Here is a 57671-nt window from a genome sequence, read left to right as displayed (position 1 = left end):
TTGGATAGCGATCCGAGGTGAGGATGATCTGCTGGTTGCCCTCTAATAAGGCATTAAAGGTGTGGAAGAACTCTTCCTGCGATCGCTCTTTATTAGCAAAGAACTGAATGTCATCGATCAGCAGCGCATCTACCGAACGGTAGTAGCGTTTGAACTCTTCAATCGCATTGTTCTGCAGTGCTTTAACCATGTCCTGCACGAAGCGCTCGGAGTGCATATAAACCACTTTTGCATTGGGTTTACGGGCAATGATGCCGTTGCCCACCGCATGCAACAGGTGCGTTTTACCGAGACCGGTGCCGCCATACAGAAACAGCGGGTTATAAGCGCCGCCTGGATTATCCGCCACCTGACGTGCCGCCGCGCGCGCCAGCTGGTTAGATTTACCCTCGACGAAGTTATCGAAGTTATGACGGTTGTTAACATTTGAGCGATAGGTGACGTCGGCCGGAGCCGGGACATTATCCCAGCTGGGACGCATGATCTGCGTCGGGGCCGGACGAATATGGCTCTGTACGGGCATCACGGGCGCGCTGACGCTGGCCATTACGGGCTGGCTGACCGCTGCCGCCTGCTGCTGAACCGGGCGCGTTCCCACTTCAAAACGCAGGGCGGGCACGTTTGGACCGCAGAATTCATTCAGCAGTGCATTGATACTATTAAGGTATTTGTCCCGAACCCAGTCGAGTACGAAGCGATTTGGAGCATACAAGGCAAGCGTATTGTCGTTTAACTCAGCCTGTAGTGGACGGATCCACATGCTGAATTCGGTGGCAGGAAGCTCATCCTGCAAACGGGCAAGACACTGTTGCCAAAGCGTAAGTGACACGGCGGACTCCACTCGTACAAATTCGAAAAGAATAGTAGGCGTTACTCTAAGAAACGTTCATTTTTGACACAGACGCTAAGAAAGCGCCTGCGACCGCTATCAGCGGTTTTCCGTCCTGCAATCACCGGAGGATCGTCAGCGGAAGGGCGGATCATAGCGCAAAGCGAGGCAGAGATCTTCCCTTTCTACACAGTTTTGATCCTTTTTATCCACAGGCCAGAGGCGCGCAAAGAAGTTTACGCCAGTTGCGGGAAAAACCAGCAGGGATCTGGCGCAATCCATTAAAATTTCGGGCGACATCTCATTTTATCCCCAGGATCCGGCAAGCCGATCGCAATAAGATCCCGTGCGATCCTTGCGCTTTAGTGCGGAGCCCGTATAATTCTCCACCCGACATTGAGCCATCAGGCGCAAAGTCGGGACTCTGCGGGCTGTATGCGGGTTTTCAGGCACTATGACACGCGAAGTAAATTGACTCGGGACTGTACAATTATTACAATCCCGCCTCTTTATTAAAGACACATTGAGGCGTAGGTCGATTTTCTGGCCCGAAACGCGTCACCCAGTGAAAATTTTCAAGTTTAGGTAGAAACCGCCATGAAACGCACTTTTCAACCGTCCGTACTGAAGCGCAACCGTTCACACGGTTTCCGTGCTCGTATGGCAACAAAAAATGGTCGTCAGGTTCTGGCACGTCGTCGTGCTAAAGGCCGTTCTCGTCTGACCGTTTCTAAGTAATAAAGCAAGCCCTGATGGGTAAGCTCGCATTTCCCAGGGAGTTACGTTTGTTAACTCCCACTCATTTCACTTTCGTCTTCCAGCAGCCACAACGGGCTGGCACGCCGCAAATTACTATTCTCGGCCGCCTTAACGCGCTGGGGCATCCCCGCATCGGTCTCACCGTCGCTAAAAAACATGTGAAACGCGCTCATGAACGCAACCGGATCAAGCGATTGACCCGCGAAAGCTTTCGTCTGCGTCAACATGAACTGCCGTCGATGGACTTCGTGGTGGTCGCGAAGAAGGGGGTTGCCGATCTGGATAACCGTATGCTGGCGGAAGCGTTGGAGAAATTATGGCGTCGTCACTGTCGCCTGGCGCGCGGCTCCTGATCGTCCTGATACGCGTCTATCAACGCGGCATCAGTCCATTACTGGGACCACACTGTCGGTTTCACCCGACCTGCTCTCATTACGGAATTGAGGCATTACGCAGGTTCGGCCTGATAAAAGGCAGTTGGTTGACATTAAAACGCGTATTAAAATGCCACCCCTTGAACCCGGGTGGTGACGATCCTGTGCCGCCAAAAACCTTTGATACCAGAGAACATTAACGATGGATTCGCAACGCAATCTCTTTCTCATCGCTTTTCTGTTCGTGACCTTTATGATCTGGCAAGCCTGGCAGACGGACCACGCTCCGCAGCCACAGCAGACGCAGACCACACAAGGCACAAACAGCGTAGCGGGTGATACCGCCAGTCAGGGTGTACCGGCCAGCGGTCAGGGCCAGACGATCACCGTTAAGACTGATGTCCTGTCATTGAATATCAACACCCGAGGCGGTGATGTTGAACAAGCACAGCTGCTGACTTTCCCGGACAAACTGGGTTCTAACCAGCCGTTCCAGCTGCTTGAAACAACGCCAGCGTTCCTTTATCAGGCACAGAGTGGTTTGACCGGTCGTAATGGCCCGGATAACCCGAACAACGGCGCGCGTCCGCTGTTCAACGCTGCGCAGGATCACTTCGAGATGGCTGATGGCCAGTCCGAACTGCGTGTGCCGATGACCTACACCGCTGAAAATGGCGTGGTTTACACCAAAACCTTCATCTTCAAGCGTGGCGAATATGCCGTTAATGTCGATTATCATGTCAACAACACCACCCAGCAGCCGCTGGAAGTGTCGCTGTTTGGCCAGCTGAAGCAGACCATCGATCTGCCTAAGCATCGTGATACCGGCAGCAACAACTTTGCTCTGCACACCTTCCGTGGCGCGGCCTACTCCACCAGCGAGTCGAAATATGAGAAGTATAAATTCGACACCATCGCGGATAACGAGAACCTGAACGCCACCACCAGCAATGGCTGGGTTGCGATGCTGCAGCAGTACTTTGCAACGGCATGGGTTCCGCGTACCGAAGGCACCAACACCCTTTACACCAGCAACCTGGGTAATGGCGTGGCGGCGATTGGCTATAAATCTGCACCGGTCACCATTGCCGCGGGCGCACAGCAGAATCTGGGTGCAACGCTGTGGGTCGGCCCGGAAATTCAGGACAAGATGGCAGCGATTGCGCCGCACCTTGATCTGACCGTAGATTACGGCTGGTTGTGGTTTATCTCTCAGCCGCTGTTCAAACTGCTGAAATTTATTCACAGCTTCATCGGTAACTGGGGCTTCTCCATTATCGTGATCACCTTCATCGTGCGCGGCATCATGTACCCGCTGACCAAAGCGCAGTACACCTCGATGGCGAAGATGCGCATGCTGCAGCCGAAAATTCAGGCGATGCGTGAGCGTCTGGGGGATGACAAGCAGAAGCAGAGCCAGGAAATGATGGCGCTGTATAAAGCAGAGAAAGTGAATCCGCTGGGTGGCTGTCTGCCGCTGGTGATTCAGATGCCAATCTTCCTGGCGCTTTACTACATGCTGTCAGGCTCGGTTGAACTGCGTCATGCGCCATTTATTCTGTGGATCCATGACCTGTCAGCGCAGGACCCGTACTACATCCTGCCGATTCTGATGGGCATCACCATGTTCTTCATTCAGAAGATGTCACCGACCACCGTGACCGATCCGATGCAGCAGAAGATCATGACGTATATGCCGGTGATTTTCACCGTGTTCTTCCTGTGGTTCCCGTCAGGTCTGGTGCTGTACTACATCGTCAGCAACCTGGTCACCATTCTCCAGCAGCAGCTGATTTATCGCGGCCTGGAAAAACGTGGTCTGCATAGCCGCGACAAGAAGAAAGCGTAAGCGATCCAGAGCGGGAGTAATCCCGCCCTAAAATAGTCTATTCTCAGGCGGTCAAAGCGACCGCCTGTGTTTTTTGTAGCGAGAGAAAATTTATGAGCCACAGCGATACCATTGTTGCCCAGGCGACGCCACCCGGACGCGGCGGCGTAGGCATTCTGCGCGTCTCTGGCGCGCAGGCGGCAGAGGTCGCCCGCCAGCTGCTGGGCAAACTGCCTAAGCCGCGTTACGCCGATTATCTGCCGTTCACCGATAGCGATGGCCGCGTGCTGGATCAGGGCATTGCGCTGTGGTTTCCTGGTCCTAACTCCTTTACTGGTGAAGATGTGCTGGAGCTGCAGGGCCACGGCGGCCCGGTGATCCTGGACCTGCTGCTGAAGCGCATCGTGGCGCTGCCTGGCGTGCGTATCGCTCAGCCGGGTGAGTTTTCAGAGCGTGCGTTTCTGAATGACAAGCTCGATCTGGCGCAGGCCGAAGCGATTGCCGACCTGATTGATGCCAGCTCTGAGCAGGCGGCGCGTTCGGCCGTGAACTCCCTGCAGGGCGTCTTCTCCACCCGTATCAATCATCTTGTGGAAGCACTCACTCACCTGCGGATCTATGTCGAAGCCGCTATCGACTTCCCGGATGAGGAGATCGATTTCCTCTCTGACGGCAGAATCGAAGCGCAGCTGAATACGGTGATCGGCGATCTGGATGCCGTCCGTGCCGAAGCGCGTCAGGGCAGCCTGCTGCGTGAAGGGATGAAAGTGGTGATTGCGGGCCGGCCTAATGCGGGCAAATCGAGCCTGCTGAATGCGCTGGCGGGCCGTGACGCCGCCATCGTCACGGATATTGCAGGCACCACCCGTGACGTACTGCGTGAGCATATTCATATTGATGGCATGCCGCTGCATATCATCGACACCGCTGGTCTGCGTGAAGCCAGCGACGAAGTGGAGCGCATCGGGATTGAGCGCGCCTGGCAGGAGATCGAACAGGCTGACCGCGTGCTGTTTATGGTGGACGGCACGACGACCGATGCCACCGAAGCGGCGGCTATCTGGCCCGATTTCGTCTCTCGTCTGCCGCCCGAACTGCCGATTACCGTGGTCCGCAACAAGGCGGATGTCACCGGGGAGTCTCTCGGTCTGACAGAAGTAAATGGTCACTCACTGATTCGCCTGTCGGCACGCACCAGCGCGGGCGTGGACGAGCTGCGCGATCACCTGAAGCAGAGCATGGGCTTCGCCGGCAATATGGAAGGCGGCTTCCTGGCGCGTCGCCGTCATCTGCAGGCGCTGGAGCTGGCGGCAACGCGCTTACAGCAGGGTAAAGCGCAGCTGCTCGGTGCCTGGGCCGGAGAGTTACTGGCGGAAGAGTTGCGTCTTGCCCAGCAGGCGTTAAGCGAGATCACCGGCGAGTTCACTTCTGACGATCTGCTGGGTCGCATCTTCTCCAGCTTCTGTATCGGTAAATAACCGTGCTGGCCTGATAGCGTCCTGCTGTCAGGCCAGATTTCCTGCCACGCTGCTCCCCTGTTATTCCCGCTTCTGTGTTGATTCTTGCTGATATGTTATTTTGCGGCGGCACGGCATTGCCGTATAACGGTTGAAGCGCCGATCTGACGTGCGGCGACGGATTGCGGTGAGTGATCCCCGCCTCATCCCGCCGCGCCGGACCGGACGCAAACCCACTACGTGAACACCGTTGGGCGAACTTTTTCGCCTGAAACAGGAGAGTTGCATGAGTACACCGCTCGACACTGCCGCACTGGACACGCTGTTTAATGACGCCCGCACCCACAGTTACTGGCAGGCTAAGCCCGTCGATAACGCCCTGCTGGAGCAGCTCTATGCTTTAACGGCACTGGGCCCAACCTCGGCGAACTGCTCGCCTGCGCGATTTGTTTTCGTGACCTCGGCGGAAGGCAAAGAGAAGCTGAAACCGGCACTCTCTTCCGGCAATCTGGAAAAAACCATGAGCGCGCCGGTCACGGTGATTGTGGCCTGGGACCGCGAGTTCTATGAGCAGCTGCCCGCCCTGTTCCCGCATGCTGATGCGCGCAGCTGGTTTACCGGCAGTCCGGAAGCGGCAAAAGAGACCGCTTTCCGTAACAGCAGCCTGCAGGCGGGCTACCTGATTCTGGCGGCGCGTTCGCTGGGTCTGGATGCCGGTCCGATGTCCGGGTTTGATCCGGCCAAAATCAATGACGCCTTTTTCCCCGACGGTCAGTATCAGGTTAACCTGCTGATTAACCTTGGCTATGGTGACGCATCAAAACTGCATCCGCGCCTGCCGCGACTGAGCTTTGAGCAGGCGAGCCGTTTCGCCTGATGCTGCCCGCGTCGCGAGTCGAATCGCGACGCTTATCTCTGGTCGATCCCCGCAACTCAGCTCACTCTGCTCATCCTAATCCGAATTTACCTCAATCTGTGCGTTGCCAGGTGCATTAAGGTAAGAAAATTCCTACAATGCTTCTGATGATTATCTGACCATTTTCACGGAGCGACAGATGGCTGGTCATTTTGTACGCTGGACGGGCGATCCCGGCTTCCCGGCTAATGATTTACGCATTCCCCAGGCTATCACCGACACGGCACAGCAGTTTGCTGACAAACGCCGTGGGCGATTTCTTGCCGCCCGTACCCTGCTGGCACAACTGATGCTACGGGTTTATGGCATTGGTGAGCTGCCGCGCCTGCTTATCCAGAGCAACGGACGCCCCGTTTTTGCTGACAGCGATCTGCCCGATTTCAGCATCGCCTATGCGGGCAATACGGTGGGTGTGCTGCTGGCCGAAGAGGGCGGACGTGCCGGTCTGGATATGGAGATTGTGCATGCCAGAAGCCGTCAGACTCAGGAGCAGCTGATTCAGGGATTAACCTCGGGCGAGATCGCCTGGATCAATGCCCAGCAGGATGCCATGGAGGCGGTGACGCAGATCTGGACATTACGCCAGAGCATTCTCAAGCTGACGGGAGAGGGCGATCGCGGACTGGATTCGCTGCGCCTGTTGCCCGGTGCGGGTCGGCTGCGATCTTCACTCTATCCCGATATTCAGGTGGTGTGCGATGCGGAGCCCATGCTGGTCTGGTCGTGCGCGCTGTCGTCTGCGACTCAGCGTCTGCATCTGTGGGAGATGGATAACGCCTTTCAGTGGCACGCATTACGCGAAATAGAGATGGGTAAGCCCAACATCGGGCCTCATGCTTTGCGGCTGACCAGCCTGCCCAGCGAGCGCAGCCTGCATCCTGAAATGTAAAAAGCCGCAACCCGGAGGTTGCGGCCCTGAATGCGCTTAGTGCGCGTCTACAAAGACAATCTTCAGCACAAACAGCAGAGCAACAATCACTACGCAGGGGCTGATTTCACGCCAGCGGCCAGTACCCAGCTTCATGACGCAGTAAGCGATGAATCCCAGCGCAATGCCTTCGGTGATGGAAAAGCTGAAGGGCATCATGGCGGCGGTCACAAACGCCGGAACGGCTTCGGTCAAATCATCCCAGCGAACGCGCGACAGGCTGGCGGTCATTAACACCCCAACGTAAATCAGCGCGCCCGCAGCGGCGTAGGACGGCACCATCGCGGCCAGCGGTGACAGGAAGGTCACCAGCAGGAACAGCAGGCCGGTGACCACGGCCATCAGGCCGGTACGGCCACCAATCGCCACGCCCGAGGTGCTTTCGATATAGGCGGTCACGGATGAAGTGCCCGCCAGCGCGCCACTCACTGAACTGATGCTGTCGACATAGAGCGCCTGCTGCATGCGCGGGAAAGTGCCGGTTTCATCAGTCAGTCCCGCTTTATCGGTGACGCCGATCAGCGTGCCGGAGGAGTCGAACAGATTGACCAGCATAAAGGAGAAGATCACGCCCGCCATGCCGATGTTGAACGCGCCTTTAATATCCACCTGGCCGACCACAGAAGTAATGGAAGGCGGCGCAGAAAAAAGGCCGACAAACTTCACGTCACCCAGCATCCAGCCGATAGCGGTAGTAACCACCATCGAGATCAGCACTGCCGCGTGGATATTGCGTGATGCCAGAATAGCGATGATAAAGAAGCCCAGCGCGCCCAGCAGTACGCTGTGCGAGGTCAGATTCCCCACGGCCACCAGGGTATCGGGATTTGGCACGATAATACCGGCATTCTTCAGCCCCATCATGGCGATAAACAGGCCGATACCGGCGGTAATGCCGACACGCAGGCTCAGCGGGATATTGGCAATCATCCAGTAGCGAACCCGCAGTAGCGTCAGGATCAGCAGGCCGACCGCACCCCAGAAGATCGCGCCCATACCCACCTGCCACGAATAGCCCATCGCGCCAACCACCACAAAGGCGAAAAAGGCGTTCAGCCCCATTGCGGGCGCCAGCGCCACCGGCAGATTGGCAAACAGTCCCATCAGAATGCTGCCAAAGGCGGCAATCAGACAGGTGGTCACAAACACCGCCTGGGTATCCATGCCGGCAACGCCGAGGATCTGCGGATTGACGAAGACGATGTAGACCATCGTCAGAAAGGTGGTGATACCCGCGATCACTTCGGTGCGCACCGTGGTGCCATGTTCCTGCAGCCTGAAGATGCGCTGCAAAACGCCTTGCTTGCTCATGCCATCCATCCAGAAGAAAAAATCATCGGCGCGTATCCTGGCGATTTTACCGGGGCAATACAATGATTTTTCGCAACCGATTGCCAGTCTCGCAATCTGCGCTGAGTGCGGTAGAGTGTGGAGCACACCCCTGAATCGAAGGATAGAGTCTGATGTCAGTAGAATGCGTCTTTTTTGATTGCGATGGCACGCTGGTGGACAGTGAGTTGCTCTGTACCCAGGCCTACGTCAACACCTTTGCCCGTTACGGCCTGGAACTGTCGCTGCAGCAGATGTTTGAAAAATATAAGGGCGTCAAACTCTACGACATTATTCGTGACGTCGGCGACGCGCATCAGGTGACGCTGCCGATGGAAGAGGTGGAGACTGCTTATCGCGCAGAGGTCGCGCGGCTGTTTGATCAGCAACTGCAGCCCATCCCGGGCGCGAAAGCGCTGGTTGAGCAGATCAAGGTGCCGATGTGCGTGGTTTCAAACGGGACGGTAAAAAAGATGCAGCACTCGCTGGGCTTAACCGGCATGCTGCCGCTGTTTGCGGAGCACCTCTACAGCGGCTATGACATTCTGCACTGGAAGCCCGATCCGGAACTGATGTACCACGCTGCGGAACAGATGCAGGTGCCGATTGAGCGCTGCATTCTGGTGGATGACTCCGAAGCGGGCGCCCGCGCCGGTATCGCCGCTGGCATTCCGGTCTACTACTACTGCGCTGACCCACACAACCCTGAACTGGATCACCCGCTGGTGACGCGCTTCGACGATATGGCGCAACTGCCTGCGCTGTGGCGCGCCCGTGGCTGGGATCTGGTGTAGCGCGGGCCAGCATGACACACACCGTCTGGTTTTTAACCCTGCCCGGCGTGATGGCGCTGGATCTCACCGGACCGGCCGAGACGCTGAAGCTGGCGGGCGATCACTTTACGCTGCGCTACATCGGCCCGCAGCCGGAGGTGGTCTGCTCCACCGGCATGACCATTGGCGGCATCGAACCGTTACCTGATCAGTTGCCCGCCGGGAGTCTGCTGGTGGTGCCTGGCGTCTATGACTCGCAGCTCTGTTACGCCACGCCGCAGGCCGGAGAGGCTCGCGACTGGCTGATGCGCCAGCACGCCGCGCTGCGCGCGCAGACCTTTATGCTGGTCTGCGTCTGCTCGGGAGCGCTGCTGGCGGCGCAGGCAGGCATGCTGGATGACGTGGTCTGCACCACTCATCATGATGTGATTGCCCGTCTGAAAGCCGCGGCCCCGCGCGCACGGGTGCAGGAGAATCGGGTGTTTGTCGGGCATGAGAATATCTGGACCAGCGCAGGCATCACGGCGGGAATCGATCTGGCGCTGCATCTGATTAATCAGCTCTGTGATACGCAAACCGCGCTGGCGGTAGCGCGGGAGATGGTGGTCTGGTTCCGCCGTGCCGGTGACGATCCGCAACTTTCGCCGTGGCTGCGTTACCGCAACCACATGCATCCGGCCATTCACCGGGCGCAGGATCTGATGATTGCCCATCCTGAGCACGGCTGGACCCTGACCGAGCTGGCTGGACGCACGCATGTCAGCAGCCGCCATCTGGCGCGGCTGTTTCGCCAGCATCTGGGGATTAGCGTGCGTGAATACCATGAGCAGCTGCGGGTTGGCGTGGCACGCCAGCGTCAGCAGCAGGGTGAATCTGCCGAAAAAGCGGCGCTGGCGGCGGGGTTTTCATCGGCGCGCCAGCTACGGCGCGCCCGCCAGCGCGAAGCCGATCAGCTGACAAAGTGACGGGTATCGACGCGTTTCAGTGCCATACCCAGCAGCAGGCTGCCGCCCAGCGTCAGCCCGAACACCCAGGGCAGGTCGAGCCACGGACGTGACATATAATCGTAATGATGCGTTCGCAGGTAGTGAATGAACAGCGCATGAAAGCCGTAGATCGGCAGTGAATAGCGTGCAATCACCGTTAAACCCGGCAGCGTGCGCTGGTTCAGGCTGTTTTTAAACACGATCAGCAGGCTGATCGCGGCGATAAACACCAGCGGTCCGCAGTAGAGATACCAGGTGTCATTAAACGCCCCGTTGACGATTAACGCCTGTTTCGTCCCTAACGTAATGCCAATCACACAGGCGATAAACAGCCCGGCAGCCAGCGGCGTCAGGCCGCGGCGGGTCGTTTCCATCGTGCCGATAGCCCGTCCCAGCAGCGCATAGAGCAGGTAGTAGATACTGTCACCGCTGACATAGAGATTAACCGGCAGAAAGTGAAATGACCCCAGCGACTGGCTGACCGTATTGGGGTTGGCGAGCACCGCCAGCACCAGCACCAGCAGCGCCACGTAGCGCGCCTGCACGGTTTTTACCTGGATCAGGGGCGACAGCAGATAGATGCCGATCAGCGCAAAGAAGAACCACAGGTGATAAAACACCGGCTTCTGCAGCATCTTCAGGATTGATCGCCCTTCGCTGATGGGGGTCAGCCAGGTGATATAGGCCAGCGATACCGCGCTGTAGAACAACAGACAGAGCACCAGCCGGAGCATATGGCGCGGCTGGGCGCTGCGTTCGCCGAAAAACAGATAGCCGGAGATCATAAAGAACAGCGGAACACAGACGCGTGATGCTGAGTTCAGCAGATTAGCCGCATCCCAGGTGATGCCAGTCACCGCCAACGGCCCGGTGATATACCAGGTGGTGGTATGAATCACGATCACCATCAGACAGGCAACCGCGCGTAAATTATCGATCCAGTAAATCTTCTGCGGCATGGCATCCTCTTGCGCATCGCGTCCGTGCGCAAAAGGGTAGCCAAATGCGACCAGAGCAACAACTGCTGCCAGCAGGATTCGGAGCCATCTGTATGCCAGCGCCCTGAATCACCGCGAAAACGCGCCGGTAGCGCCTGGGATTTACGGCTGCACATCGCGCGGTCAAAGGGTATACTGTCGGCCTCTTTTTTTAATCTAACCGAAGCGCGTGCACACTCAACATGCAAAAGTTTGATACCAAAACCTTTCAGGGGCTGATCCTGACCTTGCAGGATTACTGGGCGCGTCAGGGCTGCACCATTGTCCAACCGCTGGACATGGAAGTGGGCGCTGGCACTTCACACCCGATGACCTGCCTGCGCGCACTCGGCCCGGAGCCGATCGCCGCCGCTTACGTGCAGCCATCACGCCGTCCTACCGATGGCCGCTACGGTGAAAACCCGAACCGCCTGCAACACTACTACCAGTTCCAGGTGATCATCAAACCCTCACCGGACAACATTCAGGAGCTCTATCTTGGCTCGCTGAAAGAGCTGGGTATGGACCCGACGGTGCATGACATTCGCTTCGTGGAAGATAACTGGGAAAACCCGACGCTGGGTGCCTGGGGACTCGGCTGGGAAGTGTGGCTCAACGGCATGGAAGTGACGCAGTTCACCTACTTCCAGCAGGTTGGCGGCATGGAGTGTAAGCCGGTGACCGGCGAGATCACCTACGGTCTGGAGCGTCTGGCGATGTACATCCAGGGCGTCGACAGCGTTTACGATCTGGTGTGGAGCGACGGTCCGCTGGGCAAAACCACCTACGGCGACGTGTTCCATCAGAACGAAGTGGAGCAATCCACCTATAACTTCGAATACGCCGACGTTGATTTCCTCTTTACCTGCTTCGAGCAGTATGAGAAAGAGGCGCAGCATCTGCTGGCGCTGGAAAAACCGCTGCCACTGCCCGCCTACGAACGCATTCTTAAAGCGGCACACAGCTTCAACCTGCTGGATGCCCGCAAAGCGATCTCGGTAACAGAGCGTCAGCGCTATATTCTGCGCATTCGTACCCTGACCAAAGCCGTGGCTGAAGCTTACTACGCCTCTCGCGAGGCAATGGGCTTCCCGATGTGCAATAACAAAAAGTAAGAGGCAGCCATGACTGAACAAACCTTCCTGGTGGAGATCGGCACCGAAGAGCTGCCACCAAAAGCCCTGCGCAGCCTGGCAGAAGCCTTTGCCGCGCAGGTAACGGCTGAACTGGATGCCGCTAACCTGAGCCACGGCGAGGTCAGCTGGTTTGCTGCGCCGCGTCGTCTGGCGCTGAAAGTCGCCAACCTGAGCGCCTCACAACCCGATCGGGAAGTAGAGAAGCGCGGACCGGCGATCTCTGCTGCGTTTGACGCTGACGGCAACGCGACCAAAGCCGCTGAAGGCTGGGCGCGTGGCAACGGCATTACCGTCGATCAGGCTGAACGTCTCGCCACCGATAAAGGCGAATGGCTGGTTTATCGCGCTCAGGTCAAAGGCGAAGCGGCTCAGGCGCTGCTGCCCGCAATGATCGCTACCGCGCTCAGCAAGCTGCCGGTGCCAAAACTGATGCGCTGGGGCAACAGCGATGTGCAGTTCGTTCGTCCGGTTCACACCGTGACGATGCTGCTGGGCGATGAGCTGATCCCAGGCACCATTCTGGGCATTAAGTCAGATCGGGTTATTCGTGGTCACCGCTTTATGGGTGAAAGCGAAATCACGCTCGACAACGCCGATCAGTACCCTGATGTGCTGGAAAAACGCGGCCAGGTCATTGCCGACTATCAGGTCCGCAAAGCGATGATTAAAGCCGATGCTGAAGCAGCAGCACGCCGTTTAGGCGGCAACGCTGATATCAGCGACAGCCTGCTGGAAGAGGTGACATCGCTGGTGGAGTGGCCGGTGGTCCTGACCGCGACCTTTGAAGAGAAATTCCTCAAGGTGCCTGCGGAAGCGCTGGTCTACACCATGAAAGGCGATCAGAAGTATTTCCCGGTGTATGACAATGACGGCAACCTGATGCCGAACTTCATTTTCGTCACCAACATCGAATCCAGCGATCCGCGTCAGATTATCTCCGGCAACGAGAAGGTGGTACGTCCACGCCTGGCCGATGCGGAGTTCTTCTTTAATACCGACCGCAAAAAGCGTCTGGAAGATCACCTGCCGCGTCTGGAGACGGTGCTGTTCCAGAAAGAGCTGGGCACGCTGCGCGATAAAACCGATCGCATTCAGGCCCTGGCGGGCTGGATTGCCGGTGAAATTGGCGCAGATGTGAATCACGCCACCCGCGCGGGCCTGCTGTCGAAGTGTGACCTGATGACCAACATGGTCTTCGAGTTCACCGACACCCAGGGCGTGATGGGCATGCACTACGCGCGTCACGACGGCGAAGCCGAAGATGTGGCGGTGGCGCTGAATGAGCAGTATCAGCCGCGCTTTGCCGGTGACGATCTGCCGTCCAGCCCTGTCGCCTGTGCACTGGCGATTGCCGATAAAATGGATACGCTGGCCGGTATTTTCGGCATTGGTCAGCATCCAAAAGGTGACAAAGATCCGTTCGCACTGCGTCGTGCGGCGCTGGGCGTGCTGCGTATCATCGTTGAGAAGAACCTGCCGCTCGACCTGCAGACTCTGACCGAAGAAGCGGTGCGCTTGTATGGCAGCAAGCTGAGCAACGCCCGCGTGGTGGATGATGTGATCGACTTTATGCTGGGTCGCTTCCGCGCATGGTATCAGGAAGAGGGTCACAGCATCGACACGCTGCAGGCGGTTCTGGCGCGTCGTCCGACCCGTCCGGCTGACTTTGATGCACGCATGAAAGCGGTGTCGCACTTCCGTACGCTGGAAGCAGCCGCAGCACTGGCGGCGGCGAACAAGCGCGTCTCTAACATTCTGGCAAAATCGACTGAAACGCTGAATGAGAGCGTGCAGGCGTCGCTGCTGAAAGAGAATGAAGAGATCCAGCTGGCGACCTTTGTCACTGCGCTGAGCAGCAAGCTGCAGCCTTACTTCGCTGAAGGTCGTTATCAGGATGCGCTGGTCGAACTGGCACAGCTGCGTACTGCGGTAGACAACTTCTTCGATAAAGTGATGGTTAACGCCGACGATCAGGCGGTGCGGGTTAATCGCCTGACGCTGCTGTCAAAACTGCGTGAGCTGTTCCTGCAGGTCGCGGATATCTCGCTGCTACAGTAATGCTATTTGTTGTGCGAAAAAGGGACGAGCAATCGTCCCTTTTTTTATGGGATTTTTTTGGCCTGATGTCTTCGACTCATACCTGAGTGTGACCGCTATAGCGGCCATTTTTTAGGGTGCAAATGAATACGCTAAAGTGCTCAAACTGCCATTGCCGGTCATCAGGAATCGGCTGTTGTGATGCGCCAGATTATAAATGTTTCATATATATCAAATGGTTACTTGTTAATTTTTCTCCTGTCATACTCTAAAGTTTTTCATCAATCCGGTGGTTAAGAAACCGCCCTAAAAATAGCCAGCCCTCTTGTTTTTCCCCTTTCCTGATGGATAATTCGCCAGAATTTACACCCGGTTACATTTAGTGAAATGGAATTTTCATGAAAAGGATTTGTTTATCGCTCTGTCATCCGCCAGTGCGTCTGCTCGCCATGGTGGCAGGCGCGCTGCTCTGCTCTGCTTTCCCGGTGATGGCAGCCCCGCCAGCCGATAATCCCCGCGAAGAAGGCCAGGCAATTGAAACCGGGCAACAGTTGCGTCAGCAGATGCGTGAAAATAATTCTAAAAGGTGTTTAGATGAATGTCTCAAATATGGATATGCAGCAAAAACTTGAAGTTTCCATCACTAAGGCTGCAAAAATTCTGCCTGGTGATGTCGGTCAACAATTGTTGGCAATGCTGACCCCTCAAGCATTGGCCACAATGGCTGCAATAACTGGTTTATGGGCTGGTGCACACTTTTTGGGTATTGGTGAGTTAGCTGACCTCATTCTGATTGTGGCGGGTTGGGTTGCCGTAGGTGGTGTGGCTGCTGAGGCTTCAAAAAAGCTCTACGAATTCGGTAAGACAACATACAAAGCCAGAACTGAAAGTGATCTTGATGATGCGGCTGTCTGTTTAGCTGCAGCCATTACCATGATTGGCGTAGATACTGTGATGGCGATTTTACTGAAAAAGAACCCTCGCGACGCCTTCAGGCATTCATACAGAAATATACGTATGCCTAAATACAGCGCATCAGTGGGCCGCGCAATGAATGGCCCCCGAAACACTTCTTCATCCTGGCGGTATCGCCCAAAAATCCGCTTTACTGATAAGCAAAATGCCGGGTTAGGTTCAACTAATTTATGGGGTGACATTACTATTGGCAGAGCCTACGACCGCACAGTAAAAACAGCGGAACAAGCGGCTGAGGATGTTCTGGTGGCTATATATCATGAGCGGGTACATTCCTACATTGCGCCAAAGTTTTATCTGCTTCGGGAGCTTAGAGCCTTTATGCATATTAGCTCCTACAACAGGTCATATACTTTACGGTATCTGGAAGAAGCATTTACCGAGATGGTTGGGCTAATGAGAGCGAAAGGGATGTCACCACGTTATGTTATTGATGGTTTCAAATTTCCGTTAACCAATAACTATGAGATTACCTTTACCGCACTTCGACATGAAGCAGCTGGCGTGCTTCTTGGGCCGGTTGTTGTAGGCGGTGCTATGTACAATGTCTATTATGGAATTCAGCAATGATAAACCTAGAAGACGCTAAGAACGCCGCTCGTGACTATGCATCCCGACATAAAGTGGGATGGAGTGAGAAATTTACTTTCATTAAAACGGCTTTTTATGATGGTGTTGAATGCTATATCGTTGAGACTTCTAGCGAAGATGTAGAAAACAAGTCATGGATGGAGATTGAGACCTCTACTCCCGTGAATATTTACGTCGATATGAAAACTGGAAAATGTTTTGGGCATCAGTTTGGTAATAGGGGTTTTAACAAGGGTATTTAATATCCTCAATCATTGACCAGATAATACCGTGTGGCCTGGCCTGGCCTTTGCCGTAGACGGGGTCGCCCGCCATGACGGCGACACAGAACTTACGACGGGTGATAACACATCGGGTCGCCCACTGTTACCGGCTGAACTGGCCCTGACGGCGCTACAACAGCTGGAGAAAGTCGCCACAACCATCCCCAATAATGGTCTGTTCAGCCAGCATACCGCGGCGGGCAGCCCGTATCTGATCGTGACTGACGAGCGTTTTACCAGCAAGAGCAAATTTATCAGCAGCGACTATCTGCTTGAACGGGTGGGTTACGATCCGTCACAGGTGCATAAACGCCTGGGCGACGGTTTTTATGAGCAGCGTCTGGTTCGCGAGCAGGTCCTGAAACTGACCGGCAGGCCTTCCGTTAACGGCTGGGATGCGATGGCGCAGTATCAGGAGCTAATGAACAACGGCTCTAAAGTGGCGCAGGATTTCCATCTGGTGCCGGGCGTGGCGTTGACGCCGCAACAGATTGCGGCGCTGCAACAGGATATCGTCTGGCTGGTCAGCGAAACGGTTGATACGGCAGACGGCCCTCAGACGGTGTGGGTGCCGAAAGTTTATCTGGCACAGACCACGCTGCGCCTGACTGGCGCGGGCGCGGTGATTGGCGGCGGTAATCTGCAGCTCTCGGCAGAGAGCGTGACCAATGCCGGTAACCTCTTTGCGGATCAGGCGCTCTCCATCGACAGCGGGCAGTTTCAGCACCTGGGTGGCGATATCAAGGCGGGCAGCATTGATGTGAAGGCGGAGACGCTGACGATCAGCACCGATCTGCAGAATGCCCTGCGTCAGGCGACGATGAGTGCTGGGGATATCAGCCTCAGTGGCACCGATATCCGGCTGCATGGCGCGAAACTCAATGCCACCAATAACCTCAGTCTGAGCGCGCGCAACAACCTTGAGATCGGTGCCGCGAAAAGCAGTCACAGCGGCAGCCTGAACGTTATCTCCGGGGCGATGGGCAACCGCACCAGCAGCGGCATAGAAGAAGCGGGCAGGCGCATGGCGCAGGTCAGCGGCGAGTGGCAGCAGGCAAAGGGCAGCGAGCTTAACGCCGGTGGCAATCTTCTGCTCTCGGCCGGTCGTGACCTGACGCTGACCGGTAGCCAGGCCAGCGCCTCCGGCTCCGCCCGGGTTCAGGCTGGCGGCGACATCCGCATCGGCGCTGAAACCACCACCAATACCACCCATCTTGAGGCCGACAGCCGGACCTCGTCGGTCAGCAACAGTCGCACGGAAGATCGTCTTTTGCTCAGCACCCTGAGCGGCGCTCAGGGTGTGACGCTGGTGGCGGGTAATAACCTGCTGGCCGAAGGCGCGCAGGTTGACAGTACCCAGGGCCGCATCGGCGTCAGCGCGCAGAACGTCACCATTAAAGATGCGCGGGCCAGCCTGCTCGATCAGGACAGCGAAAACAAGCGTGAGGGTAATACCCGCACCCATCGTGAAGAAGAAAGCGTGCGCGAGAGCAGCACCGGTAGCACCTTCAGCGGGCAGCAGGGCGTAACAGTGATTGGGCGCGAGGGCGACGTCACCGTGACCGGCAGTACGCTTCACAGCGAACAGGGCGCGGTCGGGCTTCAGGCGAAACAGGACGTGGTGCTCAACACCGCCACCGAACGTGAGTCACTCTATAGTGAAGAACGCTCAGAGAATAAAGGCCTGCTGAACAAAAGTAGCAGTCACAGCGTGACGCGGGACGTTACCACCCGTGAGAACGGCAGCCTGCTGAGCGGCGAAAGTGTCACGGTCATTGCCGGGCGCGACCTGACGGTGACCGGCTCGGCGGTGGCCGCAGACCAGGACGTCAGTCTGCGGGCCGGACGCGACGTGGAGATCGGCGCGGCAACCGAGACCGACAGCCACTACCAGCTGAAAGAAAAGAAAAAAAGCGGGCTGATGAGCAGCGGCGGCATCGGCTTCACCGTCGGCAAGCAGTCCACGCGGCACGAAATTGATGAGAAAGGCACTACCCAGAGCCAGAGCGTCAGCACCATCGGCAGCAGCCAGGGCAGCGTGGATATCACGGCGGGCAACCGGCTGCACGTCGGCGGCGCAGACCTGGTGGCAGGTCAGGACATGAACCTGACGGGCGACAGCGTAACTATCGACCCGGGCTTTGATTCACGCAGCCGTAAGGAAACCTTCGAGCAGAAACAGAGCGGTCTGAGCATCGCCCTGTCAGGCACGGCAGGCAGCGCGCTCAACACGGCAGTGAGCAGCGCGCAGCAGGCGAGGAAGTCGGGTGGCGGGCGTGTCAGCGCACTGCAGAACACCCAGGCGGCGCTGAACGGGGTGCAGGCGGCGCAGGCAGCTCAGATGGACGGGCTTAACACCGCCGCCGCAGACGCACACAATGCCGCCGGCGACCTGAAGCCGGGGCAGGACGGCTATCAGGCGGGCTCGACCAACACCATCGGCGTCAGCGCCTCGTACGGCAGTCAGTCGTCGAAAAGCGAAACGCGTACCGAGAGCAGTCAGTCGAAGGGCAGTACGCTGACGGTGGGCCGGAATCTGACCGTCACGGCAACCGGCAAAAACGGTACGGCGCAGAGCGGCGACATCAGCATCGCCGGCAGCCAGCTGAAGGCGGGCGGCGACCTGGGCCTGGATGCGTTGCGGGACATCCTGCTGCAGTCGGCGCAGAACACGCAGAGCACCGATGGGAAAAACAGCAGCAAGGGCGGCAGCGTCGGCGTAGGCATCGGCGTGGGTTCAGGCGGCTACGGCATCAGCGTGTCGGCGAGCGTCAACGCGGCGAAGGGCAGCGAAAAAGGCAACGGGCTGACGCACAGCGAGACCACGCTGGACGCGGGCAACCGGCTCAGCCTGACCAGCGGGCGCGACATCACGCTCACGGGCGCGCAGGCAAACGGTGAGAGCGTGAAGGTGGACGCGGGCCGCAACCTGACGCTGACCTCAGAGCAGGACAGCGACCGCTACGACAGCAAGCAGCAGAGCGCCAGCGCGGGCGGCAGCTTTACCTTCGGCTCAATGACCGGGTCGGCGAACGTGAACGTGAGCCGGGATAAGATGCACAGCACCTGGCAGAGCGTGGCGGAGCAGACCGGGATATTTGCCGGGAAGGGCGGCTTTGACGTGACGGTCGGGGAGCATACGCAGCTGAACGGCGCGGTCATCAGCTCAACGGCCTCCGCCGATAAGAACCGGCTCGACACCGGCACGCTGGGCTTCGGCGACATAGAGAACCACGCTGACTATAAGGTGGAGCACCAGAGCGCGGGCATGAGCACGGGCGGCAGCGTGGGCGGTCAGTTCGTCGGGAACATGGCGAACGGGATGCTGGCGGGGCTGAACGACAGCGGCAGCGCGGACTCCACCACGAAGTCGGCGGTGAGCGAAGGCACGATAATCATCCGCGACCCGTCGAAGCAGAAGCAGGACGTGGCAGGGCTGAGCCGCGACGTAGCGAACGCGAACCCGGGGCTGGACGTCATCTTTGACAAGGAGAAGGAGCAGAACCGGCTGAAGGCGGCGCAGCTTATCGGGGAAATCGGGGCTCAGGCGGGAGATATCGCACGGACGCAGGGCCAGATAGCGGGCCTGAAGGCGCAGCAGGACCCGGCGGCTCTTCAGGCGGCGCGTGAGCAGCTGGCGGCAAGCGGTAAGCCTTATACGGAAGCCGATATATCGCAGCGGGCGTATGACAACGCGATGAAGCCGTTCGGCACGGGTTCGTCGCTGCAGCAGGGCATCAGCGCGGTGACGGCGGCGGTGCAGGGCCTGTCGGGCGGGAACGTGGCGCAGGCGTTAAGCGGCGCGTCGGCACCGTACCTGGCGGAAAAGATACATGAGCTGACCACGGACGCGAACGGTAAGGTAAATGTCCAGGCGAACCTGATGGCGCACGCGGTGCTGGGTGCGGTAACCTCGTACGCGGCGGGCAATGCTGCGCTGGCCGGAGCCTCGGGCGCGATGATGGGCGAATACATCGCGCAGCAGCTGTATCCGGGGGTTAAGCGCAGTGACCTGTCTGAGGAGCAGCGGCAGACGATAAGCGCGCTGGGTACGCTGGCGGCGGGTCTTGCGGGCGGCGTTGTGGGTGACAGCACGGCGGATGTTGTTGCGGGGGCTCAGGCGGGTAAGAACGCGGTTGAGAATAATGCGCTGCACGCCGAAGGCGAGAAGCAGCGTCAGGATGCGAAGTGGTCGCTGCCGTATCTGGAAGCCGAAAAGAAACAGCATGCTGAGAAGTTAATCAGTGACCTGAATGCGAAAGATAAGGCATTCGATGCAGCGTTAGACTCAGCCTGTAAAGGGCTTTCTTCAGCAGCCTGCCAGGGAATGCGGCAGGAACTGGCAGCGATGTCGAAGAGTTATGACCAGCAGCTCGACGGCCAGTATATCGGCACGATGGGCAGCGTTTATAAAGAAGGAAAAGGTCAGGTTGACGCGCTGATGTGGCAGTATGCCTCGGCGGATGCGAAAGCGGAGCGCGAAGCCAACGTTAACCGTATCGCTGAAAACTGGGGTGTGAGTAAGGAGACAGCAGACGGCCTCTATACCGCGATGGCTGGCGTTCATACCACAGCGGCGATTGGTGGCGCGGTTTATGGGATGAAGGGAAGTAGTTCGGCGCAGACAGGTAAGAATCCCGCTTATATAGAAGAGCCACCTTTCAATCCCTCAGGCACAGGCGGAGCTGCGCAACCGTGGTCGACTAAAGGTCGTATCAACTATGTTCAGCTACCGAATGAAGGTAAAATTCGTTATATACCGCCAGAGGGGTACTCTGCATCTCAACCTCTGCCAAGAGGCCCAAATAAAGGTTACATTGACAAGTTTGGGAATGAATGGGTTAAAGGCCCATCTCGTACAGCGGGCCAGGCATTTGAGTGGGATGTCCAGTTATCACGAACAGGTAAAGCTCAGTTAGGTTGGGCAACGCGAGATGGCTCTCACCTTAATATCTCCCTTGATGGAAAAGTTACGCATAAGTGAAAACTATGAAAATAGATTTTTATCAAGAAGTAGAAATTAAAGCGGATGCTAAAAATAGTAAGTACGCAAAATGCAAGGGAGTCGTTCTTGGAATCAGCGAGGAGGAGAATACTGTCTTTGGTTACTCTGTAGTAATTCATGGGAAAGAAAACACAGTGTACTTCGATAAAGATGATGTTTCCCCCACTGGTATTACCTTCAGTCGAGAAGACTTTTATTGATAAAAAGCCCGGCTATAATGTGCTGACTCCATAAAGTTGGACATCCAACAAGTAGGGGTTCACTTCATTAATAGCCGGTTTGTTTTATCAGCCCCTACGCAAAATGCCCGTCATCACGCTTAAACTTCGGCGCGTCACTGGTGCTGTGCATCGCACCAGGAAACTCCGTCAGCCACTGCGCCACCTTCTTCCGGTTGATGGGCACCACGCTTAAGCCCTCGACGCAGCCCCACAGTTCGCGGGTGGCGGGCCTGAAGGTGCAGAAAGATCCGGAAGCACTGGCGGCTGCGAGGGAAGAGCTGGCCAAAAAAGGGAAGCTGAACCCGACGGCAGATGAAATAGCGAAGCAGGCTTATGATACGGCGATGAAGCCGTTCGGCACGGGTTCGTCGCTGCAGCAGGGCATCAGCGCGGTGACGGCGGCGGTGCAGGGCCTGTCGGGCGGGAACGTGGCGCAGGCGATAAGCGGCGCGTCGGCACCGTACCTGGCGGAAAAGATACATGAGCTGACCACGGACGCGAACGGTAAGGTTAATGTCCAGGCGAACCTGATGGCGCACGCGGTGCTGGGTGCGGTAACCTCGTACGCGGCGGGCAATGCTGCGCTGGCCGGAGCCTCGGGCGCGGTGATGGGCGAGTACATCGCGCAGCAGCTGTATCCGGGCGTTAAACGTGAAGACCTGTCTGAGGAGCAGCGGCAGACGATAAGTGCGCTGGGTACGCTGGCGGCGGGTCTTGCGGGCGGCGTAGCGGGTGACAGCACGGCGGATGCGGTGGCGGGGGCGCAGGCGGGTAAGAACGCGGTTGAAAACAATAATCTTGCACTGGTTGCGCGTGGTTGTGCCGCACTTTCACCGTGCCGGAATAAGGTTGCAGAGCAGTTGCTGGAGATTGGTGCGAAAGCCGGAATCACAGGACTTGCCGGAGTGGCCATTAAAGATGTAGCTGATAAAATAACCTCCGACGAACTGGAGCATCTTGTTACCCTGCAAATGATGGGTAACGACGAGATCACAAGAAAGTATCTCAGTTCGCTTCATGATAAATATGCGCCTGTTCATACCGGTGGTGACCAGATAGCTGGGTCAGGTCCAGCCAACACAGGTGGAAATCAGCAGTTAGATCCAAATGATACGCCGACCAACACTGGTAATAATCAGGCTTCAGGACAGGGAGCTACTAATACCGGTAATACGGAAGGAAAACCTGATACTGTTGGGAATATCTTAGTCAATCCGGGAGCCGATCCTCTCACGAAGAAAGACATAGTTTATCTTTCAGAGAATTCAAACAGCAAGATAGATACTGTCATTAATGAGACCTTATCTGGTAAGAAAAACTTCACCAGCTCAACAACTTTGAGTTCAGATGAAGCGTTAGCTGCTGGTTTAAAATTCTTAGTAACGGGATATAAAGAGATTGGAAAACCAGGATCTGGTGTTTACCATAGTGCTGATGGGACAAAAGAATTTAGGTTTGACTCAGGTTCAATTGGTGGTGCCCATGCGCCGGGAGTTCCACACGTACATTTTGGTGTGAAAAATCCTACAACAGGCAAGTATATTTCGAACAACCATGTTCCTTATAAAGACTAAGGAAGCAAAATGCTCTTAAAGAAAGGCATCGTTAATGATGGCGAATATGCTGGATGGGAAATTCAAATTGTCGATGATACAGAGGGTGAAACAGGAGGGTTCTACCTAATTTTAAGTAGCGGAGAGGCTGAGGTTTTTGATTATTGGTTTGAGAAAAGACAGTTCCTAGATAATCAGTTAGCTGATTTTAATGTGGAATGGAATTAGTACAAAAATCCCGGCCAGTTGGCCGGGATTTTTGCTTTTACGCCCTAAAAACCCCATCCTCCCGCCGCCATGACCGACGTGCGCCGGGTGCAGCGGTGACCTCCTGTTGTTCAGCGTCGGTAATATCGGACTCGATGATCCAGTCGCCATCCATCATCTATTCACCATACCGATATCGACCAACTGGTATCTTCAATCGTAGGTAAAGTGAGGGACAGGAAATGTTTTGTCATTACCGCCATGCCGTGGCGGTAATGACAAAATAACCTGGTCTGGGCTTCGCCCCGAGACCCCAAAGTGGATCAGGTTGAACGGCCCACATAAAAAACAGGCTTTCCCGTCAATAATCAACTCACCATTACCTCTGAAAGCGTTTACCCTGGCGCTATGTCCGTAATAAGTATTCGGGAAGTAATGTTAAAAATAGCTGATTCTATTCAATGATTACCTTTGAGTGGGTTATTTATCAGAGCTTGCCATTAGTGAAATTTCAGTGAGTAACTTATATTTAGCAACCTGAGTTGTCATATCACGGCGCATGATGCAGTAAGGTTAATGGGAACGATAATGGCTGGGTGTTTTTAGCAAAAATCCAATCAGTGATGTTAATTGAATGATGATCCTGCAGAACGATTAAATATTATTGTATAGCGTAAGCGTTTCAGGATGTTGTAGAATCACATGATTATTAAAAGGTTAATATAAATAAAAGACGATTGATTTAAGTGATTTTTGTATCAAATAAAAGATCTTATCAGGAAGCAGGAAGGGTGAAATGAATAAGGATGTGAGGATCACCGTATCAAAGGGACCATTCAAAAAAATACGCGAATGGAATCGAAGAAAAAACTACTATCTTAAAGAGGTGAAACTCGAGGCAAGAATCTCTATTGCAAAGCTTCTGTGGGATAAACGGAAAAAAGTCTCCTTTGAACCTGACTCCGTGAAAACTGTACTGCTTGTTCGCAATGAAGGAAAAGTGGGTGATATCATCGTTTCGATGCCACTCATCAGGTCACTTCATCAGGCTGGCTATGCAGTAGATTTGCTGGTAACTGAAGCCTGTTACGACATAATAAAATACAGCCCTTTTATCAGGCATATTTATAAGGCAGGAAATTGCAGTTATAACCATTACCTGAAGTCTTTTTATCATACCGTTTCACAAGCAACGATGAAAATGCTAAATAGAAATAAGTATGATCTGATTATCGATCCTTGCTTATCCGAAACGCCGGTGCATCGAATGAAGTTATTTCGGGATATCAATGCCAGATTCGTTATTGGCCTAAATAAGCAATCTGACATCAGCCATTACACAGTTTCGGTTCCCTATAAAAATGAAAAGCAGCATGTTACAGAGTTACTTTCTTTGATAAGTAAAAGCATTGGCGTTAAAGCGACAGGCAATTTCACTTACAGTCTTCATTTTCCTGATGTTGTGCTTGATGAGGTGAGGCACTTTCTTAGTCCCTGGAAAAGTAAGAAAAAAATTGTTATTAATGCTTTTGCTGGCACGCCGGAAAGGAACTTCTCACAACAGCAATTGCTGGAAATTATTAATATGATTAATAATAACAGCAGAGAGGTGAAAATCATCACCCTGGATCATCGTAATGAAATAGCGGTGCCGCTTCCTGGAAATGTTGTGAAAAATCCCTTTTATACTTTGCATCATGTGATGGCATTAATTAAAGAATCGGATATGGTGATAACGCCAGATACATCAATTGTACATATCTCTGCTGCGTGGAAAAAACCTCTTATCGCCGTTTACAAAAATGCGCCTAATAATAATATGTGGGCGCCAGGCTATGAAAACGCAAGCCACATCATTGTTCATGATGATAAAACATCCGATGCTGAGAATATCCCTGAGCGTATTTTTAAAGAGGTAATCCGCAGGAATTTATTGGGCAAGCGTGAGATGAAATTTCAGGAATCCGTATCGGTGATCGAGTTGAAAGAACCTGTTCGTACGCACGGTTATCATGCTCCCGACTGCTGTATCGCCTCCTCTGATCAGCTCTGCTGCTGACCAGCAGATAAATCGTCCTGCCGTGCCATACACCATTGTCCTTCTTAAGTGGCTGGCTTAGAAAGCTCTCAAGCCGCAGCGGCACCATATCTTTCAGAGCAGATACATACGCTGACTATCACGAAAGGGGCTGACGGCAAAGATGTGGTGAATACTGAAGCGAACCTGATTGTGCATGCGATGGGGTATGCAGCTGGGTAAAAATTTGCCTGAAAACAATAACCTTTAATCCCCAAAAAGCCAGGTAATAGATTGAGAGGCGCCTCTGAAAAACGGATTGTTTTTTCGGCGGGTTTTGTGTGATTTTTTTATTCCTGAATCCCTCTTCAGCTCTTTTAAACAGCCAGCTATTCAATCTTTAAGTCCAGGTTATGCACATTATAATCTGTATGGTTTTTACCCTGTCCGATAATGACAGTGCCTGAACCGCTGATAAGATGTGCTATCGCGCTGTTGAAAACCGGACACCCTCGACGACATCTGTAAGTCCCCAATTCTCAGGAGAGAGCGACACAACAGAGTGTGAAACTGACAGCTGCCAGAAAGGTGAGTATGATTAAATCCTATCAGGCAGAAGAAAGAGGTTACCCATGAGAACAACACAGCAGATGAGTATCACGCTGCCCAATGAAATGGCAGCACAGGTTAAGGCACGTGTTGCCAGCGGCGAATATGCATCGGAAAGCGAAGTGATCCGTGAAGGATTGCGTGCGCTGATGGCACGGGATCATGCCGTGGAACAATGGCTGCATGAAAAGGTAGTGCCCGCCTGGGAAGCGCTTCAAAGTGGCGAAACACAAAGCCTGAGCGCTAACGACCTCAGGAACAGACTAAAATCGGAACACAGGAAGGCAACCGGGGAGGAGTAATGGTTTACAGGGTGGTGTTCGCACCAGAGGCGCAGGAACAACTGGCAGAACTTTACCGTTATATCGCGCAAGCAGCGACACCCTATACCGCTTTAAACTTTACGGAAAACGTCATCGATTATTGTGAGTCTCTTGCACAGTTCCCACATAGAGGGAACTGTCGTGATGATCTTCTGCCAGGACTGAGAATCACCAATTACCGCAGACGGACAATAATTGCTTTCATGCTGTCTGAGAAAACAGTGAGTGTTTTAGGCATATGGCATGGCGGGCAGGATTATGAAAATGACCTGTCTGGAGACGAAATTGACTGGGTTGTCAGACCAGCAGGCCGATTATATTTTTCCTGTGCAGCGTAACAAAATGTCGCTTCCATGCCTGCCCGGGGCGCTTTGATAGTTATTTCGCCTGACCCATCACGCCGCAGGCGGCGTCGTCCTTGCAAAGCTCTCACGCTGAAACAGCGTTTCCGCCAGTTTCACCAGCGCCGGTCGTTCGACACACCAGTTCGGCACTACGCGACGGAAATTGAGGTAGCCGATCATGCAACCGGTGGCGATATCCGCCAGATTGAGCTGGCCGTTGTTAAGCCATTTCCCCTCTGCCGCCTTCGCTTCCAGCATGTCGAGGCTGCGCTGAATCTTTTCACGATTGCGCAACAGCACCTCTTCCGACTGCAAATCCCCCGGACGCATCTGCTCGCGCACGATCACCAGCGCGGCATCGCTGACGCCATCCGCCAGCTTCTCCAGCTGACGGATGTTAAGCGATTCAAGCGGATCGGCAGGCAGCAGAGCAGGCTCCACGCCACGCAGTTCCAGAAACTCCGCAATGATGCTGGAATCGAACCAGATTTGCTTATCGTCAGCGACCAGCGCCGGAACTTTGCCCAGCGGATTGTAGTGCGGCACGTGGCTGTCATCGCTGTAAGGCGATGCGTTAACGAATTCAAAAGTAATGCCTTTTTCCAGCATGATAATCGAAATCTTACGCACAAACGGGCTGGTATAGCTGCCAATCAGTTTCATCGGGTTCTCCAGAGTCAGTGACTATTCGCCAGGAAACATAAAGGGATTGAGACTGCTGCGTGCGAAGCCTTCCTGCTCCATTTTGGCATCCAGTATCAGCGATGCCAGGTCATCTGCCACCGGTTCAATGGCCGGATCTTTCTCCTGATAGAGCATCTTCAGGTAAGTGCCGCAGTCGCCACAGCTCTCTGCTTTCACCGCCGCCCGTTCGCTGTCGATCGACCAGTAATGCAGATCACGGGACTGTTCGCACTGGGTACATTTGCTGCGCACCACATGCCATTCACTTTCGCACAGATTACAGTGCAGATAGCGCGCGCCTTCATGACTGCCCATATGCACCACGCTGGCGACTGGCATACTGGCGCAGACCGGACAGAACTGGCGCTGATCGCCCATCTCAGCGCGTGCTTTGCCTGGGATCAGGGCCGCCATCTGCGCCCAGTAGAGCGAAAGCGCCGCCCAGATAAAGGGTGCTTTGTCGCTGCTGACCAGCGCATACTCGCCGGTAAACAGCGCGCTGGCCAGCGTTTCCAGCTCAGTGGCGGACGCCTTCTCCAGATTCTCCAGCACCGCCAGTGCCTGACCGCTCATCTCTGGCTTCAGCTCGGCAATCAGTGAATGCAGCAGTCGCTGCCAGTGGGGATCGCGCGGCAGGGTATGAATATTCAGCGGCGGCTTGCCCTCGCTGGCGCTCTGCGTCAGGCGGGCATGCAGGTCGATGTGCAGCGGATGGTCATACAGCACAATCTCCTGCGCTTCAGCGATCACCGCCGCAAAGCGCAGGTAGTCGCCGAGTGGGTTTTTCGCCGCCAGGTCACGCAGTCGCGCAGCACGACGGCTGTATAAATTTTTCAGCCGTGGAAAAAGTAACGGCGGAATCATCTCCGCCGTTGTCTTTTCGCCTTTCTCCAGCTGATCTTGCGGGATTATGCGAATACTCATCAGGGGCGTTTTTCCTGTTTTATTGGCGGATTACGCTGCTCGCGATACCAGCGAGGATGGTGCTGCCTGGCCCATTCGGCGCTGACCCAGCCTTCCACCATCGCGGTCAGTGTGCCTTTGACCCACAACGCAGCATAAATGTGCACCATAATGACGATGATCAGCGCCACCGCTGACACCGAATGTACCACCAACGCCAGACGAATCAGCGGAATGGCGAAGGCATCGGCAAAGTAAGGTCGCCAGATCACGATGCCACTGGCAAGCAGCAACACTAAGCTGATAATAGCAGCCCAGAACACACACTTCTGACCAAAGTTATATTTACCGGTATCACCCACCTCTTCATTCAGCGCAATCCGGTGAATGTTTCTGGCCCAGTAAAGGTCATCGCGATTAATCAGGTTGTGTTTCCAGTAACGCAAAAACATCAGCATAAAAGCAACGAACATCACCACGCCGACAAAAGGATGCAGAATACGCGCCAGCTGTGGTGTGCCAAATATCTGCATCAGCCAGTTGAACGACGGAAAGAAAAACCCTAATCCGCTTAACGCGGCCATGACAAAGCAAATCGCGACAATCCAGTGATTGATGCGTTCGGGTGCGCGGTAACGCACCAGATGATCGGGCTTTTTCATTATTTGCGCTCCTCAGGGTGATCGTCGTTGTCGTCGTGCTCTTCAGTGACGCGATTCGGGCCAACGCCAACATAGTGAAAAATAGAGGCGGCGAACGTAGCGGCAAAACCCACCGCCGCCAGCGGTTTCCAGATCCCCTTCCAGAAGGTCACCGTCGGGCTGATGCCCGGGTTAGCAGGCAGTCCGTGATAGAGCTGAGGCTTGTCGGCATGATGCAGCACATACATCACGTGGGTGCCGCCCACGCCTTCCGGGTTGTAGAGGCCAGCCTGCGCAAACCCGCGCGACTTCAGCTCCGCCACGCGTTCCTCCGCCAGCGTCAGCATGTCGCTTTTGCTGCCGAAATGAATGGCGCCGGTCGGACAGGTCTTCACACAGGCAGGCTCCTGGCCGACGCTGACGCGATCCACGCACAGGGTGCATTTGTAGGCGCGGTTATCCTCTTTGTTGAGCCGCGGCACGTTGAACGGGCAACCCGCAATGCAGTAGCCGCAGCCGATACACTGCTCAGACTGGAAATCGACGATGCCGTTGGCGTACTGAATAATGGCACCTGCCGACGGACAGGCTTTCAGGCAGCCGGGATCGGCGCAGTGCATGCAGCCATCTTTGCGAATCAGCCAGGCCAGCTTGCCATTCTCTTCAACTTCCGAGAAGCGCATCACCGTCCAGGATTTGGCGGTCAAATCGGTAGGGTTGTCATAGACCCCGATGTTATGACCGACTTCATCGCGGATGTCGTTCCATTCGGAGCAGGCGACCTGACAGCCTTTGCAGCCAATACAGGTGGTGACGTCAATTAGCTTCGCAACTTCACGCTGGTGATCGCGCGCCTGTGGCGGTGGGGTAAAGCCGTTGGTCGCTGAGCGACGGATAATATCTTGTGATTGATAAGCCATTGTCATCTACCGTTACGCTTTTTCCACTTTCACTAAAAATCCCTTGTACTCCGGGGTCTGCGAGTTGGCATCGCCAACCGACGGCGTCAGCGTATTGGCGAGGAAGCCTTTACGCGTGGTGCCTTCAAAGCCCCAGTGACAGGGAATACCCACGGTATCAACCGGCTTGCCGTCAATCATCAGACGCTGCAGACGACGTGTTACCACCGCTTTGGCTTTGATATAGCCACGGCGCGACGAGACTTTGACGCTGTCTCCGGCCTTGATGCCTTTCTCCTCTGCCAGTTCGGTGCCGATTTCAACAAACTGCTCCGGCTGCGCAATCGCGTTCAGCAGGGCATGTTTGGTCCAGTGCCGGAACAGTTCGGTGATGGAGTAGGTGGTGGCGACGCAGGGATAGTCAGCGGCCTCGCCCAGTTGCGCGGCGTCGCTGCTGAACAGTCGAACGACCGGACTATGACGCTGCTGCGGATTCATAGGATTGTCGGCGAGCGGGCTTTCCATCGGTTCGTAATGTTCCGGGAAGGGGCCGTCGGCCATCTTATCGAGCGCAAACAGGTGGCCAAGACCATCGGGCTGCATGATAAACGGACCGGCCTGCTGCTGCGGCGACAGCGTTACCGGATAATCCGGCACGTCAATGCCGTGCCAGCGAGTGCCATCCCACTCAATCAGGCGGCGATTCGGATCCCAGGCTTTACCCTGCGCATCCGCGGAGGCGCGGTTGTAGAGAATGCGGCGGTTAGCCGGCCACGCCCAGGCCCAGCCGGAGACCGCGCCCAGCCCCGATGGGTCGGCGTTGTCGCGTCGTGCCATCTGGTTGCCTTCCGGCGTCCAGCTGCCGCTGTAGATCCAGCAGGCGCTGGCGGTGGTGCCGTCGTTACGCAGCTCTGAGAAGCTGTTGAGCTGCTGGCCTTTTTTCAGCAACAACTTGCCGCTGGCGTCGTAAATGTCGGCCAGCGCCTGACCGTTGTTCTCCTGCGCCACCTCTTCCGGCTCAGGATTAGACGGATCGCGGTAGTCCCAGCGCATTGCCATCAGCGGTTCAGGGTTTGCACCGCCTTCCAGGCGATAGAGCGCGCGCAGACGCATGAACAGATTGCCGAGGATTTTACCGTCGTGCAGTGCTTCAGCGGGCGGCTCTGCGGCCGCCCAGTGCCACTGCAGCCAGCGCGACGAGTTCGCCACCGATCCCGACTCTTCAGCGAAGCAGGAAGAGGGCAGACGGAACACTTCGGTCTGGATTGTCGACGGATCCACATCGTTGAACTCGTCGTGATGCTGCCAGAAGCTGGCGGTTTCGGTGCGAAGCGGATCGATCACCACCATATATTTGAGGCGGGACAGTGCCCGGACCGCTTTATTTTTGTCCGGGAAGGCGGCCAGCAGGTTGAAGCCCTGAATCAGACAGCCGTTCAGCGCGCCCTGTTCCATCATCTCCGCCTGCGCCATGCAGTCGTAGCTCTTATCCCACTTCGGCAGCCAGTCGTAGCCCCACTGGTTTTCCGCTGTGGCCTTATCGCCGTAGAAACTCTTCATCAGGCTGACGAAAAATTTGTCGGTGTTCTGCCAGTAGTTGACCTGATCCGGCAGTGCCGCAACCGGCGTGACCTGCTGCAGGTAGGTTGCCAAAGTGGTCATCTTCTCGGAGGGCAGTGGCAGATAGCCCGGCAGACTCTGCGCCAGCAGGCCGAGATCGGTGTAGCCCTGCACGTTGGAGTGGCCGCGCAGCGCGTTAATACCGCCGCCTGGCATCCCGATATTACCCAGCAGCAGCTGAATCATCGCCGCCGTGCGGATAATCTGCGAACCGTTGGTGTGGTGAGTCCAGCCCAGCGCATAGAGAATAGTCGCGGTGCGATTCGGCACACAGGTTGAGGCCAGCTGCCTGCACACCGCAATAAAGGATTCCTGCGAGGTCCCGCACAGGCGCGTCACCATTTCCGGGGTGTAACGGCTGGCATGGGTTTTCAGCAGGTTCAGCACGCAGCGTGGGTGAGTGAAGCTCTCATCGCGTTTCGCATGGCCGTTTTCATCCAGCTCATAGTGCCAGCTCTGACGATCATACTGACGGGTTTCAGCATCGTAACCGCTGAACAATCCGTCGCTGAAGCTGAAGCCTTCGCTGACAATCAGGGCGGCATTGGTGAAGGCGCGAACATACTCCTGCTGAATCTGATTGTGTTGCAGCAGATAGTTGATCACCCCCATCAGGAAAACCACATCGCTGCCGGCACGCAGTGGCGCGTAGAGATCGGCGACCGCCGCAGAGCGGTTAAAGCGTGGATCGACCACGATGACCTGCGCATTGTTATGGGTTTTGGCTTCAATCACCCATTTAAAGCCAACCGGATGAGCCTCGGCGGGGTTGCCGCCCATGATCATCACCACATTGGCGTTTTTGATGTCGTTCCAGTTATTGGTCATTGCACCACGACCAAAGCTGGGGGCCAGCGCGGCCACGGTCGGGCCGTGACACAGGCGCGCCTGGTTTTCCAGCGCCAGAATACCCAGCGAGCGGGCAAATTTCTGATCGAGCAGGCCGGTTTCATTACTGGCGGCGGAAGAGCAGAGCATGGCGGTAGTCGGCCAGCGGTTTACCGTGACGCCAGCGGCATTGGTGGCCTGGAAATTGGCATCGCGATCCTGCTTCATCAGGCGGGCTATGCGGTCAAATGCCTCATCCCAGCTGATGCGCTGCCATTTATCCGAGCCTGGCGCGCGGTATTCCGGGTATTTCAGTCGCTGTTCACTGTGAATAAAGTCGAGCACGCCCGCGCCTTTGGGGCAGAGCGATCCACGACTGACCGGATGGTCAGGATCGCCTTCAATATGGTAAATCGAGGCGCGGGCATTTTTAGCGCCATCACCCAGGCTGTAAATCAGCATGCCGCAGCCGACTGAGCAGTAGGTGCAGTTATTACGTGTCTCTCTGGCGCGAATGAGTTTGAACTCTCTGACGCTGGCTAAGGCTGTGGTGGGGGCAAAACCGAGTAACGCCGCGCTGGTGCCCGCCAACCCGCCAGCACAGATTTTGAAAAAACTCCGTCTGTTAATTTGCATTTTATCGTTCTACTTTATTGGCTCCATTGCGAAGCCTTGCAAAATAGCAGCCCTATCTGCCTGTAAGTTGACCAGGGTCAACAGGTTAGTCATTAGTAATTCTTTTTCTAAATTTTGTTAAAAATCCTCGGCAACGGATCCCCGGCGCAAGCAGATTTGCTTTAGCGGCAGATAATTACTGTTGTTTTATGCTTACCGATGTTAAAGCCTGAAAGATACCCATTCTCATTCTGCCCGCCAGCAGGCGTGGCTGCGCTTTTCCCGGTGAGAAAACCGCATGAATTGCCCCGCTGTTTATTTGCGCCGCACCGGGCCAGAAGGCAAAATTAGTCTGCGTCTGATCGCCGCTGTGCAGCCGTACTGACTGTCGCATTTCATTATTTATTAACAACAGGTCGTAATTTTTGAAAGCTATTCAGCCTGACTCAGGCGAAGATTTAACAATTCAGGCCGGCGTCAGCAGAACGCAGGTATGGCAGCGTGCCGATTTGACCGCAGCAGAGTCTGACTGGCTGGCGGACGAGGTGCCGGTGGCGCTGGTTTACAACGGCATCTCTCACGTGGTGATGATGACCACGCCCAAAGATCTGGAGGCGTTTGCGCTGGGTTTTTCGCTGTCAGAGGGCATTATCGACGCGCCAGGCGACATTTTCGGCATGGACATCGTGCCGGGCTGTCACGGCATTGAGGTTCAGATTGAGCTTTCCAGCCGCCGTTTTATGGCGCTGAAAGAGCAGCGTCGTGCGCTGGCAGGCCGTACCGGCTGCGGCGTGTGTGGCGTTGAACAGCTGGACCAGATTGGCAAGCCGCTCTCTCCGCTGCCGTTTACCCAGACCTTTGCGCTGGATCAGCTGGATCGGGCGCTGGGCCAGCTGAAAGCGTATCAGCCGGTCGGACAGAAAACCGGCTGCACCCATGCTGCCGCGTGGATCCAGCCTGATGGTCAGCTGGCCGGTGGCTGTGAAGATGTGGGTCGCCATGTGGCACTGGATAAGCTGCTGGGCTATCGCAGCCAGGCTGCGTGGGGGCCAGGCGCGGTGCTGGTCTCCAGCCGCGCCAGCTATGAAATGGTGCAGAAGTCCGCCATGTGCGGGGTTGAGATCCTGTTCGCAGTCTCGGCAGCGACCCGCCTGGCGGTTGAGGTGGCTGAGCGCTGCAATCTGACGCTGGTCGGATTCAGTAAACCTGGACGCGCTACGGTTTACAGCCATCCTCAGCGGCTGCGTTAAACCACCATCACCTCTGGCAGCGTCTGCTGCAACGCCTCAAGGGCGGCACTGTTGTCGCCGCCACTATCCGTAATCAGCAGGTTGATCGCCGGTGACGGCGCGTAAACCGTGCGGCTGACTACCCCCAGTTTGGTGTGATCGGCCAGCAGATAGCAGGAAGTGGATTGCTGCACCATCGCCCTGGCGATGGCCGCTTCGTGCGGATGAAAACTGCTGGCACCACAACCCGCCTCAATGCCAACCGGCGACAGCAGCGCCACATCGGCGCGATAGCGGATAATCTCACCCACGGTAATTTCGCCGCGCGTCTGTTGTGCGCCCGCCGACATCGTCCCGCCCAGCAAAATAATCTGATTATTCAGCGGCTGATCTTCTTCTCCGGCGCTCAGCGCCAGCGCGGCCTGCAGGCTGTTGGTCACAATCGTCAGGCCGGAAAGGGCGTGCAACTCCTCTGCCAGCAGCGTGGTGGTGCTGCCCGCATCCAGAAACAGCGTCTGTCCGGGCTGCAGCAACTGCGCAGCGGCGCGGGCGATGGCGCGCTTCTCCCGGGCCTGATTACTGCGGCGTTCCGTCAGCGGCGGTTCAGCCCGCGTTTCAATCGCCACCAGCCCGCCGTGAACGCGGCGTGCCAGACCCAGGGCTTCCAGCTCAATGATATCGCGGCGCGCGGTTTCGCGTGAGACCCCCAGCTCCCTGATAATGCGCTCGGTACTCACCTGGTTAAGCCGGGTCAGTAAGGCACGGATGCGATGAAGGCGCGTTTCCTGCAGCATAAAGGTTTCCTTATAAAGCGCGAAGAGCACGGATGATACGCCAGTGAAGCGAAAGATTCCGTCTGAATCAGGGAGCAAGCTTAGCGTGGCGATCTGCCTGCGTCATGTGTATTTTATTGCATTTGTGTATTTTGTTGCATTTTAGATTCAGGCAGGCATGATAAAGGCGTCAGCTCTTCCTCCTTCATCCTTGTAACGGGAGTCATTATGGCCACGCGTTCCACTATTATGGATACCAACAGTTTCCGCGCCGAACATGCCGATGCGCTCGACAGCGAGACGCGCAAACTGACCGATAAACGCAGCAAAGTGCTTGGCGAATCTTATCGCCTGTTCTATCGCAAACCGGTGCATCTGGTGCGGGGTGAAGGGCAATATCTGTGGGATGCGGCGGGCGATAAATATCTCGACGTCTACAACAATGTGGCGAGCATCGGGCACTGTCATCCGGCCGTGACTGAGGCGGTGACGCAGCAGATGAAAATGCTGAATACCCACACCCGTTACCTGCATGAAAATATTCTGGACTACAGCGAAGCGCTGCTGGCGACTACGCCCACGGCGATCGATCGCGCGATGTATATGTGCACCGGATCGGAAGCTAACGACCTGGCGATTCGCGTGGCGCGCGCCTTTAGCGGCGGCAGCGGGATTATTGTCAGTAAAGAGGCCTATCACGGCACCAGTGAGCTGACATCCGGCGCTTCTCCGGCGCTGGGCAGTGGACAGCCGCTGGCACCCACCACGCGGCTGGTGATGCCACCGGATGCGTATCGTGTGGACGCGCCTGACCTGGGCGACTGGTTCGCTGACCAGATTCAGCAGCAGATTGATGATATGGCGGCGCACGGCATTAAATTTGCCGGATTCCTGGCGGACTCAATCTTCTCCTCGGACGGCGTGTTGCCCGATCCGCGCGGCTTCCTGAAAAAAGCGGTCGAGGTGGTGCATGCCAACGGCGGCATCTTTATTGCCGATGAAGTGCAGCCTGGTTTTGGCCGTACCGGCGACGCGTTCTGGGGCTTTGGCCGCCACGATGTGGTGCCTGACATCATTACCACCGGCAAGCCAATGGGCAACGGCATTCCGGTTTCCGGCCTGCTGGCAAAAAGTGAAGTGCTGGCCGCCTTCAGCGACTCAATTCCCTACTTCAATACCTTTGGTGGTAACCCGGTCGCGATGGCGGCGGCGCAGGCGGTACTGAAAGTGATCACCGAAGAGGGGTTACAGGAACACAGCCGCGTGGTCGGCGCGAAGCTGCTGGCGGAGCTACGAACCCTGATGGATCGCTATGAGTGCGTGGGGGATGTGCGCGGTGCCGGACTGTTTATCGGTTTTGAGCTGGTCACCGATCGTCACAGCAAAACGCCGGACAAAACGCTGGCGCTGGATTTAATCGAGAAGCTGCGTGAACATCGCGTGCTGACCTCGGTCGCCGGCCCGTATGGGAATGTGCTGAAACTGCGTCCGCCACTGGCGTTCCAGGAAGGGGATATTGACTGGCTGGTCGGCGCGCTCGACAGCGGGCTGCGCGAACTGGGCAGGTAACGCGCAGGGCAGGGCAGATGCGGCGTTCGGGCGGGATGAGTGCCTGCTGGTGGTGCTGGCAGAGTGCTTCGCTCTCCCTGTCTGATAAAGCTGAAAAGGCGGAGTCAGCAGCAGCATGCTGTAAAAACAACGGGTTGCTTTTGCCAGATTTCTCAAATCCTTATGGTTAATAGGGCATTGATTACCCTTTTACGCTACATGAATTTAACTATAATGATTCGACTGCTTACGCGGCACGTCCCGAATTCGTCGTGCTGCTCAAACTAAATGGAGAGGAAGAACATGAGTTATTCACTGCCATCCCTGCCTTACGCATACGACGCACTGGAACCGCATTTCGACAAGCAGACGATGGAAATCCATCACACCAAACATCACCAGACCTACGTGAACAACGCTAACGCGGCGCTGGAAGGCACTGAATTTGCCAATCTGCCGGTAGAAGAGCTGATCACCAAACTGGATCAGCTGCCAGCAGACAAAAAAGGCCCACTGCGTAATAACGCAGGCGGCCACGCTAACCACAGCCTGTTCTGGAAAGGCCTGAAAACCGGCACCACGCTGCAGGGCGACCTGAAAGCGGCTATCGAGAAAGATTTCGGTAGCGTGGAAAAATTCCAGGAAGAGTTCGAGAAAGCGGCTGCGACCCGTTTCGGCTCAGGCTGGGCGTGGCTGGTTAAAAAAGGCGACAAACTGGCTGTGGTATCTACCGCAAACCAGGACAACCCGCTGATGGGTGAAGCGGTTGCTGGCGTTTCTGGCTACCCAATCATCGGTCTGGACGTGTGGGAACACGCCTACTACCTGAAGTATCAGAACAAACGTCCTGACTACATCAAAGCATTCTGGAACGTGGTCAACTGGGACGAAGCAGCAGCCCGCTTCGCAGCTGCCCAGTAAGTTAACTCAGTGTTAACGTGATAACGATAAACCGGTGGAATTTATTTCGCCGGTTTTTTTTATCTTTAAATTCTGTCGTCCCAGATTAAACCAAAAATAAACGGATCTCGCTTTTTAACCGCCGCGCTTTTAACCTTCTGCCACATTAACACGCCGTTGATACTCGTTGTCTTATGCTCAGTGACATTCCTGCTCACTGTGTGTCGATGACTATGTCAATTATAACTACTCACGAAACTACGACCGATTCTTCTGCATCGCTTTTTTTTCAGTTAATTAGCGGAAAATACGTTCCGAATAAACTCTGGATAAGTAAACGTTTCCGGCTGAAATTTGTGTTAAGAACCTTAATATCGCCGCTGACTACGCTGCGTTATCTGGATGAGCTGTCGCATTTACCGCAACTCCCTCTGTTGATGAGTACTCAGGGATTGCTGCCAGCCAAGCTGCACCGGCCCTATCTGCGCTCAGGGTTGAGCATTGCTGCGCGCGCGCAGGCGATACTTGATCATTACAGTCTGATGAATAATCTGGAAAACCCTGCGCTGCGTCAGCTGCTGCAAAGCGCCACGGATAATCCGCTGGCTACGCTGACCGGTAAAAATGGCGAATCCTTTTTACTTTCCTGCAGTTCCGGTTATTTCGATCGGGAAGGGGAAGTGACGCTGGTATTACGTTATAACGACGAAATTATTGCTTCACTTTCATTTTCAATTCTCAATGAAAATAACCAGCGCACATTATTAATTGGCGGATTACAGGGTCCGCGGAAACATATCAATAATGAGGTTATCCGCGAGGCGACCAAAGCAGCGCAGGGTCTCTTTCCGAAACGCCTGTTAATGGAAGCGGTATTTATTGTGGCAAAGCAGTGCGGCGTGGAGAATATTCTGGCGGTAGGCGATGAGACTCATGTCTTCCGCAGCCTGCGCTATCGCCACAGCAAAGGGGATAAGTTCTTTGCCAGCTACAGTGAATTCTGGCTGTCGCTGAGTGGCGAGGCGCGCAGGGATGGGATGTTTATCCTGCCGCTGAGCCTGCCGCGCAAAACGCTGGAGGAGATTGCCAGTAAGAAGCGGGCTGAATATCGTCGCCGCTATGAACTGCTGGATGCGCTGGCGGAGCAGGTCTATGCCGCCGCCGGCGAACGCAAAGCCGATGTCGATCAGGCTGCTGCCTGATCGACCCGTCAGAATGCGGTTTTGGCGAAGCCGGTCATTGCTGTCAGCCCCATCTCACGTCCCAGCGCGGTCATTGGATGCACCACGACCAGGCCGCGCACGCTTTTCTTCAGCGCGCCCAGATTTGCCTGCTCTTTCTTGGTAATTTCGCGGCTGAAGCCCATTTTTTGCAGCTTCTGCGCCTCGGCACTGAGTTTTTCTACCCGCTGACCGCGCAGACGCTCAATCTCAATGACCAGCGCTTCTTTCTCTTTCAGCAACGCGCCCAGTTTCTCGACATCACCCGATTCCAGTAACTGCGGCTCTTTGCGGTTCAATGCGTCCAGCTTATCGCTGAGAAGTTTGATTTCGTTCTTTTCTTGCTCTTTCATGACAACAACTCGTTGAGGAAAACAGGCCAAGGATACACCAAATCTGGCGCATATTCCCGCTCAGGTTAAGACGAAAAAGGCGCCGTGATGGCGCCTGACAGGATTAGCTGCCGGACTTTTTAAACGCCTGCTTCATACTGATGCGGGCGATCAGCTCGGTTAGCGACAGGACCATGGTGGATCGCACCATCTGCAGATAGCGCTGCTGCTGCATGCTGCGCAGCTCTGCATCTTCGGTGTGAAACACCGGCGCGGGCGGCCAGGCGGTGACGCAGTGCAGTTCACCAAACGGGCCAAGGATCTCATCGTCGGTAAAACGATAATCACCGCTATCGTGATTCAGCTCTTCGCGCAGCGCCAGCAGCAGTTCACCATCTTCATATTCGTGGCGGCTGATAACGCCAAGACCGTAAATCAGCTTCAGACGAACCGAGAGTTCACCCAAAGGACCATCGCCCAGCAGCAGCGGTTCTACGGCATATTTCACCGCGTAGTCATCTTTACGGAAGACCTGCAGCACCAGCAGATTGACGGCTTCAGCCAATAGCTCAACGGCGGCGATCAGAAAGCTTCTCACCGAACGACCGGCGTTCAGGCGCTCAAGCACCCGGTTTTCAAAAGCCTGCTTCTCTTCCATTATTGCCTGCATGGGTTCAATACCGCCGTTGGGCGCAGGCGAACTGCGCCCGGCTTGCGTCACTAACACGCGCGCATTATGCCATAGCGTGCCAGGCGCTCACCACCGAAGCCACCACTTCGCTGTCAGCATCCAGACCTGAAACCTCAGCCAGCGTCGCCTGTGGGCCTTTTTCTGCCAGCAGCGTGGCCAGCTCCTGCGCCTGTGGGTCCTGGTCGCTGCGATAGTGCATCGCGGCGGCAATGCCCTGCACCAGGCTGGCGTGCGGTAAACCATACTCCAGCGTGCCCAGCGTCGGCTTGATCAGGCGATCGCCCGCGCTGAGTTTACGCAGCGGCTGACGACCCACACGCTCAACATCATCTTTCAGATAAGGGTTCTCAAAACGGCCAAGAATTTTCTGGATGTAGGCCGCATGTTTATCCGCCTCAAAACCGTAACGCTTAATCAGCACCGCGCCGCTCTCTTCCATCGCCCCTTTCACCACGGCCCGGATTTTTTCATCGAGGATGGCGTCACGAATGGTCTGGTGACCGGCCAGCTGGCCGAGATAGGCGGTAATCGCGTGACCGGTGTTCAGTGTGAAGAGTTTACGCTCAACAAATGCCATCAGGTTATCGGTCAGTTCCATACCCGGAATCGCAGGCAGGTCGCCTTTAAACTGAGTTTTATCGACGATCCATTCGCTGAAGGTTTCAACGGTCACTTCCAGCGGATCGGTGCTGCCCGCTTCAGACGGTGGCACGATGCGATCGACAGCGGAATCCACAAAGCCGACATGCTGCTCAAGCCAGGCGTGATACTGCTCCGGCAGCGCCTTCAGCACATGCTGTTTCAGCTGGCTGGTGCCGCGCACCATATTCTCACAGGCGATAATATTTAGCGGGCGGGTATTGCCGTTGTCGCTGCGTTTTGCCAGCCCTTTAGCCACACTGCCGGCAATACGCTCCAGAATCTGCGGGCCCACGGCGGTGGTAACGAGATCGACTTCAGAAACCAGGGTGATGATCTCATCGCTGGTGCTGTTTACCGCGCTGACGCCTTTAACGGTTTCTGTTTTGGCCTGCTCGCCAACTACATGAACGGGATACTCATGACGCGCGTTCAGTGCATCCAGCACCGTCTGATTCACATCAGCAAAAACCAGTTCGATACCTGCATCAGCCAGTAACTTGCCGATAAAGCCGCGACCAATGTTTCCTGCTCCGAAATGTAACGCTTTCATAATTTTTGACCCATATCAAATGACGATGGGGCGGGCAAACCCGCCCCAGGAAATCGGGACGGGCATGACCGCCCCAGGGAAAATAATTGCTATAAATTACGCGATTGCAGGCTTACCTGACAGCAGATCCAGCACTTCCTGCACGCTGGTGGTGTTCGCCAGCTTCTCAATCACGCTGTCATCATCCAGCGCATTGGTCAGGCTGGTGATCACCTGGATGTGCTCGTTGTTACGGGCAGCAATACCAATCACCAGGCGCGCCACATCCTCCGGCTCTTCACCGAACAGGACGCCTGCCGGATACTGACAGAACACCACGCCGGTTTTCAGCACGCGATCTTTTGCTTCGACCGTACCGTGCGGCACGGCAATCGACTCACCGAGATAGGTCGGCGTCAGTTTTTCACGCGCCAGCATCGCCTCAACGTATTCAGGCTCAACGTAACCGCCTTTCACCAGCTGTTCACCCGCAAAGCGGATCGCCTGCTCTTTGTTACTGGCGGTCAGGCCGAGGAAGACGTTATCCGCTCCCAGTTTAAACAGGTGTGCGTTACCTTCATCGTAGCTGTCAGAGAGCGCGGTATTCACCGTTTGACGATGCACGTCGCTGCGGTTAGCCGCCACCAGACGCTCGGTCAGGGTGCTGTAGAGCGCGCTGTCGAGGAAGTTGTTAAGCGAGATATGCTGCGCATGCGGAGCCTGGCGGATGGCGCGTTCAGTCAGGTCACGGTGGGTAATCACCAGATCGACATCACCCGGCAGAGCGTTGATCGCGGTATTGGTCACCGATACATTGCTCAGCCCGGCGTCCTGCACTTTCTTGCGCAGTACGCCTGCACCCATCGCGCTGGAACCCATACCGGCATCACAGGCGACGATGATTTTACGCACGTGATGCAGTTCAACGCTCATGGCATCACTGGCGACTGGCGCACCCGCGCCGCTCTGGCCTTTAGACTGCGCTTTCATCTCATGCATGCGCTGGGTCGCGGCTTCGATATCGTCATCTTCTTTGACTTTGCTGGTTTTCAGCAGGATAGCGGACACCACGAAGGAGACGGCGAAGGCGGCAGCGATAGCGGCGATGTTCGCGAAGTAAGCACCTTTTGGCGTCATTGCCAGCACCGCCAGGATTGAACCCGGTGAGGCAGGAGAGACCAGGCCACCGTTCAGCACCGTCAGCGTGAAGACGCCGGTCATACCGCCAAGGATAACCGCCAGCAGCAGGCGAGGAGCCATCAGCACATACGGGAAGTAGATCTCATGGATGCCGCCAAGGAAGTGGATGATTGCCGCACCGCCCGCAGACTGTTTAGCACTGCCACGACCAAAGAACATATAGGCCATCAGCACGCCCATACCCGGACCCGGGTTGGCTTCGATCAGGAAGAAAATGGATTTGCCGGCTTCACTAGCCTGCTGGATACCAAGCGGCGAGAAGATACCGTGGTTAATGGCGTTGTTCAGGAACAGGATTTTCGCGGGTTCGACGAAGATCGAGGTCAGTGGCAGCAGGTTGTTCTGCACCATCAGATTCACGCCCGCGGCGAGAATGTGTGACAGACCTTCTACCAGCGGACCGATCGCCAGGAACGCCAGCAGTGCCAGTATCATCCCGATAATACCGGCCGAGAAGTTGTTGACCAGCATCTCGAAGCCGCTTTTGATTTTGCCGTCAATCGCCCGGTCAAACGACTTGATTGCCCAGCCGCCCAGCGGACCGGCAATCATCGCACCGAGGAACATCGGCATATCAGCACCGACAATCACACCCATGGTGGTAATGGCACCGACCACGCCGCCGCGATCGCCGCCCACCAGGCGCCCACCGGTGAAACCGATCAGCAGTGGCAGCAGGTAGGTGATCATCGGGCCAACCAGTTTGGCCAGCGTTTCGTTAGGGATCCAGCCAGTTGGAATAAACAGTGCGGTGATGATACCCCAGGCGATAAACGCCCCGATGTTTGGCATCACCATATTACTCAGAAAGCGACCAAAGCTTTGTACTTTGACCTTCACTGATGAGGACATAAACCCACCCCTTATTGAGACGCGCTGCAATAGGAGAGCGCGCTTGTTTTTGTTTAGCCACCCCGACCCAAAGCCGGTGGTATTACTGTATGCACGCGGACTCTATCACGCGAATTTGACGCTGCGTAGCGTGCGGGGTAAGTGTGATCTACATCACTGATTAAGGGTGGTGGCAGGGGTGATTAGCGTGATTTTGATCACACTTTAAGGCGTAGCTCAGGCTCAGTTGGCTGATTTTTAGACGGGGTGGCCGGTTATCTGTGAGGTGAATCACACTTGTTTGACGTTGATTTGTTATATATCTGTGACTTAGATCACAAACTATTTTTGGTCGAAAATGCGCCAGATCACACTTCATTCAGCGGGTGATTGGGTGGGAGGAGAAAAGAGAGTGGGACGGGCAGACGATTAGCGCCTGCCCGTAAAGCGGGTTTACTGCAGACCACCCTGGACGGCAGCCTGTGCCTGAGGAAGCGCCTGCGAATTGGCGGATAAAGTGCTCATCAGCGCGTTATATTGCGAAGCCTGATCCTGAGTCGGGAACTGCACGCCGCCATCATTGAAGCTGACACGGGTTCCCTGCGTTTGCAGGAAATCGCCGGTCTGCACTGCACCCTGACTCAGCGCCTGGAGTTTTGGCAGCAGAGGAATCAGCTGATTGGCGGGCACCGTCACCACTTTGTTATAGGCGGTGTCGTAGACTTTTTTCAGGTCATCCGGCTGTTTCAGGGTCGCCTTGCTGCTGTCCGCCTGCATTTTGGCGCTTTCAATCTGCTGGGTGACGATCACCAGTGCGCTGGTCGCCTGACGCAGGGAATCACGACGGCTGAGATAATCCTGCGGAACGCGAATAGCAGAAAGCTCATCCACCACCGGACGCATACCCTGTTCAACCGCTTTGTTCGCCTGCTGCGAGAACCCATACATGATGGCGTAATCGCTGGCGAAGTTGCCAAAGCTCTGCTTCTGGTTTTCGCTGAGGCTGGGCAGATGCTCGCCGCTGCGCATCACAGTGTTCTGGAGAAAATCGATAAATGCTTTGCGCTGCTCGCCTTCTTTATCACCGCATGCGGTGAGTTGCAGCACGATCAGCGCGCCAGCGAGCATAATGCCGCCACGTGCCATAAGGCGTGTAAGTCCTGAAGCCATAGGGTCAACTCCTGTCGGTGATACTGTCAGATGTCCAGGTAGGAATGGCCTAAAGAATAGAACAAACCCAAGCCACGGCACAACGTGAAACCACCTGTGAAACAGATGCTTTCTGAAACGCCGGTTACAGAATGGGACCGCCTGCGCCTCAGGGCGTGCTGCATTCCCTGCCATCGCAGGCTTCAGCGCGCAGAGATGAAGGAGGGGCTGAGCAGTCTGACGCTCACTGCCGCGACCTTAAAACACCACCGCCTGACCATCTTTGCGACTCTCACTGGCCGCAATGTAGAAGCCCTGTGGATCGCGCACTATCGCCTGCGCGCCACCAAAATTGTAATTACTCAGGGGATCTTCCAGTACCACGTTGTGACCCATGCGGCGCAGTGTGCTCAGGGTATTGCGATCGAGGGTTGATTCAAATACCACCTCGCGTCCCTGCACCACGCGCCAGCGCGGCGCATCAATCGCGGCCTGCGGATTCTGCTGGTGCAGCATAATACGCAGCGCCAGCTGGAGGTGTCCCTGCGCCTGCATCGGGCCGCCCATCACGCCAAACGCCATCAGCGGCTGGCCCTGCTGATCCCGCGCAAAGGCTGGAATGATGGTATGAAACGGCCGCTTACCGCCCGCCACGACGTTGGGATGGTCTGGATCGAGTGAAAAGCCCGCGCCCCGGTTCTGCAGGCTGATGCCGGTATCGGGTACCACCACGCCGGAGCCAAATCCCATGTAGTTAGACTGAATGAATGAGACCATCATGCCGCTGGCATCACCGGCGGCGACATACACTGTGCCGCTCTGCTGCGGTGATCCAAAGCGGAAATCTCCCGCCTTGTCAGGATCAATTAACGCTGCCCGCTGGCGGATATAATCATTGCTGAGCAGGTGTTCCGCCGGAAATTCGAGATGATCTTCATCGGTGACATAACGGTCCAGATCAACCAGCGCCAGTTTCATCGCCTCGATGGAGAGATGCAGCCACTGCGGCGAATCCGGTGCATAGCGGTTGATTTCCCACTCTTCCAGAATGCCAAGTGCAATTAAGGTCGCAATGCCCTGACCATTCGGCGGCAGCTCCTGCACCGATCCTCCGGCAAACGGACGCGACAGCAGGGTAACCCAGTCGGCACGATGGTTTTTCAAATCCTCCAGCGTCAGGGCTGCGCCATGCTCACGGGCGAAGGCTGTCATCTTTTGCGCCAGTGCGCCGCGGTAAAAGCTTTCGCCCTGAGTCTCAGCGATTTCCTGCAAGGTGCGGGCCTGAGCCGGATTGCGGAACAGCTCGCCAGCACGCGGCGGACGACCCTGCGGCGCAAAGCAGTCGCTAAAGCCAGGTTGATCCCGCAGCTTGTCATAGCCGCGCTGCCACAGCTGACCAATCAGCGGTGAAACCGGAAAACCATGGCGCGCATAGTCAATTGCCGGTTGTGCCAGGGTGGTCAGCGGTAAGGTGCCAAAGCGCTGTGCCAGTGTGACCCATGCCGAGACGGCCCCTGGCACAGTGACGGATTCCCAGCCGGTTTCAGGCATCGCACTAAAATCGGCAAAGCGTTCGGGATGCCACGCGGCTGGCGATCGGCCTGAGGCGTTTAACCCATGCAGCTCGCTGCCATCCCAGACAATGGCAAACGCATCGCTGCCGATGCCGTTTCCGGTTGGCTCCAGCACGGTTAAGGCGATGGCGGTGGCGATAGCCGCATCCACGGCGTTTCCACCCTGTTGCAGCATCCGTAAACCCGCCTGCGCCGCCAGCGGTTGAGAGGTTGCGACGGCATTACGACCCATCATCGGTACACGATGAGAAGGGTATCCGACGTTAAAATCTGTTTCACGCATCGCTTTTCCTTACAGAGGTCAGGTATAGGTTTGGCCTGTCGTCAGTGCGTTATCACGGGGCTGCACTTTTACCGCGCATCAGGTCGATAGTTGCCGGGTAACTGCACCGGCATGAGGCGCCAGCCGTTTCGTTAAGATGACTGTTGATTAATCTGGCGACAGAGCGCCGTTAAGAATAAAAGATTTACCCGCTCTGCACTGTGAGCCGCCGCGCGCCAGGCCTCAGGCCCCAACCAGGACTATTCTTAATTTAATAAGAACAGTGAATATATGTGTTCAGGAAGTAAACCATTGGCGTATATTTTGCACTCACTACCTGAAGAGGTGTATTGCCTCACAGAAATGAGAATATGCCAGCAAAAAGCTTGATGGCATCCACATAAATAGCAAACACCATTTGATTTTTCTGCCCACACCGAAGGCACAAAACTCAACTGCCTCAGCAGGTTAGAGGTGCTGGAACTTTTCCGGCAAACCATAGTTAAAAAAATAATTATAAATTGCGCGGCAAATAGTCAGGTCTCTATCCATACTTAGTCTCCCGGCATTTGTTGCATTGACCTGACATCTTTAAAGCAGTGCACCGCAGGCTGTGTCCCGTAATGGTTTCTCTCATAACAAAAATAAACCCTTGCGGGATCCAGCCTGAAACAGGCCCGGTTTCAGAGTCCTGACTTCAGGCTCGTACCTCTCTACTTTCACGTGCTTCATAGCGAGTTTTTAAGGAGTTCTCTATGGAATTAAAAGACCCGATGTTTGAATTGCTCAGCAGCCTTGAGCAGATTGTTTTGACACGTGATGATCGCGCCGCCGAGTTACTTATTCAGCGTCAGCAACCCGCCCAGCCAGAGCCGCAGCGTCTGCGTGAAATGACCGGCATGCAGGTTGATGAGTTTGCAAAAGTAATGGGCGTGAGCGTTTCTTCCGTGAAAAGCTGGGAAGCCCGGCGTACCCGTCCTTCCGCGACAGCGCAGAAATTGATGAAGTTATTACATGCCAATCCCTATCTGGGACGGCAGTTGCTTGAATAAACTGATATCACGAAAAGAACCCGCCGCTGGCGGGTTTTTTATTAGCGTAATTCGCTGTATTTAGCCGCCTGTCTGGCAAACCAGCTCTCCGGCACGCTATAGGGCGGCTCCCGCAACTGTGCGAGTCCGCTTTCAATAATCATTGAAGCCTGCTGCCATAACTGCGCATCTCCCTGCTTCAGCAACTCAATCTGTATCTGCTTTTCAACCAGGTAGACCCGCGCAAAGTCGGGATCAAAACGCACAATCGCGCGGGTGTTATCGATGATGTCAGCCAGTTTGATGGTTTGTGCCTCAGGACTGGCGCTGGCTGTATGGCGGAAGTGCGCCAGTTTACGGGCCGTCCGATTTTTTGCCCCAGCGGGTGCGCTGTTGGTCAGCATCTCTACCAGGCTTGCCACGCGCGTACCAAAGTGCGTTTCGATATCGCTCTGTGTGGTTGCGGTATCTTCCACGGTATCGTGCAGCCAGGCCGCCGCTAACAACGCGTCGTCATGGCTGACGCTGCGCACCAGTTCCACCACCGCTGCCGGATGAACAATATAAGGCTCATCGGTATATTTGCGGCGCTGACCGGCACTGGCATGTGCCTCGGTGGCGAAGCGACGCGCCTGTTCTTCCAGTGAATCCTGCATGCCTTTCCCCCTGACAAAAAGTTTGCTTGCAATTATCTAGCGCGCTATCTATATTATTAACCATGAACTGTGATCAAGATGACAAAAAAGTGAAAACGATGCCACTGTTGGTCGATCAGCACCTCTGCTTTGCGCTTTATTCTGCCAACCTGGCGATGAATAAAGTCTATCGTCAGTTGCTGAGCCAGCTCGACATCACCTATCCTCAATATCTGGTCATGCTGGTGTTGTGGCAGAAAGATGATGTCACGGTGTCAGAGATTGGCGAGCAGCTTTTTTTAGACTCGGCAACATTAACGCCACTTCTGAAGCGACTGGAAAGTGCAGGCCTGATTAACCGGCAGCGAACCCGTCAGGATGAACGCCAGGTTGCGGTGACGCTGACCGAAGCCGGGCAGGCGTTACGGGCCAGGGCTGAAGCCATTCCTGAAGCGGTCAAGTGTGCCACAGCCTGTGATGATGACGCTTTGCTGGCGCTGAAATTACAGCTGGATGGGTTGCGAGATAACCTGAATAAGTCACGATAAATATTGCTGACGGGTGCGCGGCACCCGTTAAACCTCACCGCCTGATTACGGCTGTATAAGTAGTGGGCGATTAAATAGCGTAACGGAGAAATGTCATGTCTTTAGAACAAGTGGTTTACCGCGCCAAAGCCAAAGCAACCGGTGGTCGTGATGGTCGTGCAACCTCTTCTGACGGTGTACTGGACGTGAAACTGGGCGTGCCAAAAGAGATGGGCGGTGCAGGCGGCGAAGTGACTAACCCTGAGCAGCTGTTTGCTGCGGGCTATTCTGCCTGCTTCCTGGGCGCGATGAAGTTTGTGGCGGGCCGTGACAAGATCACCATGCCAAAAGACGCCTGGATCGAAGGTGAAGTGGGTATCGGCCCTATCCCTGATGGTTTTGGTATTGAAGCGACCCTGAACATTCACCTGCCAGAGATGGATGAAGCAGAAGCGCAGAAGCTGGTTGATGCGGCACACATCGTTTGTCCTTACTCAAACGCCACCCGCAACAACATCGATGTCACGCTGAACATTATTCGCTAAGCGTGCTGCGGGCCTGAAACTATCAGGCCCGCACTTTTTTCCCTCTCTCATTTTCGCTCTCCTGCTGCTGTCTGCGACAGCCCACCTGGCCGTTCCTGTCCGCTGTGTACAAAAAATGTGCTAATCAGGTCGACAACGATTATTTTCTGGTCTATCAAACGCGACCATGTTTTACTGAGCCACCTCGCGTTATAGCCTATAAATCCGTTCAGAATTTTCCTTCATCTTGTCCGGTCCGCTTATTCAGCGAACTCTGCCGCGTTTCGGCAGTCACATAAAAGATTTGGTCAAGCGCTTCACACCGGAGAAACACCTTTTTTCATGAATTACATTAAAACCCTGACTCAGCAGAAGTTATCGCTCTTGCTGGCGCTCTATCTCGGTATCTTATTGAATTTGCCGATTTTCTATCGTCGTTTTGACGGTTTTCTCAGGCACTCTACGGTTACGAACTGGCTGACTGCCGTCACCGAGGTAGTGGCCATTGTGGTGCTGACTTTCTTCCTGATGCGTCTGCTGTCGCTGGGAGGAAAGTGGTTTTATCGCGTGCTGGCCACGCTGATTGTTCTGATTTCGGTTGCCGCCGCCTATTACATGGCGTTTTTTAACGTGGTGATTGGCTACGGCATTGTGGCTTCGGTGATGACGACCGATACCGATCTCTCCAGAGAGGTGATTGGTTACCATTTCATCCTGTGGATGGTGCTGGTCAGCGCGCTGCCACTGCTGATGATCTGGCGCAATAAGCTGAGCATGACGCTGAATGAACAGCTGCGTACGCCGGGACAGCGCCTGAAACCTACCCTAATCATGCTGCTCTGCGTGGCACTGGTCTGGCTGCCGATTCGTTTTTTCGACAAGCTGCAGAAGCATAACGAAGAGATCACCAACATCGATCTGCCGAGTTACGGCGGTGTGGTGGCGCACTCTTATCTTCCTTCGAACTGGCTGGCGGCTGTGGGCCTGTTTGCCTGGACCCGTGTGGATGAGTCGCTGAACAGCCAGGAACTGCTGGATCCGGCGAAGAAGTTTACCTACGTCGCGCCTGCCGGGCTTGATGATACCTATGTGGTGTTTGTGATTGGCGAAACCACGCGCTGGGATCACATGGGGATGCTGGGCTATGAGCGTGACACTACGCCGAAGCTGTCGAAAGAGAAGAACCTGGTGGCATTCCGGGGCGAGTCCTGTGATACCGCGACTAAGTTGTCACTGCGCTGCATGTTCGTGCGCGAAGGCGGCACCATGGATAATCCGGGCCGTACGCTGAAAGAGCAGAATGTGTTTGCGGTGATGAAAGAGCTGGGCTTCACCTCTGAGCTGTTTGCGATGCAGAGCGAAGTCTGGTTCTACGACAACATCAATGCCAACAATTTTGCCTTCCGTGAGCAGATCGGTTCAGAGAAGCGTAATCAGGGCAAAGCGGTGGATGACATGCTGCTGGTGCCGGAGATGAAAGCGTCATTGGATCGTTTCCCGAAAGGTAAGCATCTGATTGTGTTGCACACCAAAGGTTCGCACTACCTCTATTCACAGCGTTATCCGCGCAGCTTCGCGAAATATCAGCCGGAGTGTATGGGCGTGGATGAGACCTGCAGCAAAGCGCAGTTGATCAACGCTTATGACAACTCGGTGCTGTATGTCGATAGCATGCTGGATAGCGTGCTGGATCAGCTGCGTGATAAGAAGGCGATCGTCTTCTATGCCGCCGACCATGGTGAGTCGATTAGCGAGAATATGCACCTGCACGGCACGCCGCGTGAGATGGCTCCGCCTGAGCAGTTCCGTGTGCCGATGATGGTCTGGGCGTCAGATAAGTATCTGGAAGACAGTCAGAACCGCAGCAACTTTGAGCGCCTGCAGGCGCAGCAGCGCGTGGGCCGGACCCATCGCCACGTTGAGTTGTTCGATACCATCCTGGGCTGTCTGGGTTACACCTCGCCAGATGGCGGCATTAACCCGGCCAACAACTGGTGTCAGGCACCGGGTAATGGTCAGGCTAAACCGCTGTAATAGTGGTCGAAAAGGGTAAAGCAGGCGGCTGATTCCCGGTAACCGCGTGCTTTCCAGGCGATTGGCGGCAAAAGCATAAAAAGCGGTTGACGCTGATCGGGGGTAGCAGTAACATGCGCCCCCATCGGCGAGTAGCGCAGCTTGGTAGCGCAACTGGTTTGGGACCAGTGGGTCGGAGGTTCGAATCCTCTCTCGCCGACCATATTTAAGAAACCTGTCTGAAAAGACAGGTTTTTTTTCGTCTGAAGAAAAGAGGATGAAAGGTACGGATTTACCGTTGAGCGGGCTTCAGGGAGCATACGTCTGGCAGACGCATCAGGTACTTACAGAAGCATCTCAGACAACTGACAGATCCAAACCCGAGTGACGCTGACAGCAATGAACAATCTCAAGGCGAAGGGAACACGGGCAGAGGAGGAAAGCGTCCCACGCCATGGACGGCGTGGGACGAGCGTCCAGGGATGGTTTAAGCGCCTTTCCGATCTGACCGTGTTCCCGAAGCAGTCTCGATCTGGCCGCTAAGCATTCACATTATTACCACTGAGCGTCCATGGATGGTTTAAGCGCCTTTCCGATCTGACCGTGTTCCCGAAGCAGTCTCGATCTGACCGCTAAGCATTCACATTAATACCGCTGAGCGTCCAGGGATGGTTTAAGCGCCTTTCCGATCTGCCCGTGTTCCCAAAGCAATCTCGATCTTAACGCCACTCCCGCTTGCCATCTTCGCTATCTTCCAGAAAGTTCCAGTAAACCCCATCCACCGCGCATTCCGTTTACCAGCCGTTGTTATCATCACTTACCCGCTGGCAGGCCTTGCCATATAAGAGATGCGATCATAATTCGCGACACATTCTTCTTATGACCGAAAGCGGCAACATGCTGATTTCTTATGCTTCTTTACCAGCATATTCCGCTGGATGAACGTCATAACGCACGGTGAATCGTTCAGTTATTCAACATTTGCCGGTAAAAGTTTTAAGTTTTTTAGCGGTGAGAATCACTAGCGATAGAACAACCATCCAGCACAATGCACGGAAATCAGACCAGCAGCGCTGTGCATTGTATGGCTTTTAGGCCGAAAGGGTTTTTATTACCGTTGCATGCTATCCCTCACACTCTGTGTAAATAAGTAACCGTTGTATTGACGTTCTTTGCAACTGTTGACAAATTGATGCGTCAATAAACGCACAGTTACGGAATTTTCTGAATGCACCATCTGCATAAGAAAAAACAAAAAAAACGTAGCGTGCTTTAACCACCTGTTCGGTGGTACGCCTGAACCGCATAAAAAAATCAGAGGTCGGGCAATACACACAACATCACATCACAATGGAGCAAAAGCATGATCAACTCCCTGGCTAAATCTGGGATGCTGAAGGTCGGTCTGAGCCTGATTGCTATGACTGTCGCCGCCGGTGTTCAGGCAAAAACCCTGGTTTACTGTTCTGAAGGTTCTCCGGAAGGCTTTAACCCGCAGTTGTTCACTTCGGGCACCACCTACGATGCCAGCTCACGTCAGATCTACAACCGACTGGTTGAGTTCACTATCGGCACCACCGAACTGCACGCTGCGCTGGCAGAGAAGTGGGATGTCAGTGAAGACGGTAAAACTTACACCTTCCACCTGCGCAAAGGCGTGAAGTGGCAGACCACCAAAGATTTCAAACCGACGCGCGACTTCAATGCGGATGATGTGGTGTTCACCTTTGAGCGCCAGCTGGATAAAAACAACGCCTATCACGGCGTCTCCGGCGGCAGCTACGAATATTTCGAAGGCATGGACATGCCGAAGCTGATCAGCAAAATTGAAAAAGTGGACGAGAACACCGTGCGCTTTGTGCTGACGCGTCCTGAATCGCCGTTCCTTGCAGACCTCGGCATGGACTTCGCCTCGATTCTGTCGAAAGAGTACGCTGACAACATGCTGAAAGCGGGCACCCCGCAAAACGTCGACCTGAATCCGGTCGGTACCGGTCCGTTCCAGCTGCTGCAGTACCAGAAAGATTCGCGCATCCTTTACAAAGCTAACCCGGATTACTGGGGCACCAAGCCGAAAATCGATCGCTTAGTCTTCTCCATTACTCCGGATGCTTCAGTGCGTTACGCCAAGCTGCAGAAGGGCGAATGTCAGGTCATGCCCTATCCAAACCCGGCTGACATCGCGCGTATGAAGCAGGACAAAAACATCAACCTGTATGAGCAGGCTGGCCTGAACGTCGGCTATCTGTCGTACAACGTTGAGAAAAAACCGCTGGATAACCTGAAAGTGCGTCAGGCACTGACCATGGCGGTCAACAAAAAGGCGATTATCGAAGCCGTTTATCAGGGTGCAGGTCAGCCTGCTAAAAACCTGATCCCACCAACGATGTGGGGCTATAACGACGACGTGAAAGACTACGCCTACGATCCTGAGAAAGCCAAAGCGCTGCTGAAAGAAGCGGGCATGGCAGATGGTTTCTCAATCGACCTGTGGGCGATGCCGGTTCAGCGTCCTTACAACCCGAATGCGCGCCGCATGGCTGAGATGATCCAGAGCGACTGGGCGAAGATTGGCGTCAAAGCCAAAATCGTCACCTACGAGTGGGGCGAATATCTGAAGCGCGCCAAAGCAGGCGAGCACCAGACCGTCATGATGGGCTGGACCGGCGACAATGGGGATCCGGATAACTTCCTGGCCACCCTGTTCAGCTGTTCAGCGGCAAAAGATGGCTCTAACTACTCGCGCTGGTGTGATAAATCCTTTGAGGATCAGATTCAGCCAGCTCGTGCCACCGCCGATCAGGCGAAGCGCATCGAGTACTACAAGCAGGCACAGGTTGTGATGCATGACCAGGTACCGGCGCTGATGATCGCGCACTCAACGGTATACGAACCGGTCAGCAAGAAAGTCTCCGGGTACAAAGTCGATCCGCTGGGCGGACACTACTTTGCTCAGGTAGATATTAAAGAATAATTGTCGCCTTTTCCGGGGCGGCTGCGCGTCGCCCCGGCTTTATCTCCCTGTTTTACTGGAAACGGTAGAGGCGCAGCCTGTCTGCGTCGCGGTCGGGCCTACCCGATCGTCAGATGTAAGCAATAACTACCCTCGCGGCGACGGTCGCGCGGACAAGAGAGAACCCGGATTATGCTGCAGTTCATACTCCGACGTCTGGGCCTTGTCATCCCAACGTTTATCGGTATTACATTACTCACCTTCGCATTTGTTCACATGATCCCCGGCGATCCGGTACTGATCATGGCGGGCGAACGCGGTATTTCTCCTGAACGCCATGCACAGTTAATGGCGCTGTTAGGTCTGGATCAGCCTCTGTGGAAACAGTACCTGAACTACATTAACGGCGTATTACATGGTGACCTGGGCATTTCACTTAAGAGCCGCATCCCGGTCTGGGATGAGTTTGTTCCGCGCTTCAAAGCGACGCTGGAACTCGGCATCTGCGCCATGATATTTGCCGTGGCCATTGGTATCCCGGTTGGGGTCATGGCCGCCGTGAAGCGGGGGTCGATTTTCGATCACACCGCCGTGGGGATCTCACTGACCGGCTACTCCATGCCGATCTTCTGGTGGGGCATCATGCTGATCATGCTGGTCTCGGTACAGCTCAACCTGACGCCGGTTTCCGGGCGGGTCGGCGACACCGTCTTCCTGGATGACACCATGCCGCTGACCGGCTTTATGCTGATCGATACCTTCTTCTGGGGTGAGCCGGGCGACTTCCACGATGCGGTGATGCACATGATTCTGCCTGCCATCGTGCTCGGCACCATTCCGCTGGCGGTGATTGTGCGAATGACGCGATCGGCGATGCTCGAAGTGCTGGGTGAAGATTACATCCGTACGGCGCGCGCCAAAGGCCTGACGCGGATGCGCGTGATCGTAGTGCATGCGCTGCGAAACGCCATGCTGCCGGTGGTTACGGTGATCGGCCTGCAGGTCGGCACTTTGCTGGCCGGGGCGATTCTGACCGAAACCATCTTCTCGTGGCCGGGCCTGGGTCGCTGGCTGATTGAAGCGTTGCAGCGCCGTGACTATCCGGTAGTGCAGGGCGGGGTGCTGCTCACAGCAGTACTGATTATTGTGGTCAACCTGCTGGTTGATCTGCTGTATGGCGTGGTTAACCCGCGCATACGTCATAAGAAATAAGGGGGCATCATGTCTGTTGTTGATCCCGGCAGCGTTACCGTTGCACCCAAGCCGATGACCCCGTTTCAGGAATTCTGGCACTACTTTAAACGTAACAAGGGCGCCGTTGTGGGCCTGGTCTACATCATCATTGTGTTGCTGTGCGCCATTTTTGCCGATGTGCTGGCCCCGCATGCCCCTGCTGAGCAGTTCCGCGATGCGCTGCTGCATCCGCCGGTCTGGCAGGAAGGCGGCAGCTGGAGCTACATTCTGGGCACCGACGATGTAGGCCGCGATGTGCTGTCGCGTCTGATGTACGGTGCGCGCCTGTCGCTGCTGGTGGGCTGTCTGGTGGTGGTGCTGTCACTGATTTTTGGCGTGATATTTGGCCTGCTGGCCGGTTATCTCGGCGGCGTGGTCGATGCCATCATCATGCGTGTCGTCGATATCATGCTGGCGCTGCCCAGTCTGCTGCTGGCGCTGGTGCTGGTCGCCATCTTTGGCCCTTCGATCGTTAACGCCTCTATCGCGCTGACCTTTGTGGCGCTGCCGCACTATATCCGTCTGACCCGCGCGGCGGTGCTGGTGGAAGTGAACCGCGACTATGTGACCGCCTCCGGCGTGGCCGGCGCCGGTATGCTGCGCCAGATGTTTGTGAATATTCTGCCTAACTGCCTTGCACCGCTGATCGTGCAGGCTTCATTAGGTTTCTCCAACGCCATTCTCGATATGGCGGCGTTGGGCTTTCTCGGTATGGGTGCGCAACCTCCAACGCCGGAGTGGGGCTCGATGCTCTCCGACGTCCTGCAGTATGCGCAAAGTGCCTGGTGGGTAGTGACCTTCCCTGGATTGGTCATTCTGCTTACCGTGCTGGCATTTAACCTGATGGGCGATGGTTTGCGTGATGCACTCGACCCGAAACTCAAGCAGTAAAGAGGCACCGAGATGGCGTTATTAAATGTAGACAAACTATCGGTGCATTTCGGCGACGATAAAGCACCGTTCCGCGCGGTTGACCGCATCAGTTATCAGGTTGAGCAGGGCCAGGTCGTGGGTATCGTGGGCGAGTCCGGCTCCGGTAAATCGGTGAGTTCCCTGGCGATCATGGGGCTAATCGATTTCCCCGGCAAGGTGATGGCTGAGAAGCTGGAGTTCAACCAGCGCGACCTGCAGAACATCTCCGAACGTGAGCGCCGCCAGCTGGTGGGCGCCGAAGTGGCGATGATTTTTCAGGACCCGATGACCAGCCTGAATCCCTGCTACACCGTAGGTTTCCAGATCATGGAAGCGATCAAGGTGCATCAGGGCGGCAATAAACGCACCCGGCGTCAGCGGGCGATCGACCTGCTGAATCAGGTTGGTATTCCCGATCCCGCGTCACGGCTCGATGTCTATCCGCACCAGCTGTCGGGCGGCATGAGCCAGCGTGTGATGATTGCCATGGCGATCGCCTGTCGGCCTAAGCTGTTAATCGCCGATGAGCCGACCACGGCGCTCGACGTGACCATTCAGGCGCAGATCATCGAACTGCTGCTGGAGTTGCAGCGGCAGGAGAACATGGCGCTGATCCTGATTACTCACGATCTGGCGTTAGTGGCAGAAGCGGCGCACCACATTATCGTGATGTATGCCGGTCAGGTGGTGGAAAGCGGTAAAGCGACCGATATCTTTAAGGCGCCGCGCCATCCTTATACGCAGGCGCTGCTGCGTGCGCTACCGGAGTTCGCGGCCGATAAAGCACGCCTGGCCTCGCTGCCTGGCGTGGTACCGGGCAAGTATGACCGCCCGATTGGCTGTCTGCTTAATCCACGCTGCCCCTATGCGACTGACCTTTGTCGTCAGGAAGAACCTGAACTGCGCACCATTCCAGGACGCCAGTCCAAGTGTCACTATCCGCTGGACGATGCCGGGAGACCAACTTATGAGTCATGAAACCACGAAAGATCAGTTCCTGCTGCAGGCGATTGATCTGAAGAAGCACTACCCGGTGAAGAAGGGGCTGTTTGGTCAGGAGCGTCTGGTCAAAGCGCTGGATGGCGTCTCTTTTAATCTGGAACGCGGCAAAACGCTGGCGGTGGTAGGCGAGTCAGGCTGTGGTAAATCCACGCTGGGCCGCCTGCTGACGATGATTGAAACCCCGACCGAAGGGCAGCTTTACTGGCACGGTCAGGATCTGCTGAAACATGATCCCCAGGCGCAGAAGCTGCGTCGCCAGAAAATCCAGATCGTGTTCCAGAACCCGTACGGCTCACTCAATCCGCGCAAAAAAGTAAGCCAGATTCTGGAAGAGCCGCTGGTGATTAATACCCAGCTGACCCGCGCGGAACGCCGCGAGAAGACGCTGGAGATGATGGCAAAAGTCGGCCTGAAAACCGAGCACTACGACCGCTACCCGCACATGTTCTCAGGCGGGCAGCGTCAGCGTATCGCCATCGCACGTGGGCTGATGCTCGATCCGGACGTCCTGATTGCCGATGAGCCGGTTTCGGCGCTCGACGTGTCGGTGCGTGCCCAGGTGCTTAACCTGATGATGGATCTGCAGCAGGATATGGGGCTTTCGTATGTCTTTATCTCGCACGATTTGTCGGTGGTGGAACATATTGCCGATGAGGTGATGGTGATGTATCTCGGCCGGTGCGTTGAGAAGGGCAGCAAAGAGGCGATTTTTGCCAACCCGCGCCATCCTTATACTCAGGCTTTGCTGTCAGCGACGCCGCGTCTGAATCCTGACGACCGTCGTGAGCGCATTAAGCTGACCGGCGAGCTGCCCAGCCCGCTTAATCCACCGCCGGGCTGCGCCTTTAATGCGCGCTGCCACCGACGTTTTGGCACCTGCGTGCAGTTGCAGCCGAAGCTGAAAAACTATGGCGGACAGGAGATTGCCTGCTTCGCGGTTGATCAGGATGAGAATCAACCGGTCGGCGTGGCAGAAAAGGTCAGCTGAGGATTGGCAGCGCATTCTGGTGTTTACAGACCGCACAAAATTGAAAGCGATGGGAGCACAGGCCTGTAGCAAAACATTGCGCCCCCCGGACAAAAACGCCGGGAGCGTTTTTGAACAACGCAACGCGTTGGCCCGGCTACGGGCGCCCCTCAGGGATGAGGTGCGTACTAAAAACGCCGGGAGCGTTTTTGAACAACGCAACGCGTTGGTCCGGCTACGGGCGCACCTCAGGGATGAGGTGCGTACTAAAAACACCGGGAGCGTTTTTGAACAACGCAAAGCGTTGGCCCGGCTACGGTGCGCCCTCAGGGAGGGGCGTAATCGCCCGCGCTGAGCCCCGGGATGG

At 55.5% G+C, this 57671-nt stretch carries 50 protein-coding genes and 1 tRNA gene (1 of these 51 running past the window's edge); 35 read left to right on the top strand and 16 right to left on the bottom strand.

All coding sequences use genetic code 11. From position 1 onward, the window contains the following. Positions 1 to 829, bottom strand: the 5' portion of a protein-coding gene (gene dnaA, locus AFL22_RS06000; protein WP_031591042.1) for a chromosomal replication initiator protein DnaA. It extends 587 nt beyond the left edge of the window; only the first 829 of its 1416 coding nucleotides appear in the window; the start codon lies at positions 827 to 829; the stop codon falls past the left edge of the window. Positions 830 to 1426: 597 nt separating this feature from the next. Here dnaA and rpmH point away from each other — a divergent pair. The 7 genes from rpmH to AFL22_RS05975 all read left to right on the top strand — a co-directional run bounded on the left by rpmH (position 1427) and on the right by AFL22_RS05975 (position 7052). Further along, a complete protein-coding gene (rpmH, locus tag AFL22_RS23165) occupies positions 1427 to 1567 on the top strand; it encodes a 50S ribosomal protein L34 (RefSeq protein ID WP_003849659.1) in 141 nt (46 codons plus the stop codon). A 14-nt stretch (positions 1568 to 1581) separates the two neighbouring features. Then, the gene (gene rnpA / locus AFL22_RS05995) at positions 1582 to 1941 is read left to right on the top strand and encodes a ribonuclease P protein component (RefSeq protein WP_008926396.1); all 360 of its coding nucleotides are present in this window, start codon (positions 1582 to 1584) and stop codon (positions 1939 to 1941) included. After that, on the top strand, positions 1905 to 2162 hold the full coding sequence (gene yidD, locus AFL22_RS23160; protein WP_008926397.1) for a membrane protein insertion efficiency factor YidD: 258 nt from the start codon (positions 1905 to 1907) through the stop codon (positions 2160 to 2162). Before rnpA ends, yidD begins: the two co-directional genes overlap by 37 nt. A gap of 2 nt (positions 2163 to 2164) precedes the next feature. Next, entirely contained in the window at positions 2165 to 3811 is a 1647-nt protein-coding gene (yidC, locus tag AFL22_RS05990; RefSeq protein ID WP_010258933.1) for a membrane protein insertase YidC, read from the top strand. Positions 3812 to 3903: 92 nt separating this feature from the next. Next, on the top strand, positions 3904 to 5268 hold the full coding sequence (mnmE, locus tag AFL22_RS05985) for a tRNA uridine-5-carboxymethylaminomethyl(34) synthesis GTPase MnmE (protein ID WP_052270959.1): 1365 nt from the start codon (positions 3904 to 3906) through the stop codon (positions 5266 to 5268). 265 nt (positions 5269 to 5533) lie between these two features. Beyond that, on the top strand, positions 5534 to 6124 hold the full coding sequence (locus AFL22_RS05980) for a malonic semialdehyde reductase (RefSeq protein ID WP_031591047.1): 591 nt from the start codon (positions 5534 to 5536) through the stop codon (positions 6122 to 6124). A gap of 178 nt (positions 6125 to 6302) precedes the next feature. Continuing rightward, a complete protein-coding gene (locus AFL22_RS05975; RefSeq protein ID WP_010258937.1) occupies positions 6303 to 7052 on the top strand; it encodes a 4'-phosphopantetheinyl transferase superfamily protein in 750 nt (249 codons plus the stop codon). 36 nt (positions 7053 to 7088) lie between these two features. Here AFL22_RS05975 and AFL22_RS05970 read toward each other — a convergent pair whose 3' ends face one another. After that, entirely contained in the window at positions 7089 to 8402 is a 1314-nt protein-coding gene (locus tag AFL22_RS05970) for an NCS2 family permease (protein WP_010258938.1), read from the bottom strand. Between the two features lie 152 nt (positions 8403 to 8554). On the opposite strand from AFL22_RS05970, the gene yieH reads away from it, so the two are divergent. Both yieH and AFL22_RS05960 read left to right on the top strand, forming a co-directional pair. After that, positions 8555 to 9214, top strand: a complete 660-nt coding sequence (yieH, locus tag AFL22_RS05965; protein WP_010258939.1) for a 6-phosphogluconate phosphatase — start codon at positions 8555 to 8557, stop codon at positions 9212 to 9214. A gap of 11 nt (positions 9215 to 9225) precedes the next feature. Next, positions 9226 to 10158: a helix-turn-helix domain-containing protein gene (locus tag AFL22_RS05960; protein ID WP_052270958.1), complete on the top strand. Its 933-nt coding sequence runs from the start codon at positions 9226 to 9228 to the stop codon at positions 10156 to 10158. Here the strand turns inward: AFL22_RS05960 and AFL22_RS05955 are convergent. Next, positions 10143 to 11138 (bottom strand): acyltransferase, encoded by a 996-nt coding sequence (locus AFL22_RS05955; protein ID WP_052270957.1) that lies wholly within the window; start codon positions 11136 to 11138, stop codon positions 10143 to 10145. The genes AFL22_RS05960 and AFL22_RS05955 overlap by 16 nt on opposite strands. A 221-nt stretch (positions 11139 to 11359) precedes the next feature. Between AFL22_RS05955 and glyQ the strand changes: the two genes are divergently transcribed. The 12 genes from glyQ to AFL22_RS05900 all read left to right on the top strand — a co-directional run bounded on the left by glyQ (position 11360) and on the right by AFL22_RS05900 (position 26431). Beyond that, the gene (gene glyQ / locus AFL22_RS05950) at positions 11360 to 12271 is read left to right on the top strand and encodes a glycine--tRNA ligase subunit alpha (RefSeq protein ID WP_010258942.1); all 912 of its coding nucleotides are present in this window, start codon (positions 11360 to 11362) and stop codon (positions 12269 to 12271) included. Between the two features lie 9 nt (positions 12272 to 12280). Beyond that, entirely contained in the window at positions 12281 to 14350 is a 2070-nt protein-coding gene (gene glyS / locus AFL22_RS05945; protein ID WP_010258943.1) for a glycine--tRNA ligase subunit beta, read from the top strand. A 377-nt stretch (positions 14351 to 14727) separates the two neighbouring features. After that, positions 14728 to 14961, top strand: a complete 234-nt coding sequence (locus tag AFL22_RS24225; protein WP_071998009.1) for a hypothetical protein — start codon at positions 14728 to 14730, stop codon at positions 14959 to 14961. Beyond that, positions 14924 to 15874 (top strand): hypothetical protein, encoded by a 951-nt coding sequence (locus AFL22_RS05940; protein WP_052270956.1) that lies wholly within the window; start codon positions 14924 to 14926, stop codon positions 15872 to 15874. Before AFL22_RS24225 ends, AFL22_RS05940 begins: the two co-directional genes overlap by 38 nt. Beyond that, positions 15871 to 16137: a hypothetical protein gene (locus AFL22_RS05935; protein WP_052270955.1), complete on the top strand. Its 267-nt coding sequence runs from the start codon at positions 15871 to 15873 to the stop codon at positions 16135 to 16137. Before AFL22_RS05940 ends, AFL22_RS05935 begins: the two co-directional genes overlap by 4 nt. 28 nt (positions 16138 to 16165) lie before the next feature. Then, positions 16166 to 21142 carry a hemagglutinin repeat-containing protein gene (locus AFL22_RS05930; protein WP_082239120.1) on the top strand — a complete coding sequence of 1659 codons (4977 nt, stop codon included), beginning with the start codon at positions 16166 to 16168 and terminating at the stop codon, positions 21140 to 21142. Positions 21143 to 21147: 5 nt separating this feature from the next. Continuing rightward, positions 21148 to 21363, top strand: a complete 216-nt coding sequence (locus AFL22_RS05925; RefSeq protein ID WP_050482658.1) for an Imm31 family immunity protein — start codon at positions 21148 to 21150, stop codon at positions 21361 to 21363. A 197-nt stretch (positions 21364 to 21560) separates the two neighbouring features. Then, complete coding sequence (locus AFL22_RS05920; RefSeq protein ID WP_072123809.1) at positions 21561 to 22958, top strand: VENN motif pre-toxin domain-containing protein; 1398 nt, start codon at positions 21561 to 21563, stop codon at positions 22956 to 22958. A gap of 9 nt (positions 22959 to 22967) precedes the next feature. Continuing rightward, a complete protein-coding gene (locus AFL22_RS05915) occupies positions 22968 to 23165 on the top strand; it encodes a hypothetical protein (RefSeq protein ID WP_033759390.1) in 198 nt (65 codons plus the stop codon). 775 nt (positions 23166 to 23940) lie between these two features. After that, complete coding sequence (locus AFL22_RS05910) at positions 23941 to 25203, top strand: glycosyltransferase family 9 protein (RefSeq protein WP_072123808.1); 1263 nt, start codon at positions 23941 to 23943, stop codon at positions 25201 to 25203. A 590-nt stretch (positions 25204 to 25793) separates the two neighbouring features. Then, complete coding sequence (locus tag AFL22_RS05905; RefSeq protein WP_052270953.1) at positions 25794 to 26072, top strand: type II toxin-antitoxin system ParD family antitoxin; 279 nt, start codon at positions 25794 to 25796, stop codon at positions 26070 to 26072. Then, on the top strand, positions 26072 to 26431 hold the full coding sequence (locus AFL22_RS05900) for a type II toxin-antitoxin system RelE/ParE family toxin (protein WP_052270952.1): 360 nt from the start codon (positions 26072 to 26074) through the stop codon (positions 26429 to 26431). Before AFL22_RS05905 ends, AFL22_RS05900 begins: the two co-directional genes overlap by 1 nt. Before the next feature lie 57 nt (positions 26432 to 26488). Here AFL22_RS05900 and AFL22_RS05895 read toward each other — a convergent pair whose 3' ends face one another. From AFL22_RS05895 to fdnG, 5 genes are read right to left on the bottom strand one after another with little or no spacing between them, the layout of a single operon-like run. Next, a complete protein-coding gene (locus tag AFL22_RS05895) occupies positions 26489 to 27100 on the bottom strand; it encodes a glutathione S-transferase (RefSeq protein ID WP_010257484.1) in 612 nt (203 codons plus the stop codon). 21 nt (positions 27101 to 27121) lie between these two features. Beyond that, complete coding sequence (fdhE, locus tag AFL22_RS05890; RefSeq protein ID WP_052270951.1) at positions 27122 to 28045, bottom strand: formate dehydrogenase accessory protein FdhE; 924 nt, start codon at positions 28043 to 28045, stop codon at positions 27122 to 27124. After that, positions 28045 to 28686 (bottom strand): formate dehydrogenase cytochrome b556 subunit, encoded by a 642-nt coding sequence (gene fdoI, locus AFL22_RS05885; protein ID WP_010257478.1) that lies wholly within the window; start codon positions 28684 to 28686, stop codon positions 28045 to 28047. The genes fdhE and fdoI overlap by 1 nt, the downstream gene beginning before the upstream one ends. Continuing rightward, a complete protein-coding gene (fdxH, locus tag AFL22_RS05880; protein ID WP_010257476.1) occupies positions 28686 to 29585 on the bottom strand; it encodes a formate dehydrogenase subunit beta in 900 nt (299 codons plus the stop codon). Before fdxH ends, fdoI begins: the two co-directional genes overlap by 1 nt. A 12-nt stretch (positions 29586 to 29597) precedes the next feature. Further along, positions 29598 to 32648: a formate dehydrogenase-N subunit alpha gene (gene fdnG / locus AFL22_RS05875; RefSeq protein ID WP_072123807.1), complete on the bottom strand. Its 3051-nt coding sequence runs from the start codon at positions 32646 to 32648 to the stop codon at positions 29598 to 29600. A 404-nt stretch (positions 32649 to 33052) separates the two neighbouring features. Between fdnG and fdhD the strand changes: the two genes are divergently transcribed. Further along, positions 33053 to 33877 (top strand): formate dehydrogenase accessory sulfurtransferase FdhD, encoded by an 825-nt coding sequence (gene fdhD, locus AFL22_RS05865; RefSeq protein ID WP_052270950.1) that lies wholly within the window; start codon positions 33053 to 33055, stop codon positions 33875 to 33877. Here fdhD and AFL22_RS05860 read toward each other — a convergent pair. Further along, positions 33874 to 34650 carry a DeoR/GlpR family DNA-binding transcription regulator gene (locus AFL22_RS05860; RefSeq protein WP_052270949.1) on the bottom strand — a complete coding sequence of 259 codons (777 nt, stop codon included), beginning with the start codon at positions 34648 to 34650 and terminating at the stop codon, positions 33874 to 33876. The two genes, fdhD and AFL22_RS05860, sit on opposite strands and share 4 nt — an antisense overlap. Before the next feature lie 207 nt (positions 34651 to 34857). Here AFL22_RS05860 and AFL22_RS05855 point away from each other — a divergent pair, with 207 nt between their 5' ends. The 3 genes from AFL22_RS05855 to AFL22_RS05845 all read left to right on the top strand — a co-directional run bounded on the left by AFL22_RS05855 (position 34858) and on the right by AFL22_RS05845 (position 38279). Beyond that, positions 34858 to 36198, top strand: coding sequence for an aspartate aminotransferase family protein (locus AFL22_RS05855; protein WP_052270948.1), 1341 nt, complete (start codon positions 34858 to 34860; stop codon positions 36196 to 36198). Between the two features lie 282 nt (positions 36199 to 36480). Beyond that, positions 36481 to 37098, top strand: coding sequence for a superoxide dismutase [Mn] (sodA, locus tag AFL22_RS05850; protein ID WP_052270947.1), 618 nt, complete (start codon positions 36481 to 36483; stop codon positions 37096 to 37098). A gap of 212 nt (positions 37099 to 37310) precedes the next feature. Then, positions 37311 to 38279, top strand: coding sequence for a VirK/YbjX family protein (locus AFL22_RS05845; RefSeq protein WP_022624830.1), 969 nt, complete (start codon positions 37311 to 37313; stop codon positions 38277 to 38279). Between the two features lie 8 nt (positions 38280 to 38287). Here AFL22_RS05845 and AFL22_RS05840 read toward each other — a convergent pair whose 3' ends face one another. The 6 genes from AFL22_RS05840 to AFL22_RS05815 form a co-directional block, all read right to left on the bottom strand. Beyond that, positions 38288 to 38650 carry a YibL family ribosome-associated protein gene (locus AFL22_RS05840; RefSeq protein WP_003848030.1) on the bottom strand — a complete coding sequence of 121 codons (363 nt, stop codon included), beginning with the start codon at positions 38648 to 38650 and terminating at the stop codon, positions 38288 to 38290. Positions 38651 to 38753: 103 nt separating this feature from the next. Further along, positions 38754 to 39299: a mannitol operon repressor MtlR gene (mtlR, locus tag AFL22_RS05835; RefSeq protein ID WP_171820345.1), complete on the bottom strand. Its 546-nt coding sequence runs from the start codon at positions 39297 to 39299 to the stop codon at positions 38754 to 38756. 64 nt (positions 39300 to 39363) lie between these two features. Further along, a complete protein-coding gene (gene mtlD, locus AFL22_RS05830) occupies positions 39364 to 40512 on the bottom strand; it encodes a mannitol-1-phosphate 5-dehydrogenase (RefSeq protein ID WP_010257450.1) in 1149 nt (382 codons plus the stop codon). A 96-nt stretch (positions 40513 to 40608) separates the two neighbouring features. Further along, positions 40609 to 42543 carry a PTS mannitol transporter subunit IICBA gene (locus AFL22_RS05825; RefSeq protein ID WP_010671638.1) on the bottom strand — a complete coding sequence of 645 codons (1935 nt, stop codon included), beginning with the start codon at positions 42541 to 42543 and terminating at the stop codon, positions 40609 to 40611. Between the two features lie 432 nt (positions 42544 to 42975). Then, positions 42976 to 43692 (bottom strand): DUF3053 domain-containing protein, encoded by a 717-nt coding sequence (locus tag AFL22_RS05820; protein WP_010671639.1) that lies wholly within the window; start codon positions 43690 to 43692, stop codon positions 42976 to 42978. Positions 43693 to 43929: 237 nt separating this feature from the next. After that, positions 43930 to 45528 carry a gamma-glutamyltransferase family protein gene (locus tag AFL22_RS05815; protein ID WP_010257440.1) on the bottom strand — a complete coding sequence of 533 codons (1599 nt, stop codon included), beginning with the start codon at positions 45526 to 45528 and terminating at the stop codon, positions 43930 to 43932. Between the two features lie 734 nt (positions 45529 to 46262). Here AFL22_RS05815 and AFL22_RS05810 point away from each other — a divergent pair. Continuing rightward, entirely contained in the window at positions 46263 to 46559 is a 297-nt protein-coding gene (locus AFL22_RS05810) for an HTH-type transcriptional regulator (RefSeq protein ID WP_010257438.1), read from the top strand. A 41-nt stretch (positions 46560 to 46600) separates the two neighbouring features. Here the strand turns inward: AFL22_RS05810 and AFL22_RS05805 are convergent, their stop codons facing one another. Next, positions 46601 to 47194, bottom strand: coding sequence for an HD domain-containing protein (locus AFL22_RS05805; RefSeq protein ID WP_010257434.1), 594 nt, complete (start codon positions 47192 to 47194; stop codon positions 46601 to 46603). A 62-nt stretch (positions 47195 to 47256) separates the two neighbouring features. Between AFL22_RS05805 and AFL22_RS05800 the strand changes: the two genes are divergently transcribed. From AFL22_RS05800 to dppF, 9 genes are all read left to right on the top strand, one after another. After that, a complete protein-coding gene (locus tag AFL22_RS05800; RefSeq protein WP_010671641.1) occupies positions 47257 to 47721 on the top strand; it encodes a MarR family transcriptional regulator in 465 nt (154 codons plus the stop codon). Positions 47722 to 47816: 95 nt separating this feature from the next. Beyond that, a complete protein-coding gene (locus AFL22_RS05795) occupies positions 47817 to 48245 on the top strand; it encodes an organic hydroperoxide resistance protein (RefSeq protein ID WP_010257431.1) in 429 nt (142 codons plus the stop codon). 321 nt (positions 48246 to 48566) lie between these two features. Next, positions 48567 to 50258: a kdo(2)-lipid A phosphoethanolamine 7''-transferase gene (gene eptB / locus AFL22_RS05790; RefSeq protein WP_052270946.1), complete on the top strand. Its 1692-nt coding sequence runs from the start codon at positions 48567 to 48569 to the stop codon at positions 50256 to 50258. Between the two features lie 125 nt (positions 50259 to 50383). Then, positions 50384 to 50460 (top strand) — tRNA-Pro (locus tag AFL22_RS05785). Between the two features lie 1140 nt (positions 50461 to 51600). Further along, a complete protein-coding gene (gene dppA / locus AFL22_RS05780; RefSeq protein WP_010671642.1) occupies positions 51601 to 53211 on the top strand; it encodes a dipeptide ABC transporter periplasmic-binding protein DppA in 1611 nt (536 codons plus the stop codon). A gap of 171 nt (positions 53212 to 53382) precedes the next feature. Continuing rightward, the gene (dppB, locus tag AFL22_RS05775) at positions 53383 to 54402 is read left to right on the top strand and encodes a dipeptide ABC transporter permease DppB (protein ID WP_010257427.1); all 1020 of its coding nucleotides are present in this window, start codon (positions 53383 to 53385) and stop codon (positions 54400 to 54402) included. Positions 54403 to 54411: 9 nt separating this feature from the next. After that, positions 54412 to 55314 (top strand): dipeptide ABC transporter permease DppC, encoded by a 903-nt coding sequence (gene dppC / locus AFL22_RS05770; RefSeq protein WP_052270945.1) that lies wholly within the window; start codon positions 54412 to 54414, stop codon positions 55312 to 55314. Positions 55315 to 55326: 12 nt separating this feature from the next. Next, entirely contained in the window at positions 55327 to 56313 is a 987-nt protein-coding gene (gene dppD, locus AFL22_RS05765) for a dipeptide ABC transporter ATP-binding protein (protein ID WP_010257423.1), read from the top strand. After that, positions 56303 to 57325, top strand: a complete 1023-nt coding sequence (gene dppF / locus AFL22_RS05760) for a dipeptide ABC transporter ATP-binding subunit DppF (RefSeq protein WP_010671644.1) — start codon at positions 56303 to 56305, stop codon at positions 57323 to 57325. The genes dppD and dppF overlap by 11 nt, the downstream gene beginning before the upstream one ends. Positions 57326 to 57671 lie beyond the last annotated feature (346 nt).

The sequence above is a fragment of the Pantoea sp. CFSAN033090 genome (genome assembly GCF_001264395.1).
Lineage (GTDB): Bacteria > Pseudomonadota > Gammaproteobacteria > Enterobacterales > Enterobacteriaceae > Pantoea > Pantoea agglomerans.
Note: the sequence above shows the minus strand (reverse complement) of the source record. Positions and strands in the feature narration are given on the sequence as shown.

Bases quoted from the DNA above. Each gene is read 5' to 3' on its own strand.
- AFL22_RS05915 (WP_033759390.1), top strand. From the start codon at position 22,968: ATGCTCTTAAAGAAAGGCATCGTTAATGATGGCGAATATGCTGGATGG.
- dppD (WP_010257423.1), top strand. From the start codon at position 55,327: ATGGCGTTATTAAATGTAGACAAACTATCGGTGCATTTCGGCGACGAT.
- dppA (WP_010671642.1), top strand. From the start codon at position 51,601: ATGATCAACTCCCTGGCTAAATCTGGGATGCTGAAGGTCGGTCTGAGC.
- fdxH (WP_010257476.1), bottom strand. From the start codon at position 29,585: ATGGCTTATCAATCACAAGATATTATCCGTCGCTCAGCGACCAACGGC.
- AFL22_RS05895 (WP_010257484.1), bottom strand. From the start codon at position 27,100: ATGAAACTGATTGGCAGCTATACCAGCCCGTTTGTGCGTAAGATTTCG.
- AFL22_RS05925 (WP_050482658.1), top strand. From the start codon at position 21,148: ATGAAAATAGATTTTTATCAAGAAGTAGAAATTAAAGCGGATGCTAAA.
- AFL22_RS05940 (WP_052270956.1), top strand. From the start codon at position 14,924: ATGAATGTCTCAAATATGGATATGCAGCAAAAACTTGAAGTTTCCATC.
- AFL22_RS05970 (WP_010258938.1), bottom strand. From the start codon at position 8,402: ATGAGCAAGCAAGGCGTTTTGCAGCGCATCTTCAGGCTGCAGGAACAT.
- AFL22_RS05845 (WP_022624830.1), top strand. From the start codon at position 37,311: ATGTCAATTATAACTACTCACGAAACTACGACCGATTCTTCTGCATCG.
- AFL22_RS05955 (WP_052270957.1), bottom strand. From the start codon at position 11,138: ATGCCGCAGAAGATTTACTGGATCGATAATTTACGCGCGGTTGCCTGT.
- yidD (WP_008926397.1), top strand. From the start codon at position 1,905: ATGGCGTCGTCACTGTCGCCTGGCGCGCGGCTCCTGATCGTCCTGATA.
- AFL22_RS05860 (WP_052270949.1), bottom strand. From the start codon at position 34,650: ATGCTGCAGGAAACGCGCCTTCATCGCATCCGTGCCTTACTGACCCGG.
- AFL22_RS05805 (WP_010257434.1), bottom strand. From the start codon at position 47,194: ATGCAGGATTCACTGGAAGAACAGGCGCGTCGCTTCGCCACCGAGGCA.
- AFL22_RS24225 (WP_071998009.1), top strand. From the start codon at position 14,728: ATGAAAAGGATTTGTTTATCGCTCTGTCATCCGCCAGTGCGTCTGCTC.
- AFL22_RS05800 (WP_010671641.1), top strand. From the start codon at position 47,257: ATGAACTGTGATCAAGATGACAAAAAAGTGAAAACGATGCCACTGTTG.
- AFL22_RS05960 (WP_052270958.1), top strand. From the start codon at position 9,226: ATGACACACACCGTCTGGTTTTTAACCCTGCCCGGCGTGATGGCGCTG.
- fdnG (WP_072123807.1), bottom strand. From the start codon at position 32,648: ATGCAAATTAACAGACGGAGTTTTTTCAAAATCTGTGCTGGCGGGTTG.
- AFL22_RS05840 (WP_003848030.1), bottom strand. From the start codon at position 38,650: ATGAAAGAGCAAGAAAAGAACGAAATCAAACTTCTCAGCGATAAGCTG.
- rpmH (WP_003849659.1), top strand. From the start codon at position 1,427: ATGAAACGCACTTTTCAACCGTCCGTACTGAAGCGCAACCGTTCACAC.
- fdoI (WP_010257478.1), bottom strand. From the start codon at position 28,686: ATGAAAAAGCCCGATCATCTGGTGCGTTACCGCGCACCCGAACGCATC.
- mtlR (WP_171820345.1), bottom strand. From the start codon at position 39,299: ATGCAGGCAATAATGGAAGAGAAGCAGGCTTTTGAAAACCGGGTGCTT.
- sodA (WP_052270947.1), top strand. From the start codon at position 36,481: ATGAGTTATTCACTGCCATCCCTGCCTTACGCATACGACGCACTGGAA.
- yieH (WP_010258939.1), top strand. From the start codon at position 8,555: ATGTCAGTAGAATGCGTCTTTTTTGATTGCGATGGCACGCTGGTGGAC.
- dppB (WP_010257427.1), top strand. From the start codon at position 53,383: ATGCTGCAGTTCATACTCCGACGTCTGGGCCTTGTCATCCCAACGTTT.
- glyS (WP_010258943.1), top strand. From the start codon at position 12,281: ATGACTGAACAAACCTTCCTGGTGGAGATCGGCACCGAAGAGCTGCCA.
- AFL22_RS05920 (WP_072123809.1), top strand. From the start codon at position 21,561: ATGGGCACCACGCTTAAGCCCTCGACGCAGCCCCACAGTTCGCGGGTG.
- AFL22_RS05825 (WP_010671638.1), bottom strand. From the start codon at position 42,543: ATGTCCTCATCAGTGAAGGTCAAAGTACAAAGCTTTGGTCGCTTTCTG.
- mnmE (WP_052270959.1), top strand. From the start codon at position 3,904: ATGAGCCACAGCGATACCATTGTTGCCCAGGCGACGCCACCCGGACGC.
- AFL22_RS05810 (WP_010257438.1), top strand. From the start codon at position 46,263: ATGGAATTAAAAGACCCGATGTTTGAATTGCTCAGCAGCCTTGAGCAG.
- AFL22_RS05820 (WP_010671639.1), bottom strand. From the start codon at position 43,692: ATGGCTTCAGGACTTACACGCCTTATGGCACGTGGCGGCATTATGCTC.
- AFL22_RS05935 (WP_052270955.1), top strand. From the start codon at position 15,871: ATGATAAACCTAGAAGACGCTAAGAACGCCGCTCGTGACTATGCATCC.
- AFL22_RS05905 (WP_052270953.1), top strand. From the start codon at position 25,794: ATGAGAACAACACAGCAGATGAGTATCACGCTGCCCAATGAAATGGCA.
- dppF (WP_010671644.1), top strand. From the start codon at position 56,303: ATGAGTCATGAAACCACGAAAGATCAGTTCCTGCTGCAGGCGATTGAT.
- AFL22_RS05855 (WP_052270948.1), top strand. From the start codon at position 34,858: ATGGCCACGCGTTCCACTATTATGGATACCAACAGTTTCCGCGCCGAA.
- rnpA (WP_008926396.1), top strand. From the start codon at position 1,582: ATGGGTAAGCTCGCATTTCCCAGGGAGTTACGTTTGTTAACTCCCACT.
- AFL22_RS05975 (WP_010258937.1), top strand. From the start codon at position 6,303: ATGGCTGGTCATTTTGTACGCTGGACGGGCGATCCCGGCTTCCCGGCT.
- dppC (WP_052270945.1), top strand. From the start codon at position 54,412: ATGTCTGTTGTTGATCCCGGCAGCGTTACCGTTGCACCCAAGCCGATG.
- mtlD (WP_010257450.1), bottom strand. From the start codon at position 40,512: ATGAAAGCGTTACATTTCGGAGCAGGAAACATTGGTCGCGGCTTTATC.
- fdhE (WP_052270951.1), bottom strand. From the start codon at position 28,045: ATGAGTATTCGCATAATCCCGCAAGATCAGCTGGAGAAAGGCGAAAAG.
- AFL22_RS05900 (WP_052270952.1), top strand. From the start codon at position 26,072: ATGGTTTACAGGGTGGTGTTCGCACCAGAGGCGCAGGAACAACTGGCA.
- AFL22_RS05910 (WP_072123808.1), top strand. From the start codon at position 23,941: ATGAATAAGGATGTGAGGATCACCGTATCAAAGGGACCATTCAAAAAA.
- glyQ (WP_010258942.1), top strand. From the start codon at position 11,360: ATGCAAAAGTTTGATACCAAAACCTTTCAGGGGCTGATCCTGACCTTG.
- eptB (WP_052270946.1), top strand. From the start codon at position 48,567: ATGAATTACATTAAAACCCTGACTCAGCAGAAGTTATCGCTCTTGCTG.
- AFL22_RS05795 (WP_010257431.1), top strand. From the start codon at position 47,817: ATGTCTTTAGAACAAGTGGTTTACCGCGCCAAAGCCAAAGCAACCGGT.
- yidC (WP_010258933.1), top strand. From the start codon at position 2,165: ATGGATTCGCAACGCAATCTCTTTCTCATCGCTTTTCTGTTCGTGACC.
- AFL22_RS05815 (WP_010257440.1), bottom strand. From the start codon at position 45,528: ATGCGTGAAACAGATTTTAACGTCGGATACCCTTCTCATCGTGTACCG.
- AFL22_RS05980 (WP_031591047.1), top strand. From the start codon at position 5,534: ATGAGTACACCGCTCGACACTGCCGCACTGGACACGCTGTTTAATGAC.